Genomic DNA, 57,671 nt, shown 5'->3' with positions numbered 1-57,671 from the left:
TCCCCCAGTCCTTGAGAGGCCGTGGAAAAGGCCTGTCTTGCCTCATCTGTTAATTTCAATAGCTCATACGCGCAGCCCAAATAATAATAGATATCGTTATCTTGGGAACCCTCTAGCTTACCTTCGCCAAGATTCTCTGGATACACTAAAGCCTCCCGCAGCCCCTTTACAGCCTGTTCAATCCGCCCAGACCTCAGGTCGGACTTGGCAAGCTCTACCTTGGCCAGCCTATACTGTCCCGTTACCTTCCCCTCTCCGCCTTCCCATGGATGAAATATTCTCCCTGTCAGCAAGGACAACGCTATCTTATGCTGCTTCATCGTATTGTGAACGGTTACATATTCTAAAAACAGATCATCGCGAAGCTTTATGATTCCCGGATAACTCTCCATTAGATTCAATCTGTCGTTGGGCTTGATGTTCAGCTTCCTATACAGCTGGTCAAGCTCATAAAGAATACGTGCGTCTGAAGTATTGCACGCAAAGGCCTGCTCTAACGAATGGCGAGCCTTCTCTACTTGGCCTTGTTTGTTAAAATATCCAAGAGCAAGATTACGGTGAACAACGGGGTAAGTATCGTCAATGGAACGAGACATTTCCCAGCTGGAAATAGCATCCCGATGCCGTTTCTTATCATAGAGTAAATTACCTAAGTAATAATGCGCCTTGTCATCCTCCGGTCTTGTTCGAATTGCAAATTGTAACACATCCAACTCAAACAGACGGTTAGGAAAGCAGTAATCGGGTACTGCATCTGCGGCCTGAGCGAGAGCATTGTTCACCTGCTCAGGCTTGCCGATTTTAGCATAGCAGAAGGCCTGAACGTAATACAGCATAGGGTATGTTTTTGCCTGCTCTGGAGCTTCTTCCAGCACACATGCTGCATCCTCATAGAGTCCTGCCGCCGCATAGTCCGATGCTACCGCTATATAGTTGTGCACATCTCCACGCATCCATTTTTCCAGCTCTTCAAAGACCGTTTTAGCATCATCTCGTAGCCCGAGAGCCTCTAAAGATAATGCTTGCTCACGGTAAGCTCCAAAATCGGCGATATCGAGCTTCATCGTTTCCTTGGAAAAGGCTATTGCCGCTTCGTTCCTGCCAAGCTTACGAAGAATAGCCGACTTCAGGTTGCGTGCCTTGTAATTGCGAGCATTTCGGATTATTGAGCGCTCCACGAGTTCCAGGGCTTCTTCATAGTTCCCTTGTTCTGTTGCAATCTGTGCCAGTGAGAAATACCCGCTGTCTTGCCATGCCGCACTCCATACTGATTTATAAAATGCAGCGAACGCCTCATCCATCCGCTCTTGGTGTTTTAGCGACAAACCAAGCTGGTAGTAGGCCTCACCATCATAGGGATTAGAGTTACGCCAGGTTACCCGCGAGATGGCTTTACGAAAGCACTCTTCACTTTCTGAATACAATCCTCTACGAAGAAGCAACGTACCATATGCCACATTTACACGGCTGTCATTTTTATCTCTTTTCAGGCCCTCAAGATAGTACGCCTCAGGTTCAAAGGTAGCATGACGATATTGCTCCAAATGTTGTCCTGCTAAATACAATTCTTCGTTCGTTCTTAATTCCTCCGGTTCCGGCAAGGGGGCAGCAGCAGCCGGCATCTGTTCAACTTCCCTTTTCTTCGGCTGGTAACTAATCAGCTCCCTTCCGGTCGCGTCTTTGACAGTTAAGCATAGCTCATATTCCTCATCCTCAGCCAAAATAACTGTCTTCTGTATCAAGGCCTTATTAGGTGTCAGATCCAAGGTTTCTTGAATATAAACTTTCCGCTGACTGCTTAATTCCACAACAGCCTCACGAAATGACGAAGTCACATAGACTCCAATCTGTGCTGTCCCTTCGCTGCGATTTAATTCCAAACTAACGGCTGCATCAATTGAAGCGTTTTTGACCATACCAATATGTTTGTAAGGCATAAAATACTGTGAGAACGTCTTTTCTTCATACGGCTGAAGCCAAGTGAAATCTGGTTGATTATCGGTATACACTCCCGTCATCAACTCGATGTAGGGGCCGTCTTCATCTGTTAGATTGCGGTCCCAAGCTTGGCCGAATTCGCCATTTCCCCATGTCCACTGCTTTTTCCCGGGAGAGATGTGATGGTTGGCCACATGCAAAAGCCCAGCTTGTTTCATATGGTCGTAACCACCTATGAAATTGTAATCCGATTTATAGGCCATATATGAAGTGGGAACAGGAATATTTTTGTATCGGGAGATATCTACGCCTTCAGAATAATCCATTTTATAATAAGTGCCTGTAGCAATCGGGAAACGGGATACATCTCGCTTTCCATGGTCGAACACGGCTGATACGTCTGGAGGAAAAACAGATTGCGTGTGATCATGTACCGCTACGGCTGGATTGGCCCACCATAGAAATGTTTGAGGCTCGGCAGTTCGGTTGTATAGCTGGGCCCCCACTTTAAGGTATGCTTTATCCGGTTGAAGTGTAAAACCAGCTGTTACTTTCGTGCCGAACATACGATCAATTTCACTCACCCATACCGTTGCGCTTCCGTCGTCATGTTCATCCAACTTGTATTCAACGGGTCCGTAAGTGTTGGGACGGTGATGCTGCGGCCAGTTGAACTCAATGCCTCCAGATATCCATGGTCCCAATAAGCCCACAAGCGCTGGTTTGATGACCCTGTTATAATAAACAAAATCATAACCGTTGGTCTTGTCGACCGCACGATAAATGCGTCCTCCCAGCTCTGGCATGATCTCAATGCGCAAATATTTATTTTCTAGGAAAACTATTTGATAATTTTCAAGCTTCTTCTCATCCTCAATTTTATCAATGACCGGATGCGGATACACTCGACCGGAACTTCCCTGATAGACACGTTTCTCCAGAAACATTGGATTTTTGTCGGGTTTGCCAATTCCATACGTGGGGATCTGCACGGTTTGCTCCCACACGCGTGCCCTAGCGTCGAAAATGCTCAATTCCATCACTCCCTCATAGTCGCTCTTATATTCAGAGCTTACAAGTAAGCGACATTACAGACAATTGACAATCTACTGTTTATGATGGACTATATACGTATTTCATCATTAGAGCCGCCTAAGGCTAGGAGATGGATAGATTATGAATAAGAAAGCTGATGGATTTGAGGGTGAAAAGTTATATGTCGTTCCACCCTATATACTGGATAAATTAAATATGAATCCGCTTACAAAAAATCTATATATTACGGATATAGGCTGCTTCAGCCATGCCCGCCATCATTTTCGTGAAAGAATGCACGGATGTGACTCTCATATATTCATCTACTGTACCAGCGGAAAAGGTTGGATACGAACAAAGGATGGCCTAACGATTGACATGACAGAGCGAGGCTTTGCGTACATTCCCAGAGACATGCCGCATGCTTATGGGGCTGACGATAGAGATCCTTGGACAATTTACTGGTTTCATCTTAAAGGGGACCAAATGGATGATTTTATAGCATTGTTTGAGCCTTTTAAAACGTATATTTCGATATCTGCCAGTGATGGAGTCAAACTACTGGAGCTATTTCATCAGTGTTACGACCTTTTATTGAATAAATCATACTCCATTATACATTTAGTTCAAGTATCGCAAACTGTCCGTTATCTGCTGAGTTTTGTTGTATCGGTTGCATTTCGCAAGGAAGACAGTACGTACCAGAGTCATGTGGATAAGGCAACACGCTATATGAGTGAACAATTGGAATCCACCGTTTCGCTTGAGCAGCTTAGTCGGCATGTTCAGGTATCCAAGCAGCATCTGAACCTGATATTCAAGCAATCCACCGGCTACTCTCCTGTCGATTACTATTTAAGAATGAAGATACAGAGGGCCAGTCAGCTTTTGGATTTGACGAATGCCTCTATTAAAGAAGTTAGCATACAACTCGGTTTTAGGGACCCTTACTACTTCTCCAGACTATTCAAAAAAATAATGGGCTGCTCTCCTTTGGAATATCGAAATAATTTGAAGGGTTAATCTATGTTCATCAGGAGCGTTCAAATTTGCTTCTATCGGGCTACCGCAAGGTCACAGATCATTTACGAATCACGGGTGCAAGGTCTATACTTAAGGTTAAAAAAGGAAGTTTTGTATGCTCCTCACGTTGAATCGTAGACTAAATGCAGCTATGCCGCTAATTACACCAATCAGCATTCTAATTGGCGTCCTAATCGGTACGCCGTTGTCAGAATATACCGAACTCTCTCCCTGGCTGTTTGCATTCATGACCTTCGCGGGCAGCATCAGTATGGGGTTTAAGGATTTTGTCCATGTGATCAAGCATCCTGGTCCGATGATCGCCTGTCTGTTTATTCTTCACCTGGCCATGCCGCTTCTCGCCATGATGCTGGGACATCTGGCCTTCAGTGATGATCCTTACACGATTACTGGACTTATTCTTGGTGCAGCTATCCCTACGGGCATTTCCAGCTTCGTGTGGGTCAACATCTATAAAGGCAATACAGCGCTGACATTGGCGATCATTTTAATTGATACGATTTTGGCCCCATTTGCCGTGCCGGGCATCATGTCCCTACTGATCGGAGCGGATGTGCAGCTCGATACCTGGGCGATGATGCAGAGCCTATTCTGGATGATTGTCGTTCCTTCGCTAATCGGCATGGTGTTGAACGAATGGACCAAAGGGAAGATCAAGCAGGTATGGGGACCACGGCTAGGACCGTTCTCCAAGCTGGCTATGGCTCTTGTCGTCATGATTAACGGATCTGTCATTGCGCCTTATCTGGTCGATTTTAATCTTAAGCTTGTCGGAGTATGCCTATCCATAATCGTCCTTGCCTCCACTGGATATGCGATCGGTTATCTGATATCAGGACTGATGCGGTGGAATAATGCAGACCGTACGGCGCTTGTCTTTAACGGCGGCATGCGCAATATTAGCGCGGGAGCCGTGCTTGCCATCACCTATTTCCCGGCCCCGGTAGCATTGCCCGTTGTACTGGGGATGATTTTCCAACAATCCACAGCATCTCTGGTCGGGTTTCTGCTGAGTCGTCGCGACCGCGGCAACGCCAAGGAAAAGCGCAATACGGCCTCTGTTTCTTAAGCAAAGGGGGTTAGCGGTGGTTCCAGATGATAAAACTCCTCCTTATGAGGAGGAGTTAGTTTCGGAAGGGCGTTTCTATACGTACATGGTTGAAAGTCTAATTTAAATATGCATGCACAATCATGTAAATGGTCACTTTCCACTTCATAACATTACTATTGAATCGTGTAGGGTAATAAACTTAGCTTCCGTAAAGAGCCTTTCGTGGCACAACGTTCAAGCCATATATTACCCTAAGGAAACTAAGAACGATATACACAGGTCGCAAAGTCTAAAACAGCTTTTGCGTAAGATTTTGAAATTGTGACTTCACTCCATCTTTCTGAAGTTCTGATTGTAACACCTGATTAAAGGTTTGAAGTGCACGCTGGAATTTATTTTCACCAAATTCCGTAATCCGAGTATACACACCTCGTCGATCATCCTCGCATGTATGTCTTTGTAAAGCCCCGCAGTTTTTGGCTTCCATTCTCACTACGAGTCTCGATGTCGCACTTTGACTTAATCCCACCAATTCTTGAAGTTGCTGCAGTCGTAATTTTTTTTCCTCGGAATTGGATATAAAACCTAAAACATAAAACTCCTTCAAAGATAAATCATAATTTTGTAGCAGGGCTTGTTCTAACTTATCATTTAAAGTGGAATGGATGTGAGACAAAGACAACCATACATCCAAAAGTTCGTTTTCATGTTGCAAGTTTAGACCACACCATTCTATATTGAAGTATTTCCAGTAAGTTTATCCTATTGTAACAAGCTTAAATGGAATGGTCAAAACCCATAACCTATTTTGAATATTACAATCCGTCGTCACCGAACCAGCATGCAAATGCAGCATAATGATTCTCGTTTCAGAGTGTCGATTTTATTGACAGTAGTCCACCCTAACTATCTTCCTATGTACATACATTGCTGCAATTAAGCTTATATAATGTGAGAAAGTGAAGATAGCAAAAAACAGGTCAATCATGGTGATATCTAACCATAATCGACCTGTTGAATGTAAAGGAATAGCATTTTCAAAGTGAGCGGTAACAACATCATGACGAAATGGAAGAACAACGTAGATCGTAGCAAAAGGAAGTCAGACAACCAATTTTCACATGTAACCTTTCAAAAAGACGACACTGCATATCCAGTGTCGTCTTGTTAGTGTTATTTTTAATTGTTTTTGTTTCAAAGCAACTTAATAAGGTGAACTTTGCAAATAAAACTCTTGGCCTGAACCCTGAAGACTTCTCGAACCAGTCCCTTGGGAATTTCCCCCTTCAACCACTCTATCAAGATATATATAGATTCCATATCCTTTTACTGTATACATAATATGAACTGCAATCTTTTCATTGAGTTATTCAGCTTGCCATATATCTTTCAATTTCCAATATGTCAGCCCATTTACTAGCGCCTCTCCACCCTCTGTTATGATTTCTATGCCTAGCAATTTCTCACCCGGATAGATGCGACTTGTCATCGTAGCTTGCCCTTCATTCGCAAACATTTCAATGGATGAACGATCCAGATATACATGCAATGTCAGCTGTCCCTCAGCATTGAAGGCTGTTTGACGTACTCCATCTGTCTTTTTACCTGATTTAGAACAATTAAGCATTAGTTTCTGCTCCGGAATAGAATATGTGATAACCGTTTCTTCTCGACCTGTTCCACGAAACTTCAAGCCTACCAGGTCTGCACTTGACTTCGTGAGGTCGAACACTACCTTAACTTCAAGCAAGTCTTCTTCAACTTCCTTGAAGTAACTTCCAGAAATAGCGCCATATTGATACAAAACATGTTTACTTTGACGAAGTAACTTCATTTCTTCAACTGGAGTCATCAGTACTTTATTATTGTCACCCAACGTAATTAAACGTGGGATCGTCATTGCTCCACACCAGCCGTCTGCTTTCGTCGGCATATCCGATTCCCACATATCCATCCAACCAAGCGCTATGCGGCGACCTTGATCATCTAGAAAAGTTTGAACAGCATAGAAGTCATGACCATTATCCAACTCGATGAACTCTCCATGCTTATATTCATTACTATCATAATTATATTCGCCAACATAATATCCCGTCTGGAACAAGTTATTGTACTTATCTCCTTGCGCATCAATACCTTGTGGGGAGAACATAAATATATGCTTACCGTTCAGTTCAAAGAAATCAGGGCACTCCCACATGAAGCCCATATTCTTATCTCCCTGCAGAAGCACACCATGATAGGTCCAAGTCCTAAGATCAGGAGATGTATATAGAATAACACGCGGCAGGTCTTCTTTCGTGCTGTTACCTAGGATCATGTACCATGTATCCTCATGCTTCCATACCTTCGGATCACGGAAATGCTGTGAGCTATCAGTCGGAGGTTCAGCGATTACGGGATTCTGCCTTAGTTTTGTAAAATGAATGCCATCTGTGCTTACTGCCACATTTTGATTTTGGAAAAAGATATTGTTTGGTTGATCAATATAGTGATGACCAGTATAGATCAATGTCAGTTCGCCGTTATTATCTACTGCGCTTCCTGAGAAGCAACCATCAAGGTCACACGCATCTCCAGGCGCTAATGCAATCGGACAATGCTCCCAATGTACAAGGTCTTTACTCTTCACGTGGCCCCAATGCATTGGGCCCCAGTTCTCATCATAAGGATGATGCTGATAGAAGGCGTGATATTCACCTTTGAATTGAATTAATCCATTTGGGTCGTTAATCCAGTTTGCTGGTGCCATAATATGATAACCTAATCGGTACCGCTTGTTCATTTTCGCTTCTGCCTGTTTCAATGCTTCCTCAGCTTGCTTCGTATTGTTATTATATGTGTTCATCTTTCTTCCTCCTATGCTGTTTCAATATGCTTGTTAGGCTTGGGATCCAGCTTTTTCGGTTCTTTCTTTAAGGTAAAGATTGAGATTGTTGTAAAGACAAATACGAAAACACCCATAATCACGTACGTATTTGCAAAACCTCTAATGTCATAAGACATACCGGCGATTGGCGAGAAGATCGAAGCTCCTACCTGACTCATAAACTGGAATCCCACCAGATACAAGATCGAAGACAGACGCGTATCGAAATTTGCAGCCAAGTACTTAAATACGGAGATCAGCATGATTGGCAGTTCCAATGCGTGAATCAATTTCATAGCTGAGATTCCATAAGGTCCAATAACTAAGCCTGAACCCATGATCCGGAACGCCATCAAGAACCCTGCCAATATTAGACCCTTTTTTGCTCCAATTTTGTTGACAATGAAAGGCGCTAAGAACATCATGCCTGCTTCCAAGAACACTTGTAGGGAATTTAAGTAACCGTAAACTTGATTGCCTAATGCAACCGTTGAGAACGTCGATGAAAAGTAATTCGGGAACTGCTGGTCATACACATTGTAAATACAGGTAACACCAAGAACATATAAAATGAAGAACCACAAATGCTTATTTGCAAACAAATGGCCGATTTGCTTAAAGTTAACGGATTCTGCTCGCTCCATCTCGGAATCTGTCATTTCAACTTTAATTGTCATCATAATGATAAACAGAACGACAGCAGATACTGATGCAATCCAGAAGTTAATGTTAGGGTTGATATTAAAGAGCTGACCAGCGAAAAACGTTGCTGCTGCCCAACCTAGCGAGCCCCACATACGAGATTTTCCGTATTCAAAGTCATATTTTCGGCTGACTTTCTCGACATAAGATTCGATGGCTCCAATCCCTGCCAAAAAAGAAATACCCAAGTATAATCCACCTGCAATGGCACCGAGAAATACATTGTATTGAAGTAACGGCCCATAGATAAAGATATAGAAAGGACCAACAAATAAGAGCAAAGAACTGATTAGAAATAAAATATGCTTCTTTAATCCGATTTTATCAGATATATAGCCATAAAGCGGTTGCATACATAGCGCAAAGATAGCGTTTACAGTAAAGATAACACCTGTTTCAGCACCATTCAGACTGATTTCTTGCCCTAGCCAGATGGAGAACAATGAATAACTTGCTGACCAAGTAAAGAAGAAAAAGAAGAAATAGGCACTTAGTTTCCAGTACATGCTCTTTGACTTTCTCATATCGAACGCTCCTCAAGTTGAACATTTAATGTAAATGAAAGCACTTTCGTATTTACAGATCGATTATATGTCAACCGCTTTCATATGTCAACCGCTTGACATATTTTCGAAAGAAAAAGAGCTTTCCTCTTTGATTTCAATTACTCTAATAAGGATAGCTCCACCTTCTATCACAATGCTGAAAACTATGGAAATTGTATTAAGCCGTACTAGCTTCAATCAGTTTCACTGGTAGATAGGTTTCTCGCGGGACATCACTGAATCCACCTTCAATTTCTTTAATAAGTAACTCTATGGAAGATCTCGCAATCTCCTGTATTGGTTGCTGAATTGTCGTTAATTCAGGGAGAAGATTGCGGGTTGTTTCTGTTCCGTCATATCCAATTACGCGAATATCTTCAGGAACACGTTTTCCTCTTCTTCTTGCTTTAGCAATAAAAGACGCAGCCACCAAGTCATTACTCGCAAACAATCCATCTACTTCAGGATGTTCATCGAGCAAGCGTTTAATCGGTTCGTCGTGATTCTGTTGGTGGAAGGGATCATGTACTTCATAGGTAATTGCCTTTCGACCATACTGCTCCATCACATCTTCATATGCTTTTCTTCTTAAGCTTGCTGGTGTTTCCAATTCAACAGGGCCATTTATGTGTAAGATATGCTTGCACCCTTTTTCAATAAGTAGTTCTGACGCCAGTTTTCCACCCATATAATTATCCGATCCTACAACTGGGATTGAATCGGATAGGAAGCGATCGATCGCAATGACGGCAATGTTCTTCTGTTCATAATTTACGATACCCCGATTGTGTGTACCAACGATAATACCGTCAACTTGATTTCGCATAAGCATATCCACATATGATTCCTCTTTATCCAGCTGATTCAAACTGTTACAAAGCAACAGCTTATAGCCTAATGACGCACAAATATTCTCTATATGAAAAGTCAGCTCTCCGAAAAATGGGTTGCTTGTAGTTGGAATGATTAATCCAATCAGATTTGTTCGTTTACTAAATAATGACCGAGCCACATCATTTGGAAAGTAATTTAGCTCTTGCATCGCTTTATGAACTTGATCCTTCGTTTCTTGACTGATATAGCCACGATTATTAAGTACGCGAGAAACCGTAGTCGGTGAAACTCCAGCTAATTGTGCAACATCGTTAAGTTTTGGTTTCATTGATTCTCCCTGCCTTCTCTTCATGCCATATCTCTAATTTTTTTCATTTTAACATGGTTAAATGTTAAAAAACATGCTTGAGCATTCTTATGGATTATTCTTCAGATTTGTCTCCCTCTAAGAATCTCCTTGGCGACAGAAGAACTGGTCAAAGAAGACGCTAAAAAACAAGGATATGATAGCGAATTTGTTGATTATTACATCATAGAAATGAGCAAAAATCCTCCTGAAGAAGCTTACACCGTATTGCCTGCGGCTGTAACCATTTCGTCGAATCGTGCCACTGCTTAATAGGCTCTGTCGTAAATTCATTTCAATTTCAATTTTAATGATAATGGTAAACTAAAGTCTAAGCAGTCTCATTTCCTCAGATGCATGTCAGATGATAATTCAACGATCATCTTCATAATTAGTGAGAACTCATTGACTCGAAGTTATACTACTTCTTAATTGTCAATTGTTAGCGAATAATAATGTTTTAGACTAAACAATAAAGAACTAGACTGAGATAAGTTATAGACTGGCGACGCGCGGCCCGCATGCGCGACTGCAGTTGCGCTCCCCATCTCTTCCGGAATGAAGTCCAGCTTTGCGATCGGCGCGCTAGCGACTGCGCCCGTGTAATTAGAAAATATAGTATTAGACTGGAAAATAAAGTATTAAAGGTATAAACTACGAATATGCTTTTTTCTTGAACCCTCTCATATGATGAGAGTAATTCAGTATTCGAGGAGATGGTCTTGATGAACAAGAACATAGGGATTAAGGATACTTTGGTAAGGTTCGACGAGATTTCGAAGCATTATGTTCGGGAGCTGGACAAGTATAGTCTGGCGGAACTGTGTCGCAAGCCAAGCGAGAACGAATGGTCGCTTGGGCAAATGTACCTGCATCTGCCTCATTCCACGCTGAACTTGCAGCTCCGTCTTGCGGAGCAGTGCATGGCGCTCGGTGGCGGCAACGAGGAGGGCGACGGGAAGACGGAGGCCGGTCATGCCGTGTTTGAGCAAGGGAGCTTCCCACCGGTTCGCATTCAGGTACCGGCCGACTTGCAATATACGCCCCCACAGCCAGAAAGCAAGGAGCAGCTTGTCGCCAAGCTGGAGGAAGCAAGGCGCCGCATGCATGAGATTGGGGCGTCGCTACAGAACATAGACCCAGAGCGGCTGCAGCGAAAGGCGACTCATCCGGCCGTAGCCTTCGGCGCGTTAAACGCGGTCGAATGGTTCACGATGGTGGAGATGCATTACCGTCATCATCTTCTTCAAAAGGAGCGGCTGGACGCTTTCTTACAAACTGCAGAGTTATTAGGCTAACAGGACACGATAGTTGAATGTTGACCACAACAGCGGCCAGTCTAGGAATTTATTTTCGCGTCCTTATCTGCCGCTGTTGCATTTGTCGGATCAGTCTAAAACTTTATTTTGGACAATAAAGTTGTATACCAAAATCCAATATTTGCAATTTTGATTCTTTTATCAATATATAAAAATATGTACGTTAAAATGGGGTAATACCAGAGAAATTGATACAAACCGCAATTTGTTTCCTCTAAGCTTTTAGAGGCTGATCGTTTGGACTGCTTACATCAACATAAACACGAACATATTCACTGTTTCTGTTCTGATAGGCCTTTGAACGCTTCAGCACTCTGTAATAGTCCTCGAAGTGCTCCAAAAACTGATCAATCTCTTCAGGTATTCCTTCAACCCGTATTTTTAGCATCCTCTTTTACAACTCTTCTTTTAGCGATGAGCTTGGAGCATTTTCAACCATTTCGTTTGTGATTCCGTGGATGGCGGTCGCTTCTTCTGGAATGAGGGATACCGGCTTGATTAACGTTTCAAAAAGAGGATTTTCGTCAAGATCAATAATTGCAATCTCTACGATCTCAGAGTCGCCATCTAAACCGGTGGTTTTCACATCTAAAATGATATATTCTGATTTTCTTTGGCTAACTGAACGGTTCGAGCTTTTTGTATTGCTGCTAGTTGTTTCTCTTATTTTCACAAAAAACCAAGCTGACGATTATAAGATGGACTTTTTCTTGTACAAAAAAGAGTCTGCCCTTGGGCAGACCCGATACAAATGAACAGACTCGTGCAAGTTGTGCTCAGTCAGATTGAACCTGCAGGATAGAGGCTGTTTCAATTCGGATTTATTTTGTTAACTTGATAATAATGTGCTTCTACCCAACATCGTCTCTAATTCGAAAACATTTATTCCATCTAATGATCTTTTAATGGAATAACCTAGCTGACATTTTTAAACACCTCTATTGACACTTAACACTATCATCAATACAACACTTCGTTAAGCCACATTATTACAAATTTATTGATGTAGTTGAGATGGACTCACTTTTTGAATTTGAACAAGTATATCAAACGTTTTACCTAATGATATATCAACAGTTTTTGGTATAGCAGGGCCTTCTTTAGTTATTCCAGCGAAAATTTGATGTTGTTCGTTTAACCAAGTTTTTGTCACTCCGTTCGCCTTACGTAAATCAATAAAAAATTGATCTTTTTTGACCTGTCCAAAAATGTAATTATAACTGTTTGGATCATCTGATTTTAATATTCCATATGGGCCAAATTCACCATCATTATTATAAACATTATATTGTCCTTTATAAACTGATGTTCCAATAGATACATACCGTTTTCCATAATATTCTGCTAAATGCTGCCCGGCTACTTTAGGGTATATAAATGGAATCATATTTGTTTTCGAAACGTGTCCATTATGTCCCCAAACTATGGTTTTCCCTAAATGTTCTTCAGTCCACTTCGCATTTTCATACATTGCAATATCATGTTTCAAATAAAAATCCGATGGTTTATCAGGGGATGTTCCTCCTAACATTGTAGTAAACTGTTCAATAATACGAGCATTTTGTTTTATCCATGCGAACTCTTTGGATTTTCCGTTCAGATAACTTTTATTTTGTTCTAATAAAGCACTGATTTGTTTAGCATCTGAAATATACTTTTCTTTTTCTTCTTTTGTAAGGCTCTCAAAAGTAGTCATATCCTTTGTTACAGGAATGAGACCTTTTATCTTCTCTTCTACTCTAGGCACAAGATCTGAATTGTTTCTTTTTATATATTCTATTATATTATTATAAACATTCTCGTTTACTGATTGAATGTCCATCCCAATGATACGCACTTTAGATTTATGTTCTGGATTAGCATTATATTGTCGAATCCAACTAAGTAGATCTAACATTTCTTTTGTGTTAAATACAGGTGATAGATGTTGGCTTGGGTTTCCCTTACCAGTAAGAACATATCGATCAAGCTCCAAAGCTCTGTCCCATCCCTCTTCTAAAACTAAGTTGATGAATCCCTTTTCAGATACTAAATAATTAACAATGCGTTGTTTCATTGTAAAAACTTCATGAGCCCCATGCGTAGCTTCACCTAAACCTACAATTGAAGCTGAACCTACCATATTCTTAAGTGGTTTTAAATCATTAAAAGATGCAGTTGGATTAGTTGTTTTTAAAGGCTTTGCATGCATTTCTAACCATTCCGTTATTTGATTTGTATTGTAGGGAGCTGTAACAGAAACTCCTGTTTTCGAGTCTGCATAAGTACTTCCTACAAAATTAGTCAGTATTATAGCAAAAACACCAAGTGCAATAATCATTTTCTTTTTCATAATACCCTCCTAAAATACTTACTTGTTAGTTTTTTGACATGCTCTAAGGAGCCCAGTTTAAACCATTTTTTTTCTTTTTTCCTACTTGCTAAATTCAGCAAGTAAAATATTTTTAAATGGATCAGGACTATCAGCTTTAAAGCTGTTCAAATTGACGACCAATGTATGCTTGCCTCCAAGTGTGCCACCAGCAAAAGTGGTAAACCCTAGAACTCTACCTTTGTGTCCCCATATCGAGACACCGTTTGGAAGCTTAGTTTCAAAGATCCCAAGACCATATCCGGTTCCTTCTCTATCTGTAGGAACTGTAGTAAGCATTTGTTTTAGTTGCTGTTCCTTCAGTAATTTACCACTGAGTAAGTAAGAGAAGAATTTGTTTAAATCGTCAGCAGTAGAAATCATATCTCCATCCGAGCTACCTGGGTTAATATAAGTAACGTCTTTTAGCTCACTTGCTCCGTCTAGTTGGAAATAGCCACGGGCATGCTTGGTGCCTGGAATCACGCTTGAATTGCCAGGTAGGAATGTATTTGACAAATCAAGCGGTTCAATAATCCGATTTTCAACCTCTTCCGCATAGCTGTTTCCAGTTACTTTTTCAATAAGGATCCCCAGTATTACGTATCCTGTGTTTGAATAAGACCAACCCTTTCCTGGGGCAAAGTCTGGGGGAAGAGAAATCCCCATCTTTACGAATTCTTCAGCCGTATACGATTTTTTTGTATCCGTATAATCAAAGTCTTTTGAATTTACATAGTCAGCGATACCACTTGTATGATTCAATATCTGCCGGATAGTAATTTGGTTACCATCATATCCGTTTCCTTGAATGACACCAGGCAACCATTTTTCAATGGAGTCGTCTAGATTCAAGCGGTTCTCTTCAGATAATTGAAGTAGAACTGTTGCAATGAATGTCTTCGTTACACTACCAATGCGAAAGCGAAAATCTGTTTTCATTGGTTTCTTGGTGCTCAGGTCCGCTAACCCAGCGGCATAACTCCATGTTTTTCCACCCTCAGAAGTTTTAGCAAGTATCCCAGGATATCCAAGTTGCAATGTATCCCGCATTGCCTCTTTGACGGAATTACGTTCACTTTGAGTGCTTGTTTGTAACGGACTAGATACATTTTGAATGGACTCCGCTTTTACAATTGAGGTTGGTGTTGTGTATAACAGAGAACTTCCAGCCATTAAAAGGACTAAACCTGTAGATGCAATTTGACAATGCTTTTTCATAAAGATATTCTTCTCCTCTATTCATATTGTATCGGCAGTTATTTGCTGTTTTAGGGCAAGAGTGGATTTGCAATTATCTTTACTCATTATTATTTTCACAAACGCTATTGTGTCCTAACAAACGGTAAATTCCTTTTTTTTCACATGTATGTTAACCCTAGAAATTACTTCTTTTCCTTAAAACACTCTTGTTACTGGTTTGTTTTTCATAAATAGGTCATACCTGTTTCCCCTTTCACGCCTCTTTATTTTTTTATCATACACAATGAAAATCTCCCCTCCTCGTTTATTGTTAATGTGTTAAACTGCCTCTATGATTCTAAGTATTTTTCTGTCACATACAGTAGTGTCAAAATGTCACACTATTAAAAATCCTAATATTATTCGGAGTGAATATCTCAATCCAGATGTCGCTGTCAGTGAAGCTGGTGATTTGGCTGTGTCTTATTCGTATTCCCAGTTGCTCCATAACCTCTCTTACCGGAACTCTTGCCAATCTCAATTCAATCGCTTGCATTTTTCTAGGGGGTAACTCACTCTCGTTGCCAACGTAAAAACACCTCCAAGGTTATCTCCATATCTTACGACATGGCTTGATTCTCTTGAAGGTGTTTTGATTTGTCTCACGTTATGGGGTCAGTCCCCTTGATCTACAGTCGAAAAAGGTTCCTTATCTAACTTTACCAATCGATCAAAAACCTTAATTTCAAATCCCGATTCATTTCTCAACACTTCAAACCGGATGTTCTCCTCTACCGCCGGATTGATGGCTGAACCGAAACATTGTTATCTCCTGACTACAATCAATCATTTTAAGCCCATTATCTTCAAACAGGCATTCAGCATATCCTTGTTTTTATAGATTACAACAGTAATCTCCTGTCGTGCTCTCGTTAGCATTTGGTACAAACGCAGCCCCGTTGTTTCTTTGCACTCCACCTAGGCGACATTCTTTAGCTTGGCGTATTGTTGCAGGTGTAAGGCTTTTGCCGATGCCCAACCGCCGATGACAAATTGACATCGGACAATTTGTCCGATATAATCAAAACAAAACGGACAAACTGTCCGAATTTATAATACGAAGGGTGAAACTGGGATGCATATCAAAAAATTGTATTTTTTATCTGTAGGTGAATGTTTCCTAGATCAATCGGCAGTTAATCGAACCCTTGCCCCCGGGAAATTAGTCGGAATGCCTGTGTGGTCTTTTCTATTGGAAACGACCAGCGGGCCGATACTCATCGATACGGGAATGCCCGACGCTTTTATCAACAATCCCGATTACTACAAGGGGACTAGACGTGAAGGGCGCGTCGTCCCCAACATGTCTGACGGCGACTCGATCGTAAATGTGTTAAAGCGTGTCGGTTATCGACCTGACGATATTCAAATGGTCATTAGCTCCCATTTACACTTGGATCATTCTGGGGGAAACGGGCATTTCCGCAATACGCCGATCCTTATTCAAAGGGCAGAGTATGATGCGGCCATAAACAATGAGGATTACTCTCCATTAGAGTGCAGGCTGCCCGATTTACAATATCAAATCATTGAGGGTGACCATGAATTGATTCCGGGGGTTCAAATTTTATTCACTCCGGGTCATTCCCCTGGCCATCAATCAGTCCTTGTCACAACGGAAAAGTCGGGTCCAGTGCTACTGACAATTGATGTTGCTTATACTCGGGAGAACTTCGAGAATAGCGTACCGTTCTTGACATTCGATCAAGAGATGGCTGCCAAATCGATTACTCGCATGCAGGAGTTAATTCAGGATGTTCGGCCGTCCTATGTTTTCTTGGGACACGATAGAGATCAGGCGCAAAAATGCCGCACCTTTCCTGACTTCCTGTAATGGAGAGACAGGCTATGGATACTCAATCAATTGCTTTATCCGGCAATGAGCGGAAATTAATGGGGACACTTTGCTTGCTCATTATTTTCGGAAACATCAATATGACCATGTTTAATTTGTCTATACCTTCGATTTCCGCTGACTTTGCCCTGACCTCCTCGCAGGTGAGCTGGGTTATGGTCGGTTACAGCATTTTGATGGCTATCGGCGCCGGTACTTACGGCAAGTTAACGGAGTCCTTTTCCTTTCGCCAGCTGTATGTCATTGGTTTAATCCTTTTAGCTTTCGGCTCTATGATCGGCTTTTTTGCAGCTTCATACTTGCAAGTCATCATTGGTAGACTACTGCAGGCAGCAGGGGCCTCATCCATCTCTCCCCTGTCTTATGCGGCAGTAACCCTGTATTTTAAGCCTACAGTCAAGGGACGGGTGCTGGGAACCTTATCCGCCACAATTGCCTTTGCTTCCGGCTTCGGGCCTGTGTTCGGCGGTTTCGTAGAGCAATACTTTGGCTGGCGTGCTTTGTTCATCGTGTCCAGTCTGAGCCTATTTGTTATCCCTTTGATATTCAAGTATGTTCCTGACAAGAAACACGACCGCGGTTCATTCGATTTTCTCGGAGCTGTTTTGTTCTCCGCGGGACTGGCGTTGGTATTGCTAGGGGTTACGAACTATTGGTTTATGCTCATTGCAGGAGCAGCAGTTCTTCTATGGTTCGGTACTCATATTCAGAAAAAAGAACATCCATTTATCGATGCATCTTTCATGAAAAATGCTCCTTACCGACGAATTCTAGGGATTGGATTCCTTACCTTCGTATGCAACACGGGGTTAACCTTTACTCTTCCTGTCATGATGAAGAATTCCTTTCATTTACCAACTAGTAAAATCGGTCTGCTGATGCTTCCCGGTGCCGCCTGTGCAGCCTTGCTCGGATCCCGGATCGGAAGTTGGACAGATCGTTTCGGAAGCTCCCGTGTGCTTGTCATATCGCAAAGTCTCGTCATCAGCGGATTTATACTACTGGGGGTATCCGTACATTTGCCGCCATGGATCGACGCTTTATTGATCATTATCCTTATGATTGGATTCAACGGTGTCCTCACCTCTAGCAGCAATTTAGTTTCGACGACACTCCGTTCGGCTGAGCTGGGTGTGGGGATGGGTATTTTCACACTGGCCTATCTCCTAGGCGGAGCATTCGGCCCTTCGCTGGTCGGCCGACTGATTGATCTAAAGATGCCTTTTTCTGTTGTTTATTTTACCATTTCCCTGTTGGCAATCCTGACATACTTATTCGCAAGAAAAGCAAATCCTAGCGGAAGTTATGGTAATTAGTTTGGTAGACTTACGACATGTCCGAAAGATACGGAGGATGAATAGATGAGTAAATTAAATTTCCAACTGTCCTTTGCTGCTATTCATGAGCTGGCCGAGGGGATCCGAACAAGGAAAATATCCCCGGTAGAGATTACAGAACATGCGCTTCACCGCATCGAACGTTTGAATCCGAAACTGAACGTTTTCGTTACCCAAACGTCCGAACTGGCGATTGAACAAGCGAAGCAATCGGAACGCGATATTATGCATGGTCGGTACAAAGGGCCCCTTCACGGGATTCCCATCGTTCATAAGGATCTATATTACACTAAAGGGATCCGAACAACTGCCGGTTCAAAAATATTGAACAGCTTCGTCCCCGATTACGATTCGACGGTTGCAGCTAAGCTACATGAGGCTGGAACAGTTCTGCTAGGCAAAGTACAGACTCACGAGTTCGCTGCGGGATTGACAACAACTAGCCCACACTTCGGTCCTTGTCTCAATCCGTGGAACACTGAACTTGTAACGGGAGGTTCAAGCGGCGGCTCGGCTTCTGCCTTAGCGGCTGGACTTACTTATCTGGGCACAGGCTCGGATACCGGAGGTTCGATCCGCATACCCGCTGCTTTGTGCGGTGTCGTAGGGATGAAGCCGACGTACGGTCGGGTCAGTCGGTATGGTATCATTCCAATGGCCTGGTCATTGGACCACTCGGGTCCGTTGACCCGCTGTGTCATGGATGCGTCCCTGTGCTTGGATGTGATGTCTGGCTTCGATCCAAAGGATGAATCGACTGTCGATCTGCCTGCGCCAGGTATCAAGATGTATCCGAATGGTCTCAGGGGTGTGCGTATCGGATTGCCGACAAGCTACTATTACGAGGATTTGATGCCAGAAGTGGAAGCTGCGATGAAGGCCGCTATCAATAAATTCCGAGAACTGGGAGCAGAAATCATCGAAGTTAGCCTGCCCCTGATCAAACATGTTAGAAGTGCGACGATGGCCATTATGATGACGGAAATGTACTCGTACCACGAGAAGTGGCTTGAGACAGAATTGGAACAGTATGGACCGGACGTCCGAATGTTTCTTGAAAGCAGTAGAGATATTCCGGCTTCCATTTACCTTCAGTCTCAGCGGGCCCGGCAACTAATTGTCAATGATTTTTTGAATGCATTGTCCGGAATCGACATCTTGTTGACGCCGGCAACACCGATCACTGCGCCGCGTGCAGATGATGAAGCTAGTGTATTCAGATTGAACTCATTTACGGTTCCGACCAATTTGACTGGCTTGCCTAGCTTGAGCATGCCTTGCGGCTTCTCACCTTCCGGTCTGCCGATTAATATGCAATTGATTGGCCGCCCCTTCGAAGAAGCGACAGTACTAGGTATCGGCAATACTTATGAAATGAATACAGACTGGCACAAGAGACATCCGGATTTGTAAGCCTGACTATATTTGATGGAGGGTAATCTATGGATCAAAAGCAACTTAACTCTGAAGTTAGCAGGAGAGCATCAACCGAAACCGGAACAGATACGACGAGCGACAAGAAAAAAGCATACGAGCAGTTTATTCATACGATCGCAAGTTTAAAGGAACTGGACCTATCGGGCATTGAACCGCATTTGCCTCCAATTTACAAAAAGCACTATACCAAGAGATAAAAAAAGCTCATCGGTCACCCAAATGAATGTATTTTTAATTTTTCACGAAATGTATTATAATTATGAAGACGGACAACATGTCCTATACACGAAAAACGGACATATTGTCCGTTTTTCGTGTTAAATAACAGTTAAATTAATGATGAAGGGAGATGTTTATGGTGAATTCAGAATCGCAATCTGTCTCTCTGAAAATTCCCAGAGAGGAGTTAAACCGAAGACGAATTTTGGCGGCGGCTAGAGAACTTTTCATCAAAAAAGGCGTTGACAATGTCAATATGCATCAGATTGCGAAGACTGCTGGAGTAGGACAAGCAAGCCTATACCGCCGCTACTCGGATAAGGGCGACATATGTCAGGAGATCGCGTATGAAGAATACCAACCTTTGTTTGATGAAGTTCAAGCATTTCTTGATCAATCCCCAGAAACCGCTGCCTTGGACCGGCTTTACCATGTAATCGTAAGATATGTCTCTTTTTTAGAGGCGAAAGTTCCTTGGCTCTGTGAGGTCAGCCGGGCCTCAACCGGGCATCGTCCGTTACAATCCCCGTTATGTCAATGGATGCGCAATATAAGCAGAAATCTGCTAAATGAGGCCGTTGAACAGGGAGACGTATCCGGGGTGGACATTTCATATACTATTGAAGCCCTGCTGGCCGTGCTTCACAATATCGATTACCATCTCCAAGATGAGGGCTTTACAAGCCAACGAGTTCTTGATGGATTACACCGCATATTTATTGAAGGTTTAAGAGCTAATAGACATTAATTGAGGGGCTGGCCACAAAGCCACATAACATGGATGAGGAATAGTCCTGCGTAACTCCTCTTTTTATCTCATAATGGTATATTGAATGTACAAAGAAACCATATCTTTTCAAATGGTCGGGTGGTACCTCCATTTTACCCAGGAACGGTTTCTTATTGTTTTACAATTGGAGAACAGGACGTCCCTAGTCATTTTTATGACTTATGGGACAACCCTTTTTTTCTGCCAATGGCTGCTACGCGAATTGTCCGGATCGGACTTCCATGGCACGCTCTCCTTATTCGGTCTTCTTATCATCAGCAGCGCTCTTTCGTCTACTTCCTGTAGGCTTCGTAGCAGCAGGCTTAGTAGCCTGAGAATCCATGGAGAACAAGCAGGTTTTCATCTTATGTATTCCAAAATTGCAGTTGAAGAGATTTGTACAACACTTGGGGATTTTATTAACTCATCTTCCAAACTCCACGTCCAACTTCTCCAATCCATAACCAAACCACCTTTACGAAAAGTATCAATTATGATCGTAATTTGGATTCGATATCGATAATACCATATGTTAACATTTATAGGATATATAGAGTAAATAGAAACACAAAAAACCAATAGAAACAAGGGGCTTTGTTTCTACTGGTTTAAAAATGTCTCAAACATATACCCAAAAATGTCTCGGTTATCAACCAAATCAGTCTCAATTATTACCGTTACTCACTGTGTGGTGTCATAATTAATGAGAATATCCACATTGCTTAAATGCATAAAAATACATCCGCTTGTATACATTATTTTACCATCGAGTAACCCTAAAGATACAAAAAAGGGCACAAAAAATGCCGGTTAATGGATATAAAAAACATATGCAGTTCCATCATTAAATACAAAGATGCAGTAGCTGGTAAATCTTCAATTAATTTAATTTTTGAGTCTGTTATGAGGTATACAATATTGTTTGGATCATAGAGGTACCAGTCATCTCTCATCACTTACGATATATCCGTTAACTTTTTTATAGCCAGCAGCCATTTTCTCCTTATAAGCTTCATCACGTAGTCTTTTTATTCTTTCCTGTTTTAATACCTCTCTAGCTGCTAATTTTAGTTTATTGTACCTTCTATTGAGTTTATCTAACTGATAGAATGCAAACACATTGCTAAGCTTAGGCCTTTCATCGAGAAGGGTTAATAACTTAGGAATTGTGACTGAACTGTAAAACTGCCCCAAACTCTTTGGATCTAGCTCTTAGTTTTCTTCTGTATTCTGTTCTTTGCGTTCTAAGAGTATCTATCTCTTTCAACAGTTCAACTTCACGTCTAGCCAGATGGTTTCTTTCAGTTTCAACTTTAGTAATATTTCTTTTCAGAGGCTCTCTGAGTTATGCCCGATGATTTCTTTCATCACCAGCAAATTTTGATTTAGATCTGCTGTAAAAGGAACGACTAGTTGAGGTATTTCTTGTTTCATGAAACTTTTTTTGATCAAAGCTGAACCAGTGTAAATTTCTCCCGTTCCCTGTATGCAACCATTGAAATACTCTTGATACTCCAAACGGAAGAGCAAATGGGAAAAAAGTTCCTAACCATATATCCGGTTTAATAAGATAAGTTAGTACCTTTTGCAGAATGATGACGGTCTCACCCTTTCATGAAAATCAAGAAATTCCATATTTGCTAATTTAGCATACCCAGCCCCATTATTTTAATTCAAACGCTTAATTGCCCTTGTCTTAACACGAGACAATATCATTTATCTGTAAAACAAAAAGCCGCCAAATTGGCGACTTCATAACCACTGCAAGTTCTTGTCCCGAACTGAGAACAAGAACTAGGTACCCCCTTGGGAAAAGAATATGATCTTATTGTCAATCTTCATATTATTATAGGTAAGATGCAAGGAAAGATTCTTACGCCCTCTTACCACTGTAAAACTATATTATGAAATTCTCCGTGTTAGTCTTTCGATTTCTGCTAACTTCTAAGGATACGAACCCCCGGTACGGTTGTGAGCCGACGGGAGGTTACGTGTCCAGGCATAAGATAATACTTTAATTAGTTTTGGAGACCAGTTTAGATACGGATATAAGCAATCGGGCTGTAACCATTTCGTCGAATCAAGCCGCTGCTTAACGGGTTCTGTTGTAAGAACGTTTCAATTGGAATGATAATCATAACTACTGTCTAAACATTCTCATTTCCCCAAATGCTTACCAGATCATTGATCTGAAGCGACACGACCCTCAGTTCTCCACCAATGGCGTAGAGTTCTAGTCCCTTACTTTCGAAGTCCGGGAAAATCATGTCTGAAATGATTGTTTTTCCATGATTGCCGAAGACTTCGACACTTGACCAATCCAGATAAATGCTCAACTGTATCCTCTCATGCTCTGGCTTCATAGTGGCCTTGTGTATTGCTGTGAAATCTGAATGAAAATCAGTGGCGCTCGACTTCGTCCGATCGACGAACAATTCCTCATTCGAGATATTATATCCGATGATCGTCTCCTGATTGGCGGACTTCCGTACTTTAAACCCGAATTCCATAGCAGTACCGATTTCAAATTCTGCAATAATTTCTGCCTTGGCTGCGGAAATATCAGACAACACGTTCATATCTGGCTTAATCGTCAAGTCTTGTAGAGACAAAATCGGTTTTCTTAGCTGACTTAATTCATTTATGGGTGTTTGGATTAGGCGAAGTCCCTCGGGATAAGTCCTTAGCTGTAGCTCCCGGGGAATTGATGTCTTGCCACGCCATTCCTTTGAAGGAAGCGTGGTAGCATAACGCCAATTATTCATCCAGCCGATCCAAATCTTTCGTCCGTCTTCGTTCGAAATGCCATTCCAGGACACGGCCGCGTAAAAGTCTGATCCATAGTCTACCCATTTGATAGTATCGATGGATTCCAACGCTTCATCTGGCGTGAACGACTTACCGTCAAAGTTGCCTACAAAATACATCATGCCAGAACCGCCTGCCGGTGGTTCCGGATCGTCTGGATTCACACCATTTCTATCCCCGACGCTTAGCATCAGAATCCACTTCGTGGTATTAGGATCCTCATCCACTTGGATTCGAAATATATCAGGACATTCAAATATCCCTCGGTGTATATGTGGAATGTCGGAACCGAATTCGCTTGCAAAAGACCATTCTTTCAGGTTTGGAGATGTGTAAAATTCTACACGGTCCCTTACGGCAAGAACCATGATCCACATTGATGATTCATCATGCCAAATCACCTTCGGATCACGAAAGTCTAGCGTGTCCGTTGGAAATAAAACCGGGTTACCTTCATATTTTGTCCAGGTTCGACCTTTATCCTTGCTGTAAGCAATGCTTTGCACCTGCGGTTTTCCAGGCTGAGCCTTGTTGCCCTCATTTGTATAAATGGCCACCAATCCTGATCCTTCCTCTTTGAAAAATCCGCTGGTATTGTTCTTATCCACCACCGCACTCCCCGAGAAGATCGCTCCGTCCTCCCCAGGTGGAATCGCTGGTGGAAGCTCAGTCCAATGCACTAGATCCTTGCTTACCGCATGCCCCCAATGCATGTTGCCAAAATCAGGCTGCGTATCATGGGGCGTATGCTGGTAGAACAGGTGGTATTCTCCTTCAAAGTAAACCATGCCGTTGGGATCGTTCATCCAATTTTTCTCCGGTGAATAATGAAATTGAGGCCTGTACGTCTCACTATAGTTACTTTTTCTCTTTCTGCCGCTATAGTCGTCCGTTAGGTTTAATTCTTTCATAGTATCCGCTCTCCTCTTGATTGTTGATAAGGTATTTAACATAATAATTTGAGTTGCTCGTTTGCAAATGAATTTGAAATACTACCATTTAAATGTTTCAGCTTTGATCTTTGAGATATCTGTCATAGCCTTTCTGTTTGATTTCCAGCCATTTATCTAGCCCCAGTCTGGACAGCTCGGCTTTATATTCGGCCCATTCTTCTTCCACTTTACCCGTCTTGATCCATTCCGCCCGCTTGCGGTTAACGTAAGCAAACAAATCGGTTTCCAATGTGGAGATCTGCTTCTGATCCTCCAGAGAGAAGAAGACTTTCGGGAAATTATGGTCAGCCTTCATATAAGGAACGAGTCTTTCCTTCATGAGCTTAAGCCGTCCCACTGCATCATCGGGCTTAGTCGTAACCGTTCCGTAATACTCGTCAAGAATTGCTAATGGACCACCGATGTTCGTTTTTTGCCGTAGCTCGACAGGGGCCGTTCCCTTAAGCGGAAGATGCTTCAGCATATGACTCGCTTCATCGTATTCAAAAATGTTCTGCTGAGTTTTGTCGCCGTAGGTACCCCAGTTGTCTTGCACGGACTGGATAGGATCATACAGCTGGTCAATCCATTTTGCCGTAAGCTCGAGATTTTGGTTGTCACTGGTAATCACCATTCTCCCCCGGTCAAAGCCGAGATTGTTCGTGCGGGTCACATTGACTTCACCGCTTGGTCCGGCGAGCGGATTCATCAGTTCATATTTATCGTTGTCTCCTGAAATATTCGCCTTATCCCATTGGAAGTAGAGGCCATATCTTTCACTCTGACCTTTGGCTAGATACGTGTTATAATCCTGCTCGAATGATTCCTCGTCGATCAGGTTCAGTTTATACAGCTCATTAAGATATTTAATCCCCTCTTTGTAACCGTCCTGATCGGCAGTGAAGACCACTTTCCCCTCATTGGTCACTACCGTATGATCGCCGTTGTCCCCAAGACCGAATGATCCGAACAGAAAATTCAGGTCCTCATTGCCGTTATTGAGCATAAAGGACAGCGGGATTTCATCCGCTTGGCCATTTCCGTTAGGGTCGCCATTTTTAAATGCGAGCAGAACTTTTTTTAAATCCTCGGTGGTTTTTGGCATTTTAAGTCCCAGCTTTTTCAGCCACTCCACATTGATCCATGGCATGTCGTTTACAGAATGAATGCTCTCCTTCTCAGAACCCAGTTCTTCAATCCAAGGAAAGGCATAAATGTGCCCGTCCTGTGCGGTTATCATGGATCTGTACTCAGGCGCTTCCTTTAATACCTTCTGCAGATTGGGCATATATTTTTGAATCAAATCCTCTAAAGGGATAATAGTTCCATCCTTTCCGAGGTTCAACAAATCGTAATCGGAATATCCGGCATCCAGTATGGCATCTGGAAGATCTCCACTGGCAACAGCAAGGTTTCTTTTTTCAATGAAGGAATCGGAGGTGAAGTTGGTAAAATCGATATGCACCCCTGTTTTTTCTTCCAGTCTTTTATAAATCAACTTTTCATTTGGATCGGAAGGTGCCAGCGGCGAGCTTTGAGTCATAAAATGCAAAGTAACTTTCTCTTTAAGCGGCAGAGTAACATTTTCCAGCTTGTAATCTTCGGATGCCGCAGAATTATTGCCCGAACCGCCGCATCCGGCAAGCAGTGAAGTAGAAAGTGCCAACACAGACAAGGTTAGTAATGTTTTTTTCATCTCTATTCCCCCGATTTGTTATTTGATCGAACCTACCATGACACCCTTTTCGAAATACTTCTGGAAGAATGGATACATGACAATCAAAGGCAAACTTGATATGACAATGGCAGAGTACTTAATCATTTCAGACAATTTCTTAAGCTCCGCTTGTGCCATCGCATCGGCAATCATGCCGGGCTGAACCTGATTCTGTATCAAAATGGAGCGCAGTACTAGTTGAAGCGGAAACAGCTTCGGATCATCCAGATAAATCATGGCGTCGAAATAAGAATTCCACTGTCCGACAAAAGCGTATAAAGCTAGAACAAAAATAATAGGCTTGGAAAGCGGCAGGACGATTTTAAAGAAAATACTGAGCTCGGAAGCTCCGTCTATACTCGCCGCCTGGAACAGTTCTTTCGGAAGTCCCTGGAAATAAGTCTTTGCCAGAATAATATTGAATACGCTGATCGAGCCGGGCAGAATAATGGCCCAGACCGTATTCAACATGCCTAAATCCTTAATCACCAGATAGGTAGGAATCAGACCGCCACCGAAAAACATCGTTATCAGGAAAAAGATCATAATGGACCGTTTCCCTACCAACTCTTCAACCGCAAGCGGATAAGCCGCGAAGACGGAAAATAATACGGTTGCGAACGCAAAGGCTGCTGAATAAAAAATAGCATTAAAAAAACCGCGGATCATGGCACTGTTGCTTAGGATTTTGGCATATCCCGTGAGTGTCCAGTCTGATGATGTAATGGCAAACCCTTTGGTAATCAGGGTATTTGGAGTTAAAAAGGACGAAAGCACCACATAAACCAGCGGTAACAGAATAGCGAGAACAAACAAACCAAGTAGAATATAATTGATGATGAGCAGAATCCGGTCCTTCCCGGTGTAATGAATATCCATAAATACCTCCTTCTTTAATACAGCCCTTCTCCTTCGTTCAGCTTCTTGACGACGGTATTTACGAAAATCAACAGGAATACATTAATTACGGAATTGAACAACCCGATTGCCGTAGAATAAGCATAATCGCCGGATTGCAACCCCACCTTGTATACGTAAGTCGCGATGATTTCCGAGGTAGGTGTGTTCAGAGCCGTCTGCATTAGGTAAGCCTTTTCATAGCCGATCGACATAATACCTCCTGCAGCGAGAATGAACAGGACGGCCATGACGGGTTTAAGAGCTGGCAGATCAATGTGGAAGATTCTCTTCATCAATGAAGCACCATCAATTGTTGCAGCGTCATGCAACTGCGGGTCCACATTGGCTAAGGTGGCCACATAAATGATAGAGGACCAGCCCGCTGTTTGCCATATACCAGACAAAATATATACCGTTCGGAAATAGGCAGGATCAGTCATAAAAGCAATCGGCTTGCCGGTGAAGGTTGTTACCAAAGCGTTCACTATTCCAGCTGGCGATAGAAAAACAAACAGCATACCGGCAACAACAACAACCGAGATGAAGTTAGGTGCGTATACAATAAGCTGAATATTCTTCTTGAACTTCGCTCCTCTGACCAGATTTAGCATTAAGGCCAGAATGATGGGTACTGGGAAGCCGAGAATAAGACCGTAAGCGCTTAATTTAAGCGTATTCATTAATATGTCATAAAAATTTGGTGATGAAAGAAACCGCTGAAAATGTTCAAATCCAACCCATTCGCTGCCGAGGATGCCTTTTCTTGGGCTGAAATTTTTAAACGCAATGATCGAGCCGTACATGGGAACATACTTGAAAATGACGGTAAGAATTATGGACGGAAGCAGAAACAAATACAATATATAATTTCGAAGCATATAGCTTAACCAATGGTTTCTTTTTTTTGTTTCTGAAGCCTTTAATCCCCTTTTTTGAACGATCGAATTTGCCAATATTTTCCCTCCTACTGTTCACGGCTTGTTATACGACACAAAATATAAGCCATGTTATGTCATCTCTCTGACATAATTAACCAAGATGTTTTTCAAATACTTGCTTGTAATATCCACACCTCCAACAGAACGAGAATTTTACACATTCCCAAAATGAATGGGCTTACAATTTACATTTGAACATATTTCACTCTTACAATTTATCAGATGTACATTTAATTAGTCAATATAATTCGGGTGAAAAATTCATTCAAAAAGCGTATTTCAAGATAATTATAATGTTTTTAGCAAAAATACATCAAAAATACACAATATAAATAAACAAACGTAAACCTTTATTGTTCATTTGAATAAATACATTGTTAAAAACATGAAAATACTATATATTTAGAAATATGAAGAATCTTAATTCGGAGAATAAGGTGAACAATATGACGAGAAAGTCAAAGGTTACGATACAAGATATCGCTGATGCCTTGGGAATTTCCAGAAACACTGCATCCAAGGCGCTTAATGGAGTGGAGAGTATTCCCACCGTTACTAGGGACAAGGTGGTCAAAAAAGCAATGGAGCTTAAATACAAACAATTTTCTTATATGGAAACAGCTTCTGAAAAACAAGGCAATATCGCACTTTTGACCTGTAATCTTCCTAATAGCTCACACTTTGGATCTTTGTTGATCAGCGGACTGGAGAAGGAAATCAGCAAACAGGGCTATACTTTATCCATTTATTTTGTCCGTGAGAATGATATCAATTCGATGACCCTACCCGGCAATTTTGAACCTTCGAATGTGGCTGGCATTTTCTGCATCGAAATGTTCAGCAAGGAATACAGCAAGCTGATCACAGATCTTTGCATCCCAACCATTTTTATTGATTGCGCTGCGGATATGATGTATCCAGAATTGAAGGCGGATCTGGTATTAATGGAAAATGAACACAGCACATACTGTGTTACCCGGAAATTAATCGATCATGGCTATGAAAGCTTCGGTTTTGTAGGCGATTACAATCACTGCAAAAGCTTCAATGAACGCTGGACCGGATTTAATAGGGCTTTAGCAGAAGCAGGAATCGCCGTAGATCCTGCCCATAGCATTGTAGCGCCTGACCGCAACTTCTTTATAGAGGAGAACTGGATGGAACAGCAGTTGGATGCTCTGAGGGAGTGTCCCTCCGTCTTTATTTGCGCCAATGATTTCATTGCCATCAACGTGATCAAATCTTTAAAAAACAAAGGGATTAAAGTCCCAGAAGATGTTGCTGTCTGCGGGTTCGATGATGCTTCGGAATCCCGGGTTGTCGAGCCTCATCTTACAACCGTGCATATTTACAGTAGTCAGATGGGTATTATTTCAGCCGAAATGTTATTGTCCAGAATCAAAGACAATACCATGCCATACCGAGTGACTCATGTTGCAACGGATATCGTATACCGGGACTCGACCCCTGTTCTAAACTAAATCTACCAAGAGGTGAATCAAAGTGAAAAATGACAGAACGGTTCTTTGTGTGGGCGAGTTGCTCATTGATTTTTTCTGCACGGATATTGATGTTAATCTTGCCAAGGGTCAGCATTTCTCCAAGCAGGCTGGCGGTGCTCCGGCAAATGTAAGCGCAGCCGTAGCCAAACTCGGAGGAAAAGCGTCATTCTTGGGGAAAATCGGTGCTGATCCCTTCGGTATCTACCTGAAGCAAACGCTGGAGGAGCAGCATGTGGATACTTCCATGCTTCTTTTTGATCCGGAAACACCGACTACACTGGCCTTTGTTTCCCTTGCCGCTAACGGCGAACGAGATTTCGTATTCAACCGCGGAGCTGACCGTCAGCTGTCTCTGCAGGACATTGATAGAGAATGGACTCGACAGGCTGCCATTCTGCATTTTGGCTCGGCAACGGCCTTGCTCGCCGATCCTTTCCGGGAAGCGTATTTGTCTTTATTGGACGAAGCGAAAGCCAATGGGCAATTTACCTCCTTTGATCCCAATTACCGGGGGGACCTCTGGAAAGATAGGCTGGAGGAGTTTATAACATTGTCCAGAAGAGGAATACACAATGCGGATTTCGTAAAGGTAAGCGAAGAGGAATTAAATATCATTACGGGGCTGACTGACCGCAATGCTTCATTGGATCTTTTGCATGGGTTGGGAGCCAAAACGGTGGCAGTTACCTTGGGGAAAGAAGGTACTCTCATCTCAAGCGGTACCTCCCGTTCGCTAATCAGCAGTATTACTGTTAAATCGATCGATTCTACCGGTGCCGGTGATGCCTTCGTCGGAGCTATGCTGTATCAAATCAGCCAGCTGAGTCAGCCCAAGGCATTTACCTCCGATTGGGAGCAACAGCAGGAATTTATAACACTTGCCAATCAAGTCGGCGCTATCGTGTGCACTAAAGTTGGAGCGATTGCAGCCTTGCCATCGTTGGAAGAAGTTAAGCATTTCATAGAGCAACAGGGTGAAACAAAAATCGAACTGTAAGAACAGCAAAGGTGTCCCGACGATCCTAGGGTCGCTGGACACCTTTTTAGTTATTCCTTGGAAAGTGAAGTGAGGAAACTAAATCATATCAAGGGAGTTTAATCAAAAGGAAACTACTACTATCCTATGTAGTAGCTCCTTGTATTTAAGACAGACCAAAATATTTTCGATTGCCGATAATATTCCATTTTTATTTGACTCAGATGTTTTCATAAAACATTTTAATTCACATTGCTGTGCTTATTGTAGGTAGTGATTTGAAGCTTTAACAACTGTATTTAGTGTTTCACTTCTTGTACATTGTGGATCAAATAAAACAGGAAATAAATCCTCCATGCCTCTCAGGTGATCTCGTTCTAAATACTCTGATCGAATTAGTCCATCTTCGGCAAACACAAAGAAAACCTGGTTGTAGGCAGAAATTCCTCCTGAAAATGCTGGTTCCATAAAGGTATCGACGATAATGGGCTTCTTTTTACCCATTTGTTATAACTCTAAAATAATGAACTCAACACTTTCATCAAAGACCGAAGAACCATTGACTCCATCGTTCCCACAACCTAAGAAAAACCACTCCCAATCGATAAAGTGACTTAAAATTGCCGGATGGTCCTGAGGGTTAGCTTTGCCCTGATAATCAAAGGTATGGTCATCAGAAGAATAATACTCCCCACTTGGAGGCTTTCGTCTTAGTCATAGTGCTTTTTACCGCCGTAAGGCCCCCGCCACAAATCCAAGCAAATGTGATTTAGATAAAGCCTTAATACTCGATCTGAAATTTTCAAAGTACATCATTCCCCTGTCTAAAAATTGTTTCTTACAAGGGGAAAAGTCTCATTCTGAAAGCACTACAGTAATTTCTCATCATCCATATTCATTAATAATGCCCCCATCGTTAAGTTATGTTTGGTTTATTCGATTCCGTCCCACATTCCACACAAAGTCTATCCATACCTAAAGCTCTTTTCCCTTGGCTCCTACAAATCCATTTCATTTTATCCTATTCGTTCCCTTGGCCTCGTGGTTTATCATCATTTATTATTCACCATTTCTTTTGATTTTTTATATTCTCGTTGCACATAATAATAAATCCGTCCAAATCGGCATGCCAAATCACCACAAGCAACATCTGGTGCTTGCAGCATGGACATCTCAACGGGTCTTGTTCATATGTCTCTATCACTCAGTCTCTATCACTCGCTGGCGATACGAAAAGCGAAAGAAGCTCGACGCTTTCCTGGCCAGCAAGAAATTGATTTTCCTAACCTGACAGAAGTAAGCTGAAGCTGCATGAACACAATAACAAATCCGCCTTTTGCCAAAAGCCCCTCTACGCCAAGCGAAGGGGCTTTTCTACAGGATAGAACTAAAAATCAGAGCTTACTTTCCACCTATTTCGTCGCATTTCATCCGTTGGAGGAGTCTCTAACGTAAGCTTTGAACCATCCTCGGATATGGTCAAAGCCCTATTATGATAAACTGAGATAATGACAACCGAACCATCCCTATTTTTGTGGACAATCCACCGCTGATTATTGTAGCCCAAATAAGAATAGAGCTGAATTTTATTGTGCTCCGCGTCCAGATCCAGCGCCTGTCCGGAGGTCGTTCGGATGGAATAGGAACCTGCATCATCTCCGGTCGGCACAAACACCCATTTTTGATCCGAGGCTTCATTTGCATCCTGTACACTAACTGCTTCGCCATTTGCCAGGCGGGCTGTATATATGGATTTTTGGAATGCTACGTTCACGAGGCTTGATACCCTCAACTTGGCCGGTTTCCCTCCTGTCACATTTACATTCTGATAAGAGACAGAGCCGCCAAAGACATGAAGTCCGAAATGACCTTCGGCAAAGGTCCCATCCTTCAGATCCATTATTTTCAGTCCTCCCATATGTACCACGATATGCGGGCCTTCCGCTTGAATCTTTATTTTATAGGTTTGGCCTCGCTGGATGAAGGCCGGGACTTTCGCCAGAACCTGTCGTTCCTCGAATCGTCCATCTATTTTGTAGAACAGGCGAATAGACTTCATGTTAGGATCTAGATTCAGGTAGTAGCCGCTGTGCCCATCCTCGCTTGCACGGAACAGGAGTGAACCAGCCCCGCCGGACGTGCCAAGCTTCAGTTCAGCTTCATAAGTAAAATCCCCAGCCTGCTCCTGGGCCATATAATTCGCGTCGCTTGAGTATCTTCCACGAATTCCATCCTTGCTGAGTACCCATGAAGCCATTGACGGATCTGGGGTCCAGCCGCTGAGACTGGTATGAAACTCGCCGCCAGAGACTTTTACAAGAAGGCTGGCGGATGCCTTTCCATTCGGGGTGGATACAGTAATGACGGACTCGCCCTCTTTTTTGGCCATAAGAGTTGCCTGAGAAGCGCCGGCTCCCTTTATGCCTACCACCTTGGCATTACTGGATTTCCACTCCAGCGGGTGAACACCATTGCCAGGCCCATTCTCCACTGCCGCCCGCAGCGTTTCGCTTTGCCCTATCCCTAGTTCACGGTCACCCGTGTCCATTGCAATCCGTAGTGGCGAATCGTTATCCGAATTCCACACTGATCCAAGCTTGTTTACCGACAGAGAAACAATCTTCACATTGCCACCCTGATTATAGAAGCTCATCTCCCTACTGGCCGGATCAGGAAATATGACCTCGGAGAAAACCACCTTGCCTCCATTAGCGAAGACCTCAACAGAGGATTCATCCACCAAAATCCGCATCTGGATCCGCTTGTTCTCGGCTTTCATCCCCGTTTCATGTCTTGTGGTAAACAGATTGGAGAAATCCGTAGCTCCGGAAGCAGAGCGATCCACGAACAATTTACTTTCGCCTGGCTTATAACCCACCACAGTCTTCTGATTCGCACCTTCACGTAGATTAAAACCAAACTCTGTTACGTTACTTCCAGCCGGAATCTCCAGTTCGGCTTCAATCTCATATGCTCCAGAAACAAGTCCCTTCAGCAGGTTTGGAGAAGATGGATTGATCATCTTGTCAGTTACAGAGAACAGCCTGCTGCGCAGATGTTCCATCTCCTTGATCGGACCCTGGGCGAGACGGAGTCCGTCGGGGGTCATGACCAGAGCAACCTCTCTCGGAACAGTCAGTCCCCCCTTCCAGCCCGAAGTCGGAAAAGCGAACGGATAATCCCAGTTGGACATCCACGCCAACATCACTCTGCGCCCATCCGTCATGTCCGAGAAAGACATGGATGCATAATACTCCTTGCCAAAATCCGTTCTCAGCACCTTTCCTGCCGGATTGTCATTTACGAATTTCCCCTCTGCAGTCAGACTTCCCACAAAATATTCAGAATCCGATCCTCCTGTTGCCGAATTCGCCCCTGTACTGATCATGAGAACCCACTTCTTCTCTGACGTTTCCTGCACGACCAGTGGGAACAGGTCAGGGCATTCCCACACACCGCCACGAACATAATCTCCATAACCCCAATTGTCGGTCAACGTCCAGTCCAGCAAATTAGCCGATGTAAAGAACCGGATATGATCACCACCGGACACTACCATGACCCAGCGATTATGCTCGTCATCGCGAATCACCTTAGGGTCGCGGAAATCCCATCCCCCCGGTTCTTCCCCGTTCTTGCCGGGGTTCTCAACCACGATCGGACGATTCTTGGCATAATGCCACGTACGCCCCTGATCCTTGCTGTAAGCAAGGCCAATGCGCTGGTTGCCATTAGGACCATCTGGGTTATAGGAAGTATAATAGGCGATCAGACCTTTGCCGCCCGAATCCGTAAATAAGCCTGAAGTATTCGTTACATCCGCCACAGCAGATCCGGACCAGATATGCCCGTAATCATTCCACGGAAGTGCAATCGGCAGACGTTTCCAGCTCAGCATATCCTTGCTGACGGCATGGGCCCATGTGCCTCCATCCTGATGGAAAAGATGGTATTCACCTTCGAAATAGACCAACCCGTTCGGGTCACTGGCGTACCCACGGATCGGTGTATAATGATACTGGGGACGATAGGTTTCAGTATAATAATTATTAGACTCCGTGACATAAGCATCCTGAAAGTAAGCGCTTCCCTTTTTCACAACAAGACCGGCGTTTCCTGTTGAATACGAATGATCCGTTACATCGATTGCTGGTGGAGTATAACCGTCCACGAAAACTTGAATCCGGTTACCCATTGCCTTTACTTCCACATAATGCTTCGCCCCCGCTAAGCTCGGATAAGGTCGCTCTGAGCCTGCAATTGCAGTTCCATCCGCTTTCGTCAGCGATACGCGGACCTGCTCTCCTTCCTTCACCAGAGTAGCTTCATATCCACGTGTTCCATCGGTAGAGGACCGGAAAGCTAGAGCGGCAGCAGCATCGGAGCGGAAAACGATTGTTCCTTCATATACAAAGTCAGCAGCTTGCCTGCTATAGATTTGCTGAGCCTTGCTCTGGTTCACAGACGTTCCTTTTTGGCCGCTGAGGTCAGGCTGCCACTGTCCTTTTTTCACAAGTACCAAACCCAGATTCCCTTTCAGATCGCTAACGGTTATGTTTTGGAACAAGGCTGACCCATCCCAGACGTGAAGTCCAAGGCGGCCAGATCGGTATGAACTGTCTTGAACATCAATCACAGGCTTATATTGAGTTCCCCAATATACTTTCAGCGAGGCCCCTTCAGCTTTTACCTTGAGATGATAGATCTCCCCTTTCTTGAGCGAAACCGGATGCTCTTCATTTAATTTACCTGCTCCACTGCCCACATCTTTTAAACGGATAATACCGGACTGCGGTGCAATTTGAAGCATATACGAATTCAATCCGTCTTCATTGGAACGGAAGAGCAAAGAAGCATCCGCTTGCATATCCTTGATCATAACATCGGCTTCATACAGGAAATCATCTGCTATTGTTTCTGAGATGGCCATCACGTCCTCCTGCGGATCAGATGTCAGCAGGAGCCCTTCTGCGGCATCTCCCCACTTGCCATTTCCTTTTACCTGCCATCCTGTCAAATTTGTATTTAGATTTATAACGTTTTCAAAAATAGAAAGACCCTCCTTTTCCGATTTTCCTGTGTTACCTTCCGCCCGTGCAGCCCAGCCGGTATCAGGACTAGCGGCGTAAACTCCAGATGAAGTCATAATAATAGCCATCACCATGAGGATGTGCAGCACAGCTTTGAATTTCTTTTTCATCGATTACCCTCCATTTCTACTCTACGGAATAATCATCTTCTACCAAAAAAGTAGAAGGCGGCCAGTTACAGCACAGTAACTGGCCGGAATAGCATATTAAATTTGTTATAAAATATATAGAGCTTGAACTTGTGATTTCTATTTTAGGATTTGAACGAGACTATTGGGAATGTTCAAACTCCGACTCCCCTCTCTCTTTCCCTTTTTGTTAATTTTCAATAATATCCGAGCCCGGTGGAACACTATACTCATCCTTATGCTCCAAGATGGCACTTAAATTGAAATAACCGTTCAGGTTCCGGAGCACAACCTACCGGTTCAGCGGGAAAATCAGCAGCAGCTGCATAACGCCGCCCAAAAAATTTTGTGAGTTGACAAAAGTAAAATGACACGGGTTTATGGACCAGCAATATAGAAGGCTTCCATATCTAATGCGATATGGTTCAACGGCAGCTCGTGGTCCTTTTTCTCATCTGGCTTCAATGGCCTTCAAGGCGTCCCTATGTTAACGAATTCATCTTCAGAATGCCGTCTGGTCAGCATTTGTCCACTCTTCGGATATACAAGTATATGTATAATTTCACCTTCCGAATAAACACTAACACCGCCCCCCCCGTACCTACGATATATTACAAGCAGTAGGAATCCTTACGCAGCACCCCATTTAAATCTCGCTATAAACTGCTGCATTGACATCGGTTTCCCAGCCAACGGGAACGGCAAGACCCGCCGCAGAATACTCAGTGTTTGTAATTTTCGACCCCGTCTTAGGAGTTGTGTAGCGAATCTGTAATTTGGCTATCCGGCGGAAAAGCTCAATAAAATCACAGCCGGTTATACAGAGCTCATTTTAGTTTACCTCCATCCTTACCCTCAAAATACTTATACTTGTGCATTTAATTGTTCATCAAGTTTACATTTATAATCAATATTTATAAACATTAATTTATATAACCAAAAGTATAGCGCTTTCAAAAATAAAAAGCAATGAAAATCCCACTCACTCTGTTACTTGTTTAAGTTTATATATTTCCTTGATAGCAAACCCTCACGAGAAGGGGTCTAGCTCTCTTTCTTTTCTTAGAAGAACACCGATTTATCCTAATAGTATAGAATCTTTTTTATCTAACTCTTACTACAAAAAAGGCAAAGAGTAGTGTAGTATAAGAGGGGAATGTTTATTAGAAGTATGCAAGATCAAAGAATTGTTTTCAAGCTAAAAACCACATTCACATTTACATTTGAATAAATTTTTGTTTATCATTTAAGATTTTATGAAGCAGGATAAAAAGGAGCTTATTATGGCTGAGAAAGTAACGGTTCAAGACATCGCGGATGCAATGGGGCTGTCTCGAAATACCATATCCAAAGCCCTCAACAACCATCCGCAAATTCCAGAGGGCACAAAAAAGAGAGTAATCCAAAAAGCAGCGGAGATGAAATACAAAAACTACAGTTTTATGAATGGAGGCAATATTGCTCTTCTTACACGAGGGGACATTAACGCCATCAGCTTCTACTCTGAAACGATTAAAGGAATGGAAACCTCCCTGCGCGCTGAAGGCTTTAATCTGATCTTATCTCTTGTCAATCCTGAGGATATCCATTCATGCACACTGCCCTCCAATATTAACCAATCAAATGTGAACGGAATTGTTTGTATTGAGATCTTCCAAGAAGCCTATATTGAAACTATTCTAAACACGGGCATTCCAACGGTATTTATCGATTTTTTGCCAGAGTCGTTGAACTCTCCACACAAATTCGACATCCTCTTGATGGAGAATCACCGCACGACATACAATCTTACTCGTTCTCTCATTGGACGCGGCCATTCGGAGATTGGATTTATCGGAGACCACAATCACTGTCGAAGCTTCTATGAGCGTTGGCTTGGTTACGATCAAGCCCTCCGGATGCATCGCGCTTCATCTGGAGAGACGTTCAGCATCAAGCTTGAGGACAACAATCCTTATCTATCTGTTGAGTGGATGCTTGAACAGTTGAAGCAGCTTCCAAAGCTTCCGACAGCATTTGTTTGTGCCAACGATGATATTGGAATTTCGGTTATTCGTGCGCTAAAGGAGTTGCACATCGATGTTCCTGGACAAATCGAGGTAACAGGTTTTGACGATATTGCTAATGCCAAGATTATCGATCCTCCGCTCACGACCGTACATACTTATCCGTACGGACTCGGTACACGCGTCGTTGAGTCCTTGTTGGCTCGATTGGAGCAGCCGGATCGACGGAATGAGACCATTCATCTTGAGACATGCATCGTTCATAGAGGCTCCACGAAGTCTTCCTAATCAAGTTGTATGTAACAAAGATACAGGGAACCATTTTTATTCAGAGCATATACACTGTTATTTTTAAGCAAGGTAAGATGAATAAGATTTTCAGATACCAAGGTAGTATGAATGAGAGAGATAGCAAAACTAAAAAATTAATCTTTCTCACATTCTTATGTTTTATTTTTTTGCTCCTTATAGTTAATAATCATAGTGTACTTCTATCATTACAATATAGACATAAATAAATAAGAAATTGAATCAGCACTTTGATTTTCAATGATATTCCTCCAAATAAGTTATGTTTTTCGCGTTAATTAAGTTTTGATGTGTAATGAATTTTTCAGATGAGTAAGCGCCCGAACTGTAGAAGGTATTTTGGTAACTAAATTAAAATGAGTTAAGAGAAGCATTTAGCGTAGATCTCATTTTTAAAAAGACGAAAAACCTCTTCACAATTCAGCCCTATCTCCTTTCTAATTATTGCATTTGCGTAAAGTTAGGCTTATAAGTAGCAGTTTATACTTAAATGAATCTGATATAAATAATACGTTTATATTAGATTTTCTTAAAAGATATATTTAAAAATAAATTGTCCTTATGTCGCATAATACAAATAATTTTTTTATTTATAGAAATAGCTATAACTGTATTCAATGAAAAAAGGTAGGTTCGCAATTGAACCTACCTATTCGGAGAAATTACATATTATTTACTTTCTTATCCTACTTAAGACTCCGAGCCCATCATTCTCCTGGCTTCTTTTAGTATTGAACCTGTTGTACTCATTAGCCATCCCAAAGAATCAGTAGTACCACAATACTCAATAACATCAGCGCATTTTAATTGTCAGGAGAAAATAACGTTCTAGACTAAAAAATAAAGTGTTAGACTCAGCAAATAAAGTTGTAGACTGAGAAAATAGAGAGACTGACGATGCTTCATTAAGCTAACGGACAGATAGGTTAACCATGAGATTTCAATAACTAGTATGGTTGTAGCATTGTAAAAAATATTGATCCCTCATAAGGGGGGAGTGATTTATTATTGAGTCTTTATGTTAAAATTACTATATGGATTGTGAATAAATGTACTTGAATTAATGCAGCAGATTAGTAATGGTATATTATACCATGTGGATTATATGGAGGTTGCTGTAATGTTTGAAAGTATATGTGTTTCTAGTGATTGCGATTTAGGGACAATAGCAGAGAAAGCAATTTTTTATGATAAGGTAAAAATAATCGTCAATGAGAATCTGTTAAATCGTTTGTTTTCACAAGTCCATCCCGCTGAATTTATTCCATTTTTAGAAGAACACAAAGAAAATATTGAATTAGTTTATTTCTGGGTTGTACCAGTTACTAGAACTTTCCACCACGATGATAAAACAGAAATAATGTTTACCTCAATGGATGAAGATGATGTAGACCCATACTTAGATTACTTGTGGGAAAAAGGTGGGTTGAATAGTCCTAATGGGCATTTTACAGACTTACCTTTGGCAAGAAAACTTTACAGATTAATGAGTAGAGATGATATTTATTTTGAAACAACAAAAAAGTATGCAGAAGAAATGGAATCTGAAGAACAAATCATAAATTACTTAGAAAATTTCCTTATAAAGACCAATCCTTTACTTTTAAAGAAACTTCCAAAAGATATTAAGTTAAAATTACACATCATAGAAGATGATGCTCTTTTAAAAAGATATGAATTAGAACATAATATTAGTAAAGAGATAATTGACCCTCTCTCATTTCTAGGAAGTTATTTTTCGACTTTTTCTAGCTTTGAAGTATGGTCAAAGCACTCATCGGATTTCCAATTAAGCCCATCATCTTCTATCTTAATTGCGAACAGATTTGATTCCCTTTATAACAAAATCGTTAGTGGAAGTAATAGTATAGAAACATTTAATAATTTTGTACTGAAAACTGGAAATGTTAGAGGAGTTTTGAATTCCGGGGAAAAGACTTTTTCAGAGTATATATCTATATATGAAAATAGTAGAAAATTCAAGGAGTTTATTGGTGATTTACCCCCAGAAGCTAATTTAATACAGGAATACTTTAATGCTAATAATGCAAATACTTGGGCTGAGAAATTACCATCTAAAACAATCAGGTTGGGCTGTTTACAGGTGCAGGTTTACTTAATACAGTAGGTGGCTCAGGAGCTGGCACTTTATTAGGAATAGGATCGTAGTGGCCATCCTCGTCTGGCTGTTTAACTGCATCAATTATAATATCTCCCATTCATTGATTATGAAATGGAGTTAAAATTCCTTAAGGACATGCTAAAGACAAAAACTTATATCGTTAAAACAAGAAAAGCCGCCATTTTGGCGACTTATCTATCTGAATATATTTATTTTTTCATTTTACAGCTAAGAATTTTTCTTGTAGTTACTATACATCCTTCTAGTAACTCTTATTTAATTTATCATCAACGATCTTTTATCTATTTATACTGTTACTCATTTTGATAAATTGATTTTCAGGTTCGATATTCGATAGTAACCTTTGCAAACGCTGGAGTCCAATGACTAGTTCCAGTTGATCCAGCGACGAGGATAAAGAAACTCGCAGAAACTGATCCCCGTTATCTTTCCTTGTTAAGAAACGTGCCGAGTGATAAATATGAATTCCATAATCCATAGCCTTATTTTCCAGTTCTTTTAGTTGGTAATGATGAGATAATGGTAACCATCTATAGAAGCTGAGTGGATTCTCAGTTTGCGTGTACTGATGAAAATAACTCTGGTATAGCTTGCTCCGTTCCAAGGCGATTGCCCGCTTTTGCCTGATGATTTCTTCAGCGATTCCTGAATGTATCATTTCAGTTATGATCTCTGCATTAAGTGAAGACGTTTTAATATTCACGTTGAATACCCCGTAATGCATCTTTTCCTTTAGTAACTCTGTGCATGTCATATACGCTACCCTCAATCCTGAACTGAGCGATTTCGAAGTACTCAGAATATACACAAAGTGATCCGGAACGAAGTGAGAAACCGGCAAAAAACCGCTAGGAGACAAAAATGAATAGATATCATCTTCAATTAAAATGATTCCATGTTGATTGATGATCTTGGCTAGATTTTGTCTACGCTCCATGTCCATGACGATCGCCGTAGGGTTATGACAGGATGGAATGAGATAAATTCCTTTAATATGATTAGTATTACAAGACTTCTCCAAACTTTCTGGAAGCATGCCACTTGTATCTCCATCTATAGGCACAAGTTGAATATTCAGAAGGTTTGCTAGTTCAATAAAGTTAGGATAGGTGTGTATATCTACGGCAATTTTGTCGCCTGGATGAAACAGGGACATTAGTGTTAGAGCAAGTGCATTCTGTGCGCCGGAAACAATCATGATGTTCTTTGCCTCGGCTTCCATTCCAAACTGATGCATCCATGTTCTTGCTGCGGTTTGATGATAGGGAATTCCAAGCGGGTGCCTATAATCCAGCAGGGTCGTCAGATAATCTTTACTCGCAACTTGTTTAACCATTTCAGCTACCTGGTCATTGCAATGATCTAACGGCTGTATAATCCCCATTTCGATATACTGGTTGCGTTCTACATGCTCTTCGAGAAAAATAGCGTTACGAACATGAGGCGTTACAAAAGTCCCTCTACCTGTTACAGCATAAATCAGCCCTTTGACTTCACATATCTTGAAAGCACGCGTAATTGTGCTCAGATTCACATCCAGATAATCTGCCAGTTCACGTTGAGGCGGCAGCTTAGTATTCGGTGCCAGAAATCCATTGATAATGTCATACTCCAGTAGACTGGCAATAGAGCGGTAAATAGGTGAACTAAGCTTTTTGCGAACCGGTGTCCAACTCATCGGATAATTTTCAAACGAATTCACAGGCATAAGCATCCTCCAAAGATTGTCTTACATACAATTTTAACATTGTAGCCATACAATATATAGTGTTACAGTGGTGCATATCAGTCAACAAACTATCAGCAGGGAGGGCAAAAAAGATGAAATATTATGTCGTAGATGCATTTGCACAGAAGGTTTTTGAGGGGAATCCTGCAGGTGTATGCATTATGGAGAACTGGATTTCGAATGACTTGATGCAGCACATCGCAATAGAAAATAACCTTTCCGAAACTGCTTTTGCTGTTAAAGAAGGAGATCATTACCGTCTAAGATGGTTTACGCCCGCAGAAGAAATTGAGCTTTGTGGTCATGCCACCCTAGCTACCGCTTATGTCATAGCCAATTTTTATGAACCTGGTTCGGAGCACTTTACGTTCCACAGTCTAGGCGGAGAATTGACTGTCATTAAAAAGGGCGAGTTATATGAGATGGACTTCCCAAGCCGGATGCCGGCGTTGGCCACATTAACTCCTGATATGGTAGAGGCTCTTGGCGTTACCCCAGTGGAGACATATCTAAGCAGAGATCTGATGTTTGTACTGGAGACTGAGGATCAGGTTCGGGACCTGAAACCGGACTTCTCCAAGTTAAAGAGCTTAGCGGATGGGTTAGGAGTGACGGTAACGGCTAAAGGCTCTAATTATGATTTTGTATCTAGGAGCTTTTTCCCTAAGCTGAATGTAAATGAAGATCCCGTTTGCGGTTCAGCACACTGTAACTTGATTCCATACTGGGAAGAGCGCTTGGGTAAGCAGGAAATGGTAGCAAAGCAATGGTCTTCACGTGGAGGTATACTTTACTGCCAACTGCAAAAAGAAAGAGTGAAAATCAGCGGAACGGCAGTCCTGTACTCCATAGCTGAATTACAAATCAATTAACCACCTTGTGAAAACATGATGCAATCTAATATAAATAAAGGTCTAATCTTACTGTTTACCGCCACGTTATTCTGGGCTGGAAATTACATCTGTGGTCGATATCTTGGTCCAACTCTACCAGCAACACTTCTTAATACGATACGCTGGTTTCTTTCAGCTATCATTCTGTGGGGATTGGTGAAATTCAGACAACAACAGCTTCCGCTCTTTTCGAAATGGAAAGAGTTCTCTGTACTTGGATTTCTGGGTATATTTGCTTTTTCTACGCTTAATTATGAGGGACTGAAGTTGATTAGTGCTTCCAGAGCGGGTATGATTTCAGCGATTATTCCGATCCTTATTCTCATTTGCACACCTCTGATATTGAAAGAGAAAGTTAAACCTCTGGCATGGATTGGGTCAGCGGTATCGATTGTCGGGATTATTATATTATTTCAAGGTAAAGCCTCTAACTCAGCCGGCGACACATCAGTTACAGGGGATATAATGATACTTCTGTCATGTGTGGCCTGGAGTCTCTACACGGTGCAAGGAAAGAAATATGGAGAGTCTACAGGCCCGCTGACCCTAACCGCTGGAGCTGCTGTATATGGAAGCATATTTAGTGCCATTAGCTGTATAGGCAACGTAAATGTTGATACCATACACATGAACTCTACGGCATGGGTGTGCATTCTGTACGTAAGCACGTTTGCTTCCGTAGCAGCCTATTTTGCCTGGAATGTAGGGGTTAAACTGATTGGTGCTTCTAGAGCAGCCCCCTTTATTAACCTACTTCCCGTGTGGACTGTGATTCTAGGTATTGTTTTACTCGGAGAACATGTGTCCTTTATGTCTTTTGTAGGTGGCCTCATTGCACTCATGGGTGCAGTTTTGGCAAGTATCAAATAATGTTTATTATTGTTCATCTTAATAGTAACAAAAAAAATCAAGTTCTTGTCCTCAGAGGAGGGAAAAGAACTTGATTTTTTCGTTAAAACAATAAAACCCTAAAATGTCGACATTTCCTGAATTCCTATTTGAAAAATAGATTGGTCTTCAAAAAAATTAATTTAATTCAATACTTGCATAATACTCTTAGGGAAAGTTTCTTCTGCTTCTGCTCTTTTCTCATATATATTGTACCAAGCCTCCGCTACCTGGTCTGGATCAAAACCCGTGCCCTTCTTGATCAAAGGACTGATGGATAAATGACCAACAAATACCCCCATAGGAAGCAAACGTTCGTGCAAAGTAAGGATGTAGTTTCTCAATCCAGACATGGCTATCCCTGAATTTCCGAACATGGCGCTTGGACTCATGGCTGAAAGGTCGCTTGTGAAAAGAAGCGCACCCTCACCTCGTTCAATCATTTCTGGAATGACTTGTCTTGCAGAGTTGATGGCTCCGATGACCACATTATTGAAAATTTGAATAACGCTCTCATCTGTCGTATCCAGCACAGGTGTCACAGAGGCATTTCCATTATGAGGACTAAATTCTAAAACATTTATTGTACCATAATTATTTTTAATTTGTTGAAATGCACTAGTTAGCTGCATTTTGTTTGTGATATCGGCAGCAAACCCCTTTGCTTCAATCCCCATCTGATTTAGCTGCTGAGCATATTGATCGAGCTTCTCCTGTGTTCTTGAAATCAGAGCAATACGAAACCCGTGCTTCCCAAAAGTCTTGGCCAGTGAGAAACCAAGACCAGGCCCAGCACCAACTATAACCATTGTCTTCATTGAATCATTCTCCTCTTATTAAGACGTAGTCCACTTTGTGATACAACTTTTTTGTGAAATGGACTAGTCGAAAGTATTGAAACTTATTTCGTGATTCTCGCCAAGCAGAATACTATGCTGCTTGGCGGGAACTCTGGAACCAGTATCCTAATTATGATTCAACAACAAATTCGCTGTTCAGTTGGATCGCATTGGCAATGTTCCAGCGGTTAGGAGATGTACGTAAGACGGTTTCATGAATTCGATTCCATTGCTCTTGCGTCCCGTCGCCATTCACAACCACTTTATAATGGAGTTCTTCATATCCAGGTTTAATATTCTCATCCAGACCCAGGAAGCCGCGAAGATCCAATTGTCCTTTCGTTTCAATCCTCAACGATTTCAAGTGGACATTCTCTAAAGAAGCTGCTGCAACATACCCAACAATCATACAAGCGTTCAGTGCTGCCATGAGAAACTCTTGTGGGTTAGCAGCTTGGTTCTCACCTAATAACTCAGCTGGTTCATCGATTAAAATCTCAAAATCCCTCTCAAGCTGTTGCTCACCAAGCTTCATTTCCTTAACGGACGTGGCTGACTTTGTCCCCCCAGTCCACTCCGTTGTCACTTGAAATTTCGCTATCCCATCGTTTGAATTCTGCTCTACAGCTCCTGCAAACTGTTTCAGAGCGCCTATGTTGAGTCCGTTAATAGTTTCGAGATTATTGTTGTTCATTGGATATCTCCTCATCTTTCTTTCCTTTTATAAATAGCAATAGACTATACAAAACTACCTACTAGAAGGTAGTTTTGTATCATGCTTAAATTCGGATTAAAACATCTTTCTTCGATATCAAATCAATTTAATCCAATACCGCTCTTATATGTTCAGTTGTGACTGCCCAGTGTGAAGTTGCCCAGTATTTTGCTTTATCCTTTATTAAAATAATTTGTGGGGATTCATGTTTAACGTTTAAATCTTCTGCAATCTTATTCGATATAGGACGGGACTCGATCACTTTCACAAGAAAGTAGTCCGTTTTGCGATTAGGCATCTCTTTCAGATATTGTTCAAATTCCTTAAGGGCATTTGCGCTGACGGGACAAGATGTACTGTGCTTTAAAACAACTTGACCTCGTTCCATGGATTCTTCAAAAATAGTAGCCCAATCCTCCAAAGTCGTAACTTCTCTCCATTCCATCTTCAGTTACCTCCTTCCAAATAAATGTACTATTAGTTGTATATGCCATGAAAATTATTCAATTGATAATTTGAATAATAAATTAGTTCATTAATTCAGTCAAGCACTTTTTTACGTGAGAAGAGAACGGAATCCTATGAACCATGTTCCTAGATTGTTTTGGTGAAAAAGCCGCCATTCAGGCGGCTTACGAAGCGGTTTTATTCTTATCCTACAACATGATCTGTTCCTTCCACTCTAGGATTCGCTGTTAAGAGATGATATGATAGCATAGCTCACCGTTTATCAAGAACGTATATTCCCTATTTCAACTGCATGTTGCAGAAATTGCTCGATTTCTTCCTGAGATTTACGCATCTTATTGACATAACGGGTAAGCTCTTCACCGCCAGCGAAGGCGACAAAGCTTGGAATACCCATAATGTTTTGTTCTTCACTGACAGTGCCTACATGATCAACATCCACCTCGACCAGATTCAAATCATTTGCAAATTTATCTTCCACTTCAGGCATGAATGGATCAATAAACTTGCAGTCACCACACCAGTCTGCTTTAAAAACAGCGACCGTGAGTTTTGAAGAGTTAATTGCTGCATCAAACTCAGATTTCGATGAAATTTTTTTCATGTTCTTTGCTCCTCTTCAAAAATGATTTACCATTGTAATTGGTGTTCTTCAATATAGTTGCTTGTCACATCATCTCCGGAGTCAATCGTTACTTTCCCCTCGGTATCAACAGGAACCCCTGCTTTTATAAGCAATTGACCGATATGGCAGTCTTTTTCAGCTTGTAGAATCAAGGCTTCTGCCATAGTGATATCCTCATTGGAGGATCCCGAGGATAACACAACGTGCGGACGATGTGTGATACTTAGATGATCGCCTTTCGTTATATTGCCCTCGGTATCCATAAAGAGTCCGGTAACGGGTACTTTCTTGCGATCGAGCATGTATGCCAGTGTCATCGTATAACAAGCGACAGCTGAGGACATGAGGAGTTGCTGGGGTTCAGCCCCTTCTCCACTTCCTCCTTTAGGTGCAGGGATAGCAATTTGGGTTTGTAATTTGTCACTCTTTATACGACCATCGCCTTTTGCATCTTTGTACCAAACCGTATTCATATTAATTTTTTGATCTGCCATTTAAATCTACTCCTTTTGAATATGTTATTTTATACTATAGCTGCTTAAACGCAACTGCTTGAAACTTTGATACATTCGTTTTACTTCTGGAATACCTCAAGTGATTATTGTTCCAAAGAATCGATGAACTTTTCGCTATCCATGGCTGCCATGGCCCCACTTCCAGCAGCAGTAATAGCTTGACGATAGCGATGATCCTGTACATCTCCACAAGCAAATACACCTGAGATGTTTGTCATGGATGTACCCGGTACTGTTACAATATAGCCGTTTTCATCCGTTTCAATTTGATTATTCAAAAATTCAGTATTCGGATGGTGGCCAATAGCTACAAAAACACCATGTGCAGGCAGGATTTCCTCTTCGCCCGAGATATTGTTTTGGACTTTTAATCCTGTTACGCCATTTGGTTCTGCAACAACTTCGAGGGGTGTCTTGTTAAACGCCCACTCAATTTTAGGGTTCGAGCGTGCGCGATCTTGCATTATTTTTGAGGCTCTCAATTCCTCTCGACGATGGACAACAGTCACTTTAGAGGCAAATCGCGTTAAGAAGCTTGCTTCTTCCAACGCAGTATCACCACCTCCCACCACAATCAGCTCCTTATTCCGAAAGAAAAATCCATCACACGTAGCACAAGTGCTCACTCCACGCCCTACGTTATCCGCTTCTCCAGGTATGCCTAAATATTTCGCGCTAGCACCGGTAGAGATGATCAACGTTTCAGTAACAACCTCACCTTTGCCTTGCACTTGTAATCTAAACGGCCGTTTCTCAAGATCTACTATTTCTACCCAACCGGTTAAAAATGTAGCTCCAAAACGCTCTGCTTGTTTCCGCATGTTATCCATTAATTCAGGGCCCATGATGCCTTCAGGAAATCCTGGGTAATTTTCGATTTCGGTTGTAGTTGTAAGCTGTCCACCTGGTTCAGGTCCTTCAATAACGAGAGGACTCATATTTGCACGAGCCAGGTAGATCGCTGCAGTTAGCCCGGCTGGACCAGTTCCAACAATTACGGATTTATACATTCTCTACCCCTCCAAAGTTTATGGCATTTCATTTAATATTCAATTGAATAATTGAATTGTATCATTGTATTATCTTTTCGTCAACACGTCAGTTAAAGTTTAGTAATATGTCTATACATTTATTTGAAATGATCTTGAGAAAGACTTTAGCTCGGGAGGGTATAGATTAGAAATGTGGAAGACTAACTAACATACATAAATTTGAGAAAAAGCCGACAAAGCAATATTGCAGTGTCGGCTTTTACAAGAGAATTGATTTTTCATATGGGTTAAATTGCATTTTTCAAACAATATTGACCATTCTTAGAATGCGCTATAAATACGAATTTCGGGGTCAGCTTGAAGCAAATCTTTCAGACCAACGACAACATCCTTGTTGAATAGATCACTTTCCAGATAGGCTTTAGCGTCAGATTCACTACTGAAGCCGTGCAGAACTTGAACGTCTTCCTCACGTACTAGTAATTCTTTTGACAAAGCACCAGCGATCTTTGAAAGAAAAGGCTCTTTAAAGGTTGTATAAACATTAGCTGCTGCCTCGCGTTCGGATACATTCACTTTCAATGTAATTTGAAGATAAGCTTTTTGCATAGGATTTGTACCTCCAGTTTTTTTTATATGATCAATAAATCAAATGATCAATCAATCAATTGAATCTTATACAATAAACTTCTAGTCGTCAAGTCAATATCTGATATTTTAATCTCTAGCAGATGGCTATGTTCATAATTTTGTCAACTATTTAATTCCTAGTAATTTGATCAAATTACATTATTTCTACTTGACTATACTGAGGTACATGTTAAAATTCTATTAATCAATTGAATGACTTAACACTTCTTTTTTTGAGGAGCAAAGTCAACTTTTGAATATGGAAGTTAGATAATATCATTGAACACATTGCTTTCGGAAAACGCTAAAATAGAATTCCTACTCATGTTTAACAGTTATGAATCATTGTTTAAATCGATTTAGAGGGTATAGTTAACATAGGAATTCCTTTCTTTAAATTTGAAAAAGAATTGAGGTTGATCATAATGGAGGAAATGCTGAACTCTGCAAAAATTTTCAAGGAAGATTTATATAAACAATTAGCCAGAATCGGAAAATGTTTATCCAGTGACAAGCGTCTTGAAATTTTGAATGTGTTATCCAATGGTTCTAAAACAGTAGAAAAAATAGCCACTTGCACAGATATGAATATTGCAAATGTATCTCGCCATCTTCAAATTCTACTCGATGCAAAACTTGTTAAATTCACGAAAAAAGGAACTTACGTCATTTACTCATTGGCTGATCCTGAAATTACAGGATTTCTTTCGTCCTTATGGCGGATCAGTGAGAAGCAACTTCCGGATATCAGTAGGATGAAAGATGATTTCTTAAACAACCTTGATGACGTCCAGACGCTTACAATGGATGAGGTTATGGACAAACTTAATAGTTCTTCCTTGATTCTGGTGGATTTGCGTCCGAAAGAAGAGTATGAAAGGGAGCATATTGCGGGAGCAATTTCGCTGCCGATGGAAGAGTTGGATGTGTTGATGCGCGAGTTGCCCAAAGACGCGGAAATTATCGCATATTGCAGAGGTCCTTTATGCGTATATTCAGCCCTGGCAGCACAAAAATTACAATCGGAGGGGTTCACTGCTTATCGCATGGAGGAAGGCTTAAATGAGTGGCAGGAACATTTTCAAGTGCATTAAACTGATTTCTAGGTACTAATTTGAATCTAAAATTATCCCATTCAGACAATCTCAACTTTCCAATTAGGTAATAAAAAAGACTTCGAGACCCATTACTAAGGGGCTTTGAAGTCTTTTTTATGTAAGACAATTATTCTTAAACGTAAAATAACCTCTAACAGAATATCATTCATAGCTGCTTACACGTCGAATGACTCTTTTTGGTGAAGCTGCGGTAGATACGTTGATGAGCCTTAAGCCATTCATTAACCCTCGTTGTAGCCCTCGAAATGCTAGAACGGAAGCAATTAGGATACGTCATGTGTTTGATACGATCCCTAACTTACGCTACCACTGAATAGTATCGTATGAGGTTAAGTTATATTCGTTGAGTAAAAGATTAAACTGGGCGCAGAATCGACATATAATTAGTAACAAGCGAGTCGTAATACCCAATTTCACCAGAGGATCTAGATAATAACTGTGCACCTTGAACAAATGCAATAAGCGTTTGGGCCTGTTCAAGAGCCTCATTAGAAAAAGTGAATTCTCCAGATTTTTTTCCTTGATCAAGCACATGTTCCAGCCAAGCCGTATTTGCATCAAAAAATAAATTAAGCTCCTCGCGGATCTCCAGTGGAAAAGAATTTAATTCTGCTGCCATCATTGAACATAAACAAAGCTTGGTGTTATTCTCCAACGTTTCGCGATATAGACCAAAAAAAAGTTGAATTTTTTTCATTGAACTAAGCGTTTGATCAGTAACTTCCTGAAGCCTACCCACAAAATCTTTGCGATATCGGAGAAGGACGGCTTGCACTAAATCTTGTTTGGAAGGAAAGTGATAATGGATGCTTGCTTTGCGAATACCTATAGCCTCCGCGATATCTGCATAGCTAAAACCGTTATAGCCCCGTTCCTGGACTAATGTAAGCCCTACATCCATAATCTCTTGCAATGTGTTTTTTTTTGTATTCATAAAAGCAATCTACCATTCAGTAAGTATACTGTCAAGGCAGCTACCTCCTTTTACTGTTTAAGAAAGGGTCAACCACATGATGTGATTGACCCATAAGAAACCACTTATCTCAAGCGAGCTGTAACTCCGCCATCTAACGGCATGACAATACCTGTAATCCATGAAGCAGAGTCACTGGCAAGGAAGAGAATAGCTTCAGCAACGTCTCCCGGAGTTCCGTTACGTCCAATAGGATGGAACGCATTAAAGGTTGGCAGCACTTTAGCAACCTCTTTTTCCGTCATAAAGCTGTTGTAAATCGGTGTTTCAACTACAGCAGGTGCTACAGCATTCACCCGAATTTGATCACCCGCGAGTTCCACAGCCAAGTTGCGAGTTAAAGCGTGGCGTCCTGCCATCGCAGCAGAATAAGCAGAAGAAGGCGTTGACTCAACCGCTTGGATTGCCCACATCGAACCTGTGTTTACGATGGCGCCTCCTCCTCTTTTCTTCATTTCCGGAATGACGGCTTGAGATGGATAGAATGTTCCCTTCACGATCGTATCCAAATAGGATTGCAAATCTTCAGGTGTATGCTCAAGCACAGGAGTTGGAACAAATTTACCTGTGTTATTCACGAGGACATCAATTCCACCAAATGCATCCACAGCGGTTTGAACCAGTTTCTTCGAGGTTTCGGGCAGACTGATATCACCGGATACGGCCAGTACTCGCTTACCTGAAGGGTCAATCTCCAAAGCTGTTTGCGTCAATACATCTTGTCGACGACCGTTGATGATCACATTTGCACCTTCTTCAAAAAATCGTTGTGCTGTTTTCTTACCAATACCGGTTCCTCCGCCAGTGACGATTACTGTTTTATTTTCAAATTTCATTGTGTTACATCTCCTTCATCCATGTTATTTTAAATCCTTCAAAGCTTCGTCTTGTCTTTTCCGCCACCTGTGATAATAATTGTTATTTTTCCACCTACTCTGAGTCCCAGAATTAAAAACAGCTTAAAATCATTTTCAAGTCCAGAAGAACCTCACTGGATTGATTTAATTCTACCTTCTAGTAGGTAGATAGTCAAGTGTATTTTTTATTCTATAGTAGCTTCTTGTTCAATAGAGTCCCTTACTAAGGGTAAGATCGCTATCGATAAAAGTGAAGACTCATCCTGTAGAATGTAATTGAATCCAACTACGTAATATTGCATGTTCATTTCATAACTACAAAACCGGCTACACCATGCGATAGGTATTGCCGGTTTTGAGCTTATTTTATTAGTTAACGGGGACGAATTCTGTGATTTATTAATGATCACGGAGACCAAAAAGGAATCAAAATTATGCTCTGGTCATCATAGTTATATCATTCAGAAATATTCAAAACAGCACGAAATCTTGTCGATGCTGACATCATTTTATCGTATGCTTCATCAGCACGCTCTAAAGGAAATGTTTCAATCATGGGGCGAATATCTGTAAGAACACTGAAATTAATCGTTGCTTGAATTTCTTTCGCTCCGCCTGTAAAAGAACCTCTTACTGTATTGGGACCTTTCAAGAAGTCCATTGCCGACAATTCCAATTGGTCGCCCGAACCGGCTACTATGATTAATTCACTGTCTTGACCCAGTCCGTTTATCAGTGAAGAAATGGCTTTAGCGTTTGGTGCTGTAGCCAGAATGACTTTGGCTCCTCCCAAAGCTTGTAAAACCGCAGCGGGATCTTCTTTTTCAGAATCAATGTACAGATGTGCCCCAAGTTGACGTACAAGCGTTTCTTTATCACTTCCCCGGGATATGGCAACGGTACGATATCCAGCTTTGTTTGCATACTGAACAGCAAGGTGACCTAGACCGCCAATTCCCTGAATAGCTACCAGATCACCAGGCCGAGCTTTACTATTTTTGATAGCGCTAAAAGTCGTTTCCCCAGCACACATTAGTGGAGCAGCTTCCATCGACGAAACTTCACTTGGAATACTGGACAAATTATCCTCATAAGCGACCATGTATTCAGCATAACCACCGTCAATTGTTAATCCAGTTACATGGCTATGTCCTCCATGCCACCCAATCCCGACACGCTCTCCAACCTTCCACTTTGATGAACCTGCTCCAAGCGCATCAACGATTCCAACCACTTCATGTCCAGGAATCCGAGGATACTCCGAGGCAGCGCCTCCAATGGCCATCGAATCTCCGTTACATACACCACAAGCCTCAACACGAATCAGCACTTGTCCTTCTGCAGGTTGCGGAACTGGAATCTCAACCAGTTTCATTTTTTCCCCTTTAGCCGGTACTTGCATAGCTCTCATCATCTTCATGAATAGACCCCCTATAATTTTAAAATGTCGGAACTTCATTAGTATAAAACAAATAAAATATTTATTCTATTATTTAATTGTATAATTGAATAAATATTTTTTTATTACTATGTCCTGATAACGAATGTGAAATTCATCGTTTATTGAGAACATCTAATTTATTCTTTAATTGATAATTTTTAAGACTGCAAGTTCAGCTGACTGAAGAGCACCCTCTAGATGTCCACCAAACTCAGTACTTGTTTCTGTTCCAGCGAATACAATATTGTTTTTCCATTCACCAACTACAGGTATTTCTCCATAATTCGGGAAGTCTTGAAGTGGAATACTATCCTCATATATAGCCGTATCAGAGTCCACAGACCAATCCTTGTATAAAATAGTCCTTACTTTTTCTGCCGAAGAGCCAAAAAGCCTAATTAATTGTTCTTTAACCTGCTTTAAAACCTGCTTTTCCCCTAAATGATGACGGACTTTCGAGGGCATACCAAAGAAACCAAATAATGCACCTGAACCTGTAAGGGGAGAAGCATCATGAATTTCTTGCAAAGGGCCTACCCAACTCGATACGAAACCTGAAAGTCCATCTTTTCTCCAAAAAGGCTCATCATAGACAGCTATAGCTTTGGCTTGCCCTGCCATCCAGGTTGGTTTGTTGATAAGGTTTAGGTTCATTTCAGGAGAGAATGCAGGGATAAAAGTAATATGTCGTGCAACAATACGAGGCGGTAATGCTAAAATAACAGCCCGAGCGATAAATTCTTTTGTTTTTCCATCTGAAAGTACTGCACTTATCGTGATAGAGTTTTGATCGTTTAATTTAATTGTCGTTACACGTGTTTCCAAATCAAAGATTTCAGGTGGTAACTTACTATATAATGCGTCAATTAAAGATTGCACTCCTCCTGTAAACCGTGATGATCTCTCCATTGAGTGAGCAGGAAGGATATGGCGTTCAGGTGCTTGGTTCTCGTATCGCTCAAATAACATAGCCCCCTCGGTGTGCTGATCGAAAGTTTCGAGGTTTAGCTCCTGAACGAGATTGGCGATAGCATGCTCATATCTCGGCCAGAACCAAGTGGGTCCTAGATCAAATTTCCCCATTTCAGGTTTGTCTGGATGAAAAGCATTTAAAACTCTCCCACCAATCCTATCTCTAGCATCTAAAATCTTACATTCAATACCTTGTGCTGTAAGTAAAGTGGCAGCTCGCAAACCACTTAAACCAGCGCCAATAATAATCACCGGATTTTCCATTTCTGTTCTCCATTCCTGTAGATAATTTTAAGTTCATGTTGAGTATCAAAACTTTTTTCAAATATTATATTGAACAATTGAATATTAGGTCGTTATGCTTTTTAAGTCAAGTGTGGATCTTCTTTTTCTCTAATATTTGATAGAAGAAATTTTGAAGGAAATCATCATATCTATAGCATCTTTACTAAAGAGAATCTGAAAGCAAATGATTCCAATTTAGGAGATGTATATTTAAAATTCGTTTTATTTTAATCATTTTGTTTTATTGCATTGCAAAGTTGTTGTAATCTTATTTCTAATTGTTCAAATTGAACAAATCGTCCTTCGCGGAGATGTTCCTTCTGATCAAAAAACAACATGATCGTGGGAACTGTAAAAGTCAACAATTTACCTGTAACCTCTTCTACCTGGGTGGCATTAATGTGCGCAAGCTTTATTTCTGGATAATTACTGAGTAATTCTTTTAGTTTGGGATAAATCGCATGGCATACATTACATTCCTCCTGCGATACATATAACATGCTTAATCGATTACTTTGAATAAACGTATCTATTTCTTTCGTTGAAGTTATTTCTTGGACATCCTTCATCTCTAATCCCCTTGCTGTATGTGGAATTCGATCCATATTTAATTCAAAAGCTTTTTTTCCTATAGAAATAATGGATTTCATCACAGATCTATTCCGTCCTGTCACACGACGACCCAAGCAAATTGCGGTTTCTCTATTCGATAATGCTACTATATCCAATCAAGAAAATTATTTTAAAAAAACGACGGTTTGTCTAATTAAAACCGTCGTTTTTCTCCTACATATCAAATAATCACAAAATAGATTTGTTTTAAAATTTTTAATCAATTGTCTGTTTGCCTAAATCCGATACAGACGCCTTAAAATGGTGTGTAGTATTACATTCACAAATTCATTCTATTTTATTTCTTTTTTATTTTCTCTCGATGAGTTCAACAGGTGGATTAACGTTGCTAACACTCCCAGTAATGCCAAGCCTGCAACAATGGCCATCGCGGTATGCATGTTAGGCAGTAGTTGATTCTGCTGAGTAGATTCATTCGAACTGTTAAGAACAGCTGTAATAATAGCTAAGGAAACCGCTCCGCCAATTTGCAAGCTGGTGTTAACTAGACCGGAAGCAAGACCTTGTTCTTGTGGGGCTACCCCGAATGTACCTTGCACGTTCACCGCAGGGAAGGCCAAAACGAATCCAATACCAATTAAGATCATCGTTGCGAGAAGGAAGTTCCAGTACGGTAACGACGGATCAACTCGGAAGAACAGGAGATAACCTACGGAAACCGATGTCAGACCAATCAGTATCGCAACGACGGTTCCAAGACGTTTCATTACTTTATCGATTCGAGGACCAAAAACGACCTGGAATAGGCTTGATGGCAGAAAGGCCAAAGCTACCCACAGCGGCGCCCACCGCAGCGAATCTTGGAGGTAAATGGTCACGATGAACTGAAATGCCATAAAGCTACCAAGCAAGGTCATCGCCGCCAAATTCGCGTTGCGAAGTGTTGCTGACCGTAAAATGCCAATCCGGACGAGGGGGTGAGGATGTTTTCGTTCTACCAGAACGAAGGCCACCATCAGGGCTACGCTTGCGACAAGTAATGCAATCGTCCAAAAGCTCGTCCAACCTTGAACTGGAGCTTCAACGAGGGCGTATACTAATAGCAGCAAAGATCCTGTAATAGTAAGTGCTCCCCAAAGATCAAATTGCTTAAGAGTGACACGTTCCCGTGTTGAACGTGGAATCAATCGCAATCCTAAAAGGAAAATGATGATAGCAAGTGGCCCAGGAGCAAATAAAGTAATACGCCAGCCGAGTTCAGTGAGAACACCCCCGAGTACAAGGCCTAGTGCAAAACCGGTTGTTCCGAAAATCGAATAAATACTTAGTGCTTTCATTCTGGCGGGTCCCTCGGCAAACGTTGTGCTAACAATCGACATTCCCGCAGGTACCGTGAATCCTGCTGCTATCCCCTTTACGAGTCGCAAAGCGATGAGTGTCATCTCGTTGCTCATTAATGCACTAACGATCGAGGCTAACCCAAATACAGCAACAGCGATGAGAAAAACTTGGCGACGTCCGATTAAGTCTGAAACTCGTCCGCCCAGAAGAAGAAATCCTCCGTAACCCAAGATATACGCATTAACAATCCATTGTAGTGTTCCCGTTGAAAGGTGTAGTTCACTTCCGATGGAGGGCAGAGCGATGTTGACCATCGATAGGTCGATTCCGTCAAGGAAAAGTGCACTAGATACGACCAAAAGGAGTATCCATGTCCTAACGCTCCATATCGTTCCATGTTCTTGCGTCTCATTTGAATGTTCAGAACGATTAATTTGCCTTTCTTCATTGATAATGGATTTATCAATTCTATATGTTTGATTTGACATTATTTCACTTCCTTTTCTCCATTGTGGATGTCAACTTTCTATCATCACATCCATAATTTCCACCTTTATGTTGAAACAAAGTTAAGCTGATCCCAAATTTCACGAATCTCTGAAAAAACACTTCATATTGAAGATTGAGGGAAGTTTATGCATTCGGTCTGTTTTGCATGTTGTCCATCTATTCGAGTTCTAATTTCCGTCGTTATGGTTAATCGCCTGCTCAGGTTCTCTACCTTTAATGACGAGTAGATTTATATTTGAAAGATAGCTGCGATCAGTCCTCAGAACCTGTTCCCCCAATCAAATCATCGACTTGTTCATGTTTTATTTCTTTAATATATTGAAATATTCAATTGAATAATTGAATTATAGTGTTAGGTATTTCATATGTCAAGCAAGGTTAAGTGATTCTATTAATATATCAATCCCTATTGAGATGGGCGAAGTGTTCAAAATTCCCTTAAATTTAGTTCTTCAAAAGAATCGGTAATGATTGTTCATATTGTAGCCAGTACCTTTTTTGAATTAGTTCATCACAAATAATATTTAATTCAAATTCCACTCCTGTACCCCTTCATCAATCCTATAAGCAGTAAATCCTTTCTTCTTTATATGTTCCACAGCTTCCGTTGTATTCACGCAATAGGGACCTCTACAGTACACTGCAAGTTCTATTTGCTTAGGCAGCGTTTGAAGGTATGCATCGAGTTCTTCCATCGGTACCGATATTGAACCTTTTATATGCGCTGCCTCATACTCGTCATTAGGACGGATATCCAAAACAACGATCGAGTTTGAAGCCATTCTTTTGATCAATTCTTCTTTTGCAATCGTCTGAATACCTTCATATTGATGAAGCAGGTCTTCTTTAATACGAGGTATATCGGAAAGCCGATTCTCACAGAGCTTCCATAAGACAACTAAAAACTCGGTCACTACAGGATCTTCTAGACTATAAATCGCGTAGGTCCCTTCTTTTCTGAATTTC

General features: G+C 41.5%; 48 protein-coding genes (2 of these 48 only partly in view). 16 read left to right on the top strand and 32 right to left on the bottom strand.

Annotated elements, in window-relative coordinates; translation table 11 throughout:
- On the bottom strand, positions 1-2,978 hold the 5' portion of the coding sequence (locus tag NSS94_RS03465; RefSeq protein WP_341038652.1) for a DUF5107 domain-containing protein. It extends 379 nt beyond the left edge of the window; 2,978 of the gene's 3,357 nt are visible here — the first part of the coding sequence; it begins with the start codon at positions 2,976-2,978; its stop codon lies beyond the left edge, outside the window.
- Between the two features lie 136 nt (positions 2,979-3,114).
- Here NSS94_RS03465 and NSS94_RS03460 point away from each other — a divergent pair, with 136 nt between their 5' ends.
- Positions 3,115-3,996: an AraC family transcriptional regulator gene (locus NSS94_RS03460; RefSeq protein ID WP_165148193.1), complete on the top strand. Its 882-nt coding sequence runs from the start codon at positions 3,115-3,117 to the stop codon at positions 3,994-3,996.
- A gap of 115 nt (positions 3,997-4,111) precedes the next feature.
- Entirely contained in the window at positions 4,112-5,086 is a 975-nt protein-coding gene (locus NSS94_RS03455) for a bile acid:sodium symporter family protein (RefSeq protein WP_165148190.1), read from the top strand.
- Between the two features lie 271 nt (positions 5,087-5,357).
- Here NSS94_RS03455 and NSS94_RS03450 read toward each other — a convergent pair whose 3' ends face one another.
- The 4 genes from NSS94_RS03450 to NSS94_RS03435 form a co-directional block, all read right to left on the bottom strand.
- Positions 5,358-5,762 (bottom strand): MarR family winged helix-turn-helix transcriptional regulator, encoded by a 405-nt coding sequence (locus NSS94_RS03450; protein ID WP_432421733.1) that lies wholly within the window; start codon positions 5,760-5,762, stop codon positions 5,358-5,360.
- 672 nt (positions 5,763-6,434) lie between these two features.
- Complete coding sequence (locus NSS94_RS03445) at positions 6,435-7,916, bottom strand: glycoside hydrolase family 32 protein (RefSeq protein WP_341038651.1); 1,482 nt, start codon at positions 7,914-7,916, stop codon at positions 6,435-6,437.
- 11 nt (positions 7,917-7,927) lie between these two features.
- Positions 7,928-9,163 carry an MFS transporter gene (locus NSS94_RS03440; protein WP_029515908.1) on the bottom strand — a complete coding sequence of 412 codons (1,236 nt, stop codon included), beginning with the start codon at positions 9,161-9,163 and terminating at the stop codon, positions 7,928-7,930.
- 199 nt (positions 9,164-9,362) lie between these two features.
- Positions 9,363-10,346: a LacI family DNA-binding transcriptional regulator gene (locus tag NSS94_RS03435; protein ID WP_029515909.1), complete on the bottom strand. Its 984-nt coding sequence runs from the start codon at positions 10,344-10,346 to the stop codon at positions 9,363-9,365.
- A gap of 129 nt (positions 10,347-10,475) precedes the next feature.
- On the opposite strand from NSS94_RS03435, the gene NSS94_RS03430 reads away from it, so the two are divergent.
- Together NSS94_RS03430 and NSS94_RS03425 are read left to right on the top strand one after the other, a co-directional pair.
- The gene (locus tag NSS94_RS03430) at positions 10,476-10,637 is read left to right on the top strand and encodes a hypothetical protein (RefSeq protein WP_250273189.1); all 162 of its coding nucleotides are present in this window, start codon (positions 10,476-10,478) and stop codon (positions 10,635-10,637) included.
- Positions 10,638-11,089: 452 nt separating this feature from the next.
- The gene (locus NSS94_RS03425) at positions 11,090-11,662 is read left to right on the top strand and encodes a DinB family protein (RefSeq protein ID WP_165148181.1); all 573 of its coding nucleotides are present in this window, start codon (positions 11,090-11,092) and stop codon (positions 11,660-11,662) included.
- A 235-nt stretch (positions 11,663-11,897) separates the two neighbouring features.
- Here the strand turns inward: NSS94_RS03425 and NSS94_RS26180 are convergent, their stop codons facing one another.
- From NSS94_RS26180 to NSS94_RS03410, 4 genes are all read right to left on the bottom strand, one after another.
- Entirely contained in the window at positions 11,898-12,071 is a 174-nt protein-coding gene (locus NSS94_RS26180; protein WP_080658577.1) for a DUF3970 family protein, read from the bottom strand.
- 6 nt (positions 12,072-12,077) lie between these two features.
- Complete coding sequence (locus NSS94_RS03420) at positions 12,078-12,356, bottom strand: 3'-5' exonuclease (protein ID WP_080658578.1); 279 nt, start codon at positions 12,354-12,356, stop codon at positions 12,078-12,080.
- Between the two features lie 324 nt (positions 12,357-12,680).
- Entirely contained in the window at positions 12,681-14,015 is a 1,335-nt protein-coding gene (locus NSS94_RS03415; protein WP_029515912.1) for an erythromycin esterase family protein, read from the bottom strand.
- An 81-nt stretch (positions 14,016-14,096) separates the two neighbouring features.
- The gene (locus NSS94_RS03410) at positions 14,097-15,254 is read right to left on the bottom strand and encodes a serine hydrolase domain-containing protein (protein WP_069010911.1); all 1,158 of its coding nucleotides are present in this window, start codon (positions 15,252-15,254) and stop codon (positions 14,097-14,099) included.
- A 1,096-nt stretch (positions 15,255-16,350) separates the two neighbouring features.
- Here NSS94_RS03410 and aiiA point away from each other — a divergent pair.
- From aiiA to NSS94_RS03385, 5 genes are all read left to right on the top strand, one after another.
- A complete protein-coding gene (gene aiiA / locus NSS94_RS03405; RefSeq protein ID WP_029515914.1) occupies positions 16,351-17,109 on the top strand; it encodes a quorum-quenching N-acyl homoserine lactonase AiiA in 759 nt (252 codons plus the stop codon).
- A gap of 14 nt (positions 17,110-17,123) precedes the next feature.
- Positions 17,124-18,446, top strand: a complete 1,323-nt coding sequence (locus tag NSS94_RS03400; RefSeq protein ID WP_341038650.1) for an MFS transporter — start codon at positions 17,124-17,126, stop codon at positions 18,444-18,446.
- 45 nt (positions 18,447-18,491) lie between these two features.
- A complete protein-coding gene (locus tag NSS94_RS03395; RefSeq protein WP_341038648.1) occupies positions 18,492-19,880 on the top strand; it encodes an amidase in 1,389 nt (462 codons plus the stop codon).
- Between the two features lie 29 nt (positions 19,881-19,909).
- On the top strand, positions 19,910-20,101 hold the full coding sequence (locus NSS94_RS03390; protein ID WP_069010906.1) for a hypothetical protein: 192 nt from the start codon (positions 19,910-19,912) through the stop codon (positions 20,099-20,101).
- 158 nt (positions 20,102-20,259) lie between these two features.
- Positions 20,260-20,871 carry a TetR/AcrR family transcriptional regulator gene (locus tag NSS94_RS03385; RefSeq protein WP_069010905.1) on the top strand — a complete coding sequence of 204 codons (612 nt, stop codon included), beginning with the start codon at positions 20,260-20,262 and terminating at the stop codon, positions 20,869-20,871.
- A 963-nt stretch (positions 20,872-21,834) separates the two neighbouring features.
- On the opposite strand, the gene NSS94_RS03380 is transcribed toward NSS94_RS03385, so the two are convergent.
- From NSS94_RS03380 to NSS94_RS03360, 5 genes are all read right to left on the bottom strand, one after another.
- Positions 21,835-22,086, bottom strand: a complete 252-nt coding sequence (locus NSS94_RS03380; protein ID WP_069010904.1) for a hypothetical protein — start codon at positions 22,084-22,086, stop codon at positions 21,835-21,837.
- Positions 22,087-23,039: 953 nt separating this feature from the next.
- Positions 23,040-24,611: a glycoside hydrolase family 32 protein gene (locus NSS94_RS03375; RefSeq protein WP_081317544.1), complete on the bottom strand. Its 1,572-nt coding sequence runs from the start codon at positions 24,609-24,611 to the stop codon at positions 23,040-23,042.
- A gap of 97 nt (positions 24,612-24,708) precedes the next feature.
- Positions 24,709-26,328, bottom strand: coding sequence for an ABC transporter substrate-binding protein (locus tag NSS94_RS03370; protein ID WP_029515922.1), 1,620 nt, complete (start codon positions 26,326-26,328; stop codon positions 24,709-24,711).
- An 18-nt stretch (positions 26,329-26,346) separates the two neighbouring features.
- A complete protein-coding gene (locus tag NSS94_RS03365; RefSeq protein ID WP_029515923.1) occupies positions 26,347-27,228 on the bottom strand; it encodes a carbohydrate ABC transporter permease in 882 nt (293 codons plus the stop codon).
- Between the two features lie 14 nt (positions 27,229-27,242).
- Entirely contained in the window at positions 27,243-28,127 is an 885-nt protein-coding gene (locus tag NSS94_RS03360; protein WP_230584986.1) for an ABC transporter permease, read from the bottom strand.
- A gap of 506 nt (positions 28,128-28,633) precedes the next feature.
- Here NSS94_RS03360 and NSS94_RS03355 point away from each other — a divergent pair.
- Complete coding sequence (locus NSS94_RS03355; protein WP_029515925.1) at positions 28,634-29,668, top strand: LacI family DNA-binding transcriptional regulator; 1,035 nt, start codon at positions 28,634-28,636, stop codon at positions 29,666-29,668.
- Between the two features lie 22 nt (positions 29,669-29,690).
- A complete protein-coding gene (locus NSS94_RS03350; protein WP_029515926.1) occupies positions 29,691-30,686 on the top strand; it encodes a carbohydrate kinase family protein in 996 nt (331 codons plus the stop codon).
- Positions 30,687-30,926: 240 nt separating this feature from the next.
- Here the strand turns inward: NSS94_RS03350 and NSS94_RS03345 are convergent, their stop codons facing one another.
- Together NSS94_RS03345 and NSS94_RS03340 are read right to left on the bottom strand one after the other, a co-directional pair.
- Positions 30,927-31,169: a hypothetical protein gene (locus NSS94_RS03345; RefSeq protein WP_341038646.1), complete on the bottom strand. Its 243-nt coding sequence runs from the start codon at positions 31,167-31,169 to the stop codon at positions 30,927-30,929.
- Between the two features lie 883 nt (positions 31,170-32,052).
- The gene (locus NSS94_RS03340; protein ID WP_341038644.1) at positions 32,053-35,865 is read right to left on the bottom strand and encodes a GH32 C-terminal domain-containing protein; all 3,813 of its coding nucleotides are present in this window, start codon (positions 35,863-35,865) and stop codon (positions 32,053-32,055) included.
- Between the two features lie 1,301 nt (positions 35,866-37,166).
- Between NSS94_RS03340 and NSS94_RS03335 the strand changes: the two genes are divergently transcribed.
- Both NSS94_RS03335 and NSS94_RS03330 read left to right on the top strand, forming a co-directional pair.
- Entirely contained in the window at positions 37,167-38,177 is a 1,011-nt protein-coding gene (locus NSS94_RS03335; RefSeq protein WP_029515929.1) for a LacI family DNA-binding transcriptional regulator, read from the top strand.
- Between the two features lie 1,141 nt (positions 38,178-39,318).
- Positions 39,319-40,326, top strand: a complete 1,008-nt coding sequence (locus NSS94_RS03330; RefSeq protein WP_340931276.1) for a hypothetical protein — start codon at positions 39,319-39,321, stop codon at positions 40,324-40,326.
- 292 nt (positions 40,327-40,618) lie between these two features.
- Here the strand turns inward: NSS94_RS03330 and NSS94_RS03325 are convergent, their stop codons facing one another.
- Positions 40,619-42,049, bottom strand: coding sequence for an aminotransferase-like domain-containing protein (locus NSS94_RS03325; protein ID WP_340954078.1), 1,431 nt, complete (start codon positions 42,047-42,049; stop codon positions 40,619-40,621).
- Positions 42,050-42,162: 113 nt separating this feature from the next.
- Between NSS94_RS03325 and NSS94_RS03320 the strand changes: the two genes are divergently transcribed.
- Complete coding sequence (locus NSS94_RS03320) at positions 42,163-42,942, top strand: PhzF family phenazine biosynthesis protein (RefSeq protein WP_340954076.1); 780 nt, start codon at positions 42,163-42,165, stop codon at positions 42,940-42,942.
- A gap of 15 nt (positions 42,943-42,957) precedes the next feature.
- The gene (locus NSS94_RS03315) at positions 42,958-43,833 is read left to right on the top strand and encodes a DMT family transporter (RefSeq protein ID WP_340954075.1); all 876 of its coding nucleotides are present in this window, start codon (positions 42,958-42,960) and stop codon (positions 43,831-43,833) included.
- A gap of 161 nt (positions 43,834-43,994) precedes the next feature.
- Here the strand turns inward: NSS94_RS03315 and NSS94_RS03310 are convergent, their stop codons facing one another.
- From NSS94_RS03310 to NSS94_RS03280, 7 genes are all read right to left on the bottom strand, one after another.
- Positions 43,995-44,669, bottom strand: coding sequence for an SDR family NAD(P)-dependent oxidoreductase (locus NSS94_RS03310; protein WP_340954074.1), 675 nt, complete (start codon positions 44,667-44,669; stop codon positions 43,995-43,997).
- A gap of 151 nt (positions 44,670-44,820) precedes the next feature.
- Complete coding sequence (locus NSS94_RS03305; RefSeq protein ID WP_340954073.1) at positions 44,821-45,384, bottom strand: OsmC family protein; 564 nt, start codon at positions 45,382-45,384, stop codon at positions 44,821-44,823.
- A 127-nt stretch (positions 45,385-45,511) separates the two neighbouring features.
- On the bottom strand, positions 45,512-45,850 hold the full coding sequence (ytxJ, locus tag NSS94_RS03300) for a bacillithiol system redox-active protein YtxJ (protein ID WP_340954072.1): 339 nt from the start codon (positions 45,848-45,850) through the stop codon (positions 45,512-45,514).
- 285 nt (positions 45,851-46,135) lie between these two features.
- Positions 46,136-46,477 carry a thioredoxin family protein gene (locus tag NSS94_RS03295; protein WP_340954071.1) on the bottom strand — a complete coding sequence of 114 codons (342 nt, stop codon included), beginning with the start codon at positions 46,475-46,477 and terminating at the stop codon, positions 46,136-46,138.
- A 26-nt stretch (positions 46,478-46,503) separates the two neighbouring features.
- Positions 46,504-46,992 (bottom strand): OsmC family protein, encoded by a 489-nt coding sequence (locus NSS94_RS03290; protein ID WP_340954070.1) that lies wholly within the window; start codon positions 46,990-46,992, stop codon positions 46,504-46,506.
- Positions 46,993-47,096: 104 nt separating this feature from the next.
- Positions 47,097-48,023 (bottom strand): thioredoxin-disulfide reductase, encoded by a 927-nt coding sequence (trxB, locus tag NSS94_RS03285; protein ID WP_340954068.1) that lies wholly within the window; start codon positions 48,021-48,023, stop codon positions 47,097-47,099.
- 303 nt (positions 48,024-48,326) lie between these two features.
- Positions 48,327-48,614 carry a hypothetical protein gene (locus NSS94_RS03280; protein ID WP_340954066.1) on the bottom strand — a complete coding sequence of 96 codons (288 nt, stop codon included), beginning with the start codon at positions 48,612-48,614 and terminating at the stop codon, positions 48,327-48,329.
- Positions 48,615-49,060: 446 nt separating this feature from the next.
- On the opposite strand from NSS94_RS03280, the gene NSS94_RS03275 reads away from it, so the two are divergent.
- Positions 49,061-49,729 carry an ArsR/SmtB family transcription factor gene (locus tag NSS94_RS03275; protein WP_340954064.1) on the top strand — a complete coding sequence of 223 codons (669 nt, stop codon included), beginning with the start codon at positions 49,061-49,063 and terminating at the stop codon, positions 49,727-49,729.
- A gap of 379 nt (positions 49,730-50,108) precedes the next feature.
- Here NSS94_RS03275 and NSS94_RS03270 read toward each other — a convergent pair whose 3' ends face one another.
- The 8 genes from NSS94_RS03270 to NSS94_RS03235 form a co-directional block, all read right to left on the bottom strand.
- Positions 50,109-50,687, bottom strand: coding sequence for a TetR/AcrR family transcriptional regulator (locus NSS94_RS03270; RefSeq protein ID WP_340954062.1), 579 nt, complete (start codon positions 50,685-50,687; stop codon positions 50,109-50,111).
- A gap of 104 nt (positions 50,688-50,791) precedes the next feature.
- Positions 50,792-51,562 (bottom strand): SDR family NAD(P)-dependent oxidoreductase, encoded by a 771-nt coding sequence (locus NSS94_RS03265; protein ID WP_341038642.1) that lies wholly within the window; start codon positions 51,560-51,562, stop codon positions 50,792-50,794.
- A 478-nt stretch (positions 51,563-52,040) separates the two neighbouring features.
- Positions 52,041-53,003, bottom strand: coding sequence for an alcohol dehydrogenase catalytic domain-containing protein (locus NSS94_RS03260; RefSeq protein WP_340954059.1), 963 nt, complete (start codon positions 53,001-53,003; stop codon positions 52,041-52,043).
- Positions 53,004-53,168: 165 nt separating this feature from the next.
- The gene (locus tag NSS94_RS03255; protein WP_341038640.1) at positions 53,169-54,260 is read right to left on the bottom strand and encodes a flavin monoamine oxidase family protein; all 1,092 of its coding nucleotides are present in this window, start codon (positions 54,258-54,260) and stop codon (positions 53,169-53,171) included.
- A gap of 248 nt (positions 54,261-54,508) precedes the next feature.
- The gene (locus NSS94_RS03250; RefSeq protein ID WP_341038639.1) at positions 54,509-55,009 is read right to left on the bottom strand and encodes a thioredoxin family protein; all 501 of its coding nucleotides are present in this window, start codon (positions 55,007-55,009) and stop codon (positions 54,509-54,511) included.
- A gap of 177 nt (positions 55,010-55,186) precedes the next feature.
- Positions 55,187-56,485 (bottom strand): MFS transporter, encoded by a 1,299-nt coding sequence (locus NSS94_RS03245; RefSeq protein WP_341040385.1) that lies wholly within the window; start codon positions 56,483-56,485, stop codon positions 55,187-55,189.
- Complete coding sequence (locus NSS94_RS03240) at positions 56,377-56,661, bottom strand: hypothetical protein (protein WP_341040438.1); 285 nt, start codon at positions 56,659-56,661, stop codon at positions 56,377-56,379. Before NSS94_RS03240 ends, NSS94_RS03245 begins: the two co-directional genes overlap by 109 nt.
- A gap of 568 nt (positions 56,662-57,229) precedes the next feature.
- On the bottom strand, positions 57,230-57,671 hold the 3' portion of the coding sequence (locus tag NSS94_RS03235) for an ArsR/SmtB family transcription factor (RefSeq protein ID WP_340954055.1). The gene runs 212 nt beyond the window's last position; 442 of the gene's 654 nt are visible here — the last part of the coding sequence; its start codon lies beyond the right edge, outside the window; the stop codon is at positions 57,230-57,232.

The organism is Paenibacillus sp. FSL L8-0644, from assembly GCF_038008165.1.
Classification (GTDB): Bacteria; Bacillota; Bacilli; order Paenibacillales; family Paenibacillaceae; genus Paenibacillus; species Paenibacillus polymyxa_D.
The sequence above is the reverse complement of the archived record's forward strand: the minus strand, read 5'-3'. Positions and strand labels throughout refer to the sequence as shown.

Coding starts and splice junctions, on each gene's coding strand:
- NSS94_RS03360 (WP_230584986.1), bottom strand. CDS start 28,127: ATGCTTCGAAATTATATATTGTATTTGTTTCTGCTTCCGTCCATAATT.
- NSS94_RS03410 (WP_069010911.1), bottom strand. CDS start 15,254: ATGAAAAAGCATTGTCAAATTGCATCTACAGGTTTAGTCCTTTTAATG.
- NSS94_RS03425 (WP_165148181.1), top strand. CDS start 11,090: ATGAACAAGAACATAGGGATTAAGGATACTTTGGTAAGGTTCGACGAG.
- NSS94_RS03260 (WP_340954059.1), bottom strand. CDS start 53,003: ATGAAGATGATGAGAGCTATGCAAGTACCGGCTAAAGGGGAAAAAATG.
- NSS94_RS03335 (WP_029515929.1), top strand. CDS start 37,167: ATGGCTGAGAAAGTAACGGTTCAAGACATCGCGGATGCAATGGGGCTG.
- NSS94_RS03320 (WP_340954076.1), top strand. CDS start 42,163: ATGAAATATTATGTCGTAGATGCATTTGCACAGAAGGTTTTTGAGGGG.
- NSS94_RS03345 (WP_341038646.1), bottom strand. CDS start 31,169: ATGGGTAAAAAGAAGCCCATTATCGTCGATACCTTTATGGAACCAGCA.
- NSS94_RS03325 (WP_340954078.1), bottom strand. CDS start 42,049: ATGCCTGTGAATTCGTTTGAAAATTATCCGATGAGTTGGACACCGGTT.
- NSS94_RS03255 (WP_341038640.1), bottom strand. CDS start 54,260: ATGGAAAATCCGGTGATTATTATTGGCGCTGGTTTAAGTGGTTTGCGA.
- NSS94_RS03400 (WP_341038650.1), top strand. CDS start 17,124: ATGGATACTCAATCAATTGCTTTATCCGGCAATGAGCGGAAATTAATG.
- NSS94_RS03445 (WP_341038651.1), bottom strand. CDS start 7,916: ATGAACACATATAATAACAATACGAAGCAAGCTGAGGAAGCATTGAAA.
- NSS94_RS03270 (WP_340954062.1), bottom strand. CDS start 50,687: ATGAATACAAAAAAAAACACATTGCAAGAGATTATGGATGTAGGGCTT.
- NSS94_RS03415 (WP_029515912.1), bottom strand. CDS start 14,015: ATGAAAAAGAAAATGATTATTGCACTTGGTGTTTTTGCTATAATACTG.
- NSS94_RS03330 (WP_340931276.1), top strand. CDS start 39,319: ATGTTTGAAAGTATATGTGTTTCTAGTGATTGCGATTTAGGGACAATA.
- aiiA (WP_029515914.1), top strand. CDS start 16,351: ATGCATATCAAAAAATTGTATTTTTTATCTGTAGGTGAATGTTTCCTA.
- ytxJ (WP_340954072.1), bottom strand. CDS start 45,850: ATGGAATGGAGAGAAGTTACGACTTTGGAGGATTGGGCTACTATTTTT.
- NSS94_RS03390 (WP_069010906.1), top strand. CDS start 19,910: ATGGATCAAAAGCAACTTAACTCTGAAGTTAGCAGGAGAGCATCAACC.
- NSS94_RS03290 (WP_340954070.1), bottom strand. CDS start 46,992: ATGGCAGATCAAAAAATTAATATGAATACGGTTTGGTACAAAGATGCA.
- NSS94_RS03370 (WP_029515922.1), bottom strand. CDS start 26,328: ATGAAAAAAACATTACTAACCTTGTCTGTGTTGGCACTTTCTACTTCA.
- NSS94_RS03435 (WP_029515909.1), bottom strand. CDS start 10,346: ATGAAACCAAAACTTAACGATGTTGCACAATTAGCTGGAGTTTCACCG.
- NSS94_RS03275 (WP_340954064.1), top strand. CDS start 49,061: ATGGAGGAAATGCTGAACTCTGCAAAAATTTTCAAGGAAGATTTATAT.
- NSS94_RS03455 (WP_165148190.1), top strand. CDS start 4,112: ATGCTCCTCACGTTGAATCGTAGACTAAATGCAGCTATGCCGCTAATT.
- NSS94_RS26180 (WP_080658577.1), bottom strand. CDS start 12,071: ATGCTAAAAATACGGGTTGAAGGAATACCTGAAGAGATTGATCAGTTT.
- NSS94_RS03440 (WP_029515908.1), bottom strand. CDS start 9,163: ATGAGAAAGTCAAAGAGCATGTACTGGAAACTAAGTGCCTATTTCTTC.
- NSS94_RS03460 (WP_165148193.1), top strand. CDS start 3,115: ATGAATAAGAAAGCTGATGGATTTGAGGGTGAAAAGTTATATGTCGTT.
- NSS94_RS03310 (WP_340954074.1), bottom strand. CDS start 44,669: ATGAAGACAATGGTTATAGTTGGTGCTGGGCCTGGTCTTGGTTTCTCA.
- NSS94_RS03295 (WP_340954071.1), bottom strand. CDS start 46,477: ATGAAAAAAATTTCATCGAAATCTGAGTTTGATGCAGCAATTAACTCT.
- NSS94_RS03280 (WP_340954066.1), bottom strand. CDS start 48,614: ATGCAAAAAGCTTATCTTCAAATTACATTGAAAGTGAATGTATCCGAA.
- NSS94_RS03365 (WP_029515923.1), bottom strand. CDS start 27,228: ATGGATATTCATTACACCGGGAAGGACCGGATTCTGCTCATCATCAAT.
- NSS94_RS03395 (WP_341038648.1), top strand. CDS start 18,492: ATGAGTAAATTAAATTTCCAACTGTCCTTTGCTGCTATTCATGAGCTG.
- NSS94_RS03340 (WP_341038644.1), bottom strand. CDS start 35,865: ATGAAAAAGAAATTCAAAGCTGTGCTGCACATCCTCATGGTGATGGCT.
- NSS94_RS03315 (WP_340954075.1), top strand. CDS start 42,958: ATGATGCAATCTAATATAAATAAAGGTCTAATCTTACTGTTTACCGCC.
- NSS94_RS03265 (WP_341038642.1), bottom strand. CDS start 51,562: ATGAAATTTGAAAATAAAACAGTAATCGTCACTGGCGGAGGAACCGGT.
- NSS94_RS03355 (WP_029515925.1), top strand. CDS start 28,634: ATGACGAGAAAGTCAAAGGTTACGATACAAGATATCGCTGATGCCTTG.
- NSS94_RS03385 (WP_069010905.1), top strand. CDS start 20,260: ATGGTGAATTCAGAATCGCAATCTGTCTCTCTGAAAATTCCCAGAGAG.
- NSS94_RS03305 (WP_340954073.1), bottom strand. CDS start 45,384: ATGAACAACAATAATCTCGAAACTATTAACGGACTCAACATAGGCGCT.
- trxB (WP_340954068.1), bottom strand. CDS start 48,023: ATGTATAAATCCGTAATTGTTGGAACTGGTCCAGCCGGGCTAACTGCA.
- NSS94_RS03375 (WP_081317544.1), bottom strand. CDS start 24,611: ATGAAAGAATTAAACCTAACGGACGACTATAGCGGCAGAAAGAGAAAA.